The organism is Streptomyces xingningensis (assembly GCF_054957865.1).
The window spans coordinates 57,672-105,529 of sequence record NZ_JBDJPF010000017.1 but is presented as its reverse complement, the minus strand read 5'-3'; the positions used below and the strand labels follow the sequence as shown (position 1 = coordinate 105,529).

The following is a 47,858-nucleotide window of genomic DNA, read 5'->3' as shown; positions in this document are numbered from 1 at the left end:
GAAGCGCGTGTCCGTGCCGACCGGATGGCGGCGGCGGTGATCTCGCGGACAGTGCGCCACCTCAGCCGCTGGGGGCTGAGGGATGCGGCCTTGTGGCCGGCGGTCTGAAGCCCAGTGGGGGACGCATCCGGAAAGGGGTCGAAAACCTTCCGCCGCGCCGCCGTCTCCGGAAGGTTTTGTGCACCCGTCGCCGCAGCCGGGGCGTCCCGGCCAGGTTGCCCGGCGCAGCTAGTGGCCCAGGTGCTTTGTCGGGTCAGCGCATCTGGGTGAGCCGGTGTTCGACGTCTTTGGGGTTGCGCGCCCAAATCTCGCCGATCTCACGGGAGATGGGGTCGGGGAAGATCTCCGGATCTCCGCGTTCCAGTCCGTCCAGAATGGCGCGAGCCACCTCTTGGGGTGTCGTCGTCGGGTAGGTGGCGAGGTCCGGGGCCGAGCTGAGGGCCTGGGCGAGCATGTCGGTCTCCACCGGTCCCGGGAACACGCCGTGCACGGTGATGCCACGCGGCACGAGGTCCTCGCGGAAGGCCTGGGTCATGAGGTTGAGTGCGGCCTTGGACGCCGGATAGCCGCCCATGCCCGGGGTGCCGCCGAAGGCTCCGATGCTGATGACATTGACGATGGCGCCACCGCCGTTGTGCTCGATCACCGGGGCGAAAGCGCGGACCATCCGCAGGGGGCCCAGGACATTGGTGCACATGACGCTCTCGACGGCATCGAGCTCCATGTCGATCAGGTGGCCGAGGTTGACGAGCCCCGCGTTGTTGACCAGGACCGTCACATCCGGCGCGGCCTGCACGGCCGCACTGATCGCGGGTGGGCTGGTGACATCGAGCACCAGCGGGACCACGCGCTCCGGGTCCGCCGCGGTCACCGGCTCCAGCGCCTCCGGCCGCCGGGCTGCCGCGTAAGCACGGGCCACGTCCCTGGCCAGGAACTCGGCCAGCAGAGCCCGGCCGATACCGCGGTTGGCGCCTGTCACGAGGACGACAGAGTCCTTGATCTGCATGCCGCCACTCCCTTCCCGCTATGCGGCGCCCCCTGTACCCACTCTCACCCCAGCATCACCACCGCGCACTGCGGTCAGGGGCCGCGGTAGTCGTGGGGTGGCGGGTGGCCGTCCGGTTAGCCTGGTGGTATGGGAGCGATTCTGGTCAGTGCGTGTCTGCGCGGGGTGCCGTGCCGGTTCGACGGGCGGGACAAGGCTGCGGCGGAGATCGAGGAGGCGGTGGCCGGCCGGGATGTGGTGTCGTTCTGCCCTGAGGTCGCGGGTGGGCTGGCTACGCCGAGGAGGCCTGCGGAACTGGTGGGCGGGGACGGGCACGATGTGCTGGACGGGGCGGCGCGGGTCGTCGATGACACCGGGCGTGATGTGACGGCGGAGTTTGTGGAGGGAGCCCGGCGCGCACTCGCAGCGGCGCGGCATGGCGGCTGCACGGAGGCCCTGCTGATGCCGCGCAGTCCGTCCTGCGGGCGGGGTGCGGTGTACGACGGGTCGTTCGCCGGGGAGCTGGTGCCGGGCGACGGGGTGACGGCGGCGCTGTTCGAGCGGAATGGGATCACGGTGCGGCCCGCACCCGGGGTGTGAGACGGTGGGGTCGGCTGTCGAGCAGTCCGGCCTTGATGCGGGATAAGAGGGGGCCGAGCGTGCTGCGGGTGGTGGTGAGGACCATTTCCGGGGTGTCGCTCTCATAGAGGTGGCGGATGCTGGTGCAGGGCACGGCAGCCACATGGACGCAGGAGGATCCGCCCTCGCTGTAGGAGGACTTCTGCCAGTTGAGCGTGGTCACGTCCGAGCCCTCTCAAATCGCTTGAGCGATACGGTGGATGAGGTCACGCGTTGGTCCTGGGCCGAGGGCGGCTCGCTGCATCCGGTCAAGTTTGAGGCGGTATGTAGTCAGGTGCGACGGTGTGTCGAGTAGTGCGCTTTCATGGGCGATGTCGGCGATGACGGTGTCCAGCTGGGTGACGGGCCCGTGGCAGTAGTCGACACCCATGGCGGTACTGGGGAACCCGATGCGGAACGGGATGGCGAGCAGGGTGATGTGCTGCCGTTCGCTCATCTCCAGAAGCTGCACTAGCTGCGCCTTGGCGACCTTGGGGCCGCCGAACTGCATATGGAGCACGGCCTCGTGGATGATCGCGGTGTAGGGCGGAGGGGTTTCGCGGTAGAGGATCGCCTGGCGCTTGATCCGGTGTGAGACCCGGTGTTCGATCTGATGGGGGAGCAGTGGAGGGATGGCCTCGCTGAAGATCGCGCGGGCTTGATCGGCCGTCTGCAACAGGCCGGGGACGTTCACCACTTGGGTGACGCGCAGTGCGGTCGCATGGTGTTCGAGTTCGGCGAGTTCGATGAGGCTCGTCGGCAGCTGTTCCCGGTATCCCTCCCACCAACCGTGCGGGCGCTCACCGGTCATCGCGGCGAGGGCGTCGATCAGTGGTTCGTCCGGGCAGCCGTATGTGTGGGCCAGCGCCCGTACCCGGTCCGCGCTGACCCCTTGGCGTCCGGCCTCGATATTGCTCACCTGGGACGGGGAGATCCCGAGCCGGCCGCCGGCCTGGGTCGCGGACAGGGCGGCGTTCTCCCGGAGCCTTCGGAGTTCCGTGCCAAGCCGTCGGCGCAGGACGGTTGGTGGAGGTGGCGTGCTCGGTGGCATGGTGCTCCTCTTGCGATCGCACACACTGTGCTGTTGTCACTCGATGCGGTCTCGGGAACCACATGCACTGTTCGCTCGGCGCCTCTGGAACGCAGAAGGGTGCCGCCCTGCTCAGCGGCACCTTCACCGATCAACGCCGTCCTGTGGGTGATCCAACTCAACCTCCTGTCAGGAGACTTCGTCGGTCACCGTACTAGCGTCCTGACTCTTGACGCACACCCTCGAACTGTCGCGCGGTCGCCGTAAGGTGGGGCATGGCCAGTGCATGGGAAGCCAGTGCATCGGGCTGGAGGCCGAGGAGGGGAATGGGAGAGGGGGTGGCGGAGAGGGGTGGCTGCCAAGGACTACGACAGTCAGTTACTGGAGTCCGTTTCCGTGCGGCGGCGTCGCATGCGCGACGCCCTGCTGTATGGCGCCCAGCGCGCCAGGCGCACGGCGGATGAGAGGCTCGGCAAGGTGTTCGCGGGGATCGCTCTCGCCGCGGTGCTGTGTGCGGGGTGTGTGGGGTGGGGGTTCCTCCAGCACATCCTGGCCAAGCAGCGGGAACAGCAGAGGCGGCAGGAGCAGCGGTATGAGCAGCCGTTGACGCCTTCGCCTGCGAGGCCGGCGGTGCCGGTGGTGCCGTCGCCGTCCTTGTCGGAGGCGCCGGTGGAATCGGAGCCGACCCGGCCGTCGCCAACATCCACCCATTCACCGACAGTTACGGCGAAACCGAAACCCTCGCACCGGGCGACGCCCAAACATTCCGCGGCCAAGTCGCCCGCTCCCACGGCCACTGTCCCCGCCCGGTGATAAGTTCGGCCGAGTGGCGAACGTGGGGGCGAGACTGCGTACCAAGGCGACAGGCGAGTTAAGCCGGGTCACACTCGTCGCGGAGCGACGGCGAGTTGATGTCGTCCTGCCCGCGGAGGAGCCCATCGGGCGGCTGCTGCCCGAGCTGTTGCGGCTGTTGGGCGACCGGGTCGCCGGGCCGCCCGCCGCCCGCAATCTGGTGACCACCGACGGCACCGTGCTCTCCCAGGGCGATTCGCTGGCCGGGGCCGCCGTGCCCGATGGTGCGATCCTCCGCCTGGTGCGGGTGGACGACACGCCCTCCGCACCTGTGGTGCACGATGTCACCGACGAGGTCGCCGAGGCGCTGGATGTACAGGCCTGGCGCTGGCGGCCGGCGGCGCGGCAGGGCACGGCCGCGGTGGCCGCGCTCGCGCTCGCCGTGACGGCCGGGCTGATTGCGCGTACCAGCGTGGGACCGGCCGCGGTGGCCGCACCGGAGGGCGTGGCCGCCGCGCTCGCCGCGGCCGTGGCGGCCATTGCCGCCAGGGCGGGCAACCGTGACCTCGGCGCCACCCTGGTGCTGGTCGCCGGGGCGCTGGGCACCCTCGCCGGATGGGCGGCCGCCGATGCGCATGGGTGGGCCTGGACCGCTCGGCTGGCGGTCGTCGCCGCGGTGGTGGCCGCGATGCTCGCCCTGCTCGGGCTGCTCTCCCCGCTCGGCCGCGGCGGTCTGATCGGCGCCGGTGCCGTGGTGGCCGGCACGGCCGCCTGGGAGGGCGTCGCCCTGCTGCAGGGTGATCTCGCCCGGGTCGGCTCGGTGCTGGGCGTGGGCTCGGTGGTGGTGCTCGGGCTGCTGCCCCGGCTGGCGCTGATGGCCGCGGGGCTGACCGGGCTGGACGACCGGCGCTCGGGCGGCGCGTCCGTCAGCCGGTACGAGGTGGGGACGGCGCTCGCCGCCGCGCACCGTGGTCTGGCGCTGGCCACGGTCGTCACGGCCGGGTCCGCGGCGGGCGGGGCCCTGGTGGCGGTCGGTGGGCGTCCGTCCCCGTGGGCGGTCGCGGTCGCGGGCGTGCTGGCCCTGGTGCTGCTCTCCCGTTCGCGGGCGTTCCCGCTGGTCGCCGAGGTGGTGGTGTTGCTGGGGGCGGCGGTGGTGGTGTTGGTACGGCTGGCGGTGCTGTGGATCGACCACCTTGACCACATCGATCACTTCAAGCATCTGCACACCACGCCCTATGGGCCGCTGGCCGCGCTGTGCGCGCTTGCGGTGGTGCCACTGGGGGTGCTCGCCATACAGCCGCCCGAACATCTGCGGGTTCGGTTGCGCCGGGCGGTGGACCTGGTCGAGACCATCGGCGTGATCGCGCTCTTCCCGCTGGTGGTGGGCCAGTTCGGAGTGTTCGAGCGGCTGCTGCACCAGTTCTCGTAGAAGTAGAAGGGGAAGCCGGTAGAGAGGGAAGGACGGATGGCGGACTGGCAGGGCGAGGTGTTGCGCGATCTGCAGGGGCTGGTGCGGGAGGAGGCGCCCCCGCCCGTCCCCGCCGCGCCGCCGCCACCGCCCCCGCCACCGGCGGCAGCGCTGCCACCGACCCCTGTCACGGCGGAGATCCGGCTCCCCGAGGAGTTGGCCAAGGCCCGGCCCCGCAGCGGTGATTCGGCCGCCCGGCGGACCGGGCGTTCGCTGCGGCGGCTGGTGGTCTCCCCGGCCGCCCAGGAGGTGGCGCGGGCCGAGCGGATCGCCCGGGCGCTCCAGCAGCCCGTCACCACCGGACGGCAGATCGCCGTCACCAGCATTCGCGGCGGCGCGGGCAAGACCACGGTGGCCGCGCTGCTGGGGCGTACCTATGCGCACTACCGCCGGGACCCGGTGCTGATGCTGGAGGCCGACCCGGCGCTGGGCACGCTGCCCGTCCGGGTCGGCGCCGGGAAGGTGCGATGGACCTGCGGTGACCTCGCCAGGATCATCGATCCGGCCATGCAGCTGGTGGATGTCACGGGGTATCTGGTGCAGCTGCCGGACCGTGGCTGGCTGTTGCCCTGCAGTCAGGGCCGGGTCGGGAGCCGGCTGGAACTGGCCGACTACCGGGCGGTGATGGTCGCCCTGCGCCGCTATTTCGGCATCACCGTGGTCGACTGCGAGACGCTGCCGAGCGAGCTGTCACGTACCGCGCTCGCCGCCGCCCAGGCGCGGGTGCTGGTCGCCCCGGCCACCGTCGAAGGCGTCATCAGCACCCGCGCCGTACTCGACTGGATGGTCTCGCTGCGCCGCCCCTCGATGCTCGCGCGGACGGTGGTGGTGCTTGCCACGCTCTCGCCCCATATGACGCTCGATGCCGAGGCGGCGCACGGGCATCTCCAACTCGAGGGAGTTCGCGTGCTGTCGCTGCCCTATGACCGGCATCTGGCCGCCGGTGGCCTGATCCGCACCGAACTGCTGGGGCAGCGCACCCGGGAGGCCGTCACCGGGATCGCGGCCGAGGCGCTCGACCGGGCGCTGGGCGGGCGGCGGCCATGACCACCCGCCTGGTGCATCGTCCGGCCCGTACCACCCGTCCCCTGGCGCCACTTGAGGAACGCGCCATCGAGCCGCCGCCGAATCTGCCCGAGGGCAAGACGGGGGGTGCCCTGCACTCGCTGATGCCGGTGGCGGGGGTGATGAGCTCGGTGGTGCTGATGACGGTGATCCGCAACAGCCAGTTCGCGGCGCTGGGCGCCATCGTGCTGGTGGTCACCGTGATCGGCTCGGCCGGGCTGCTGCTGTCACAGCGCGGCAAGGCCCAGCGCACCCGGCGGCGGCAGCGCGAGCGGTATCTGGAGTATCTGGAAGAGCTGCGGGAGGAGCTCGGCGCGGAGGAGCGTGCGCGCCGGGCCGCCGCCCGGGTGCTCGATCCTCCGCCGGACGCCCTGTACGACCTGGTGCGCGACCCCGCCCGGCGGTGGGAACGGCGCCGCACCGACGGCGACTTCCTGCGGGTACGGGTGGGGACGGGCTGGATGCCGGTGCGGACGCTGACCGTGAGCAGATCCGGCGGTGGCGTCCTCACCCCGCCCGACCGCTTTATGCTCAACGAGGCCGGAGCGCTCAAGAACCGGTTCGCCACCGCGGCCGGTCTGCCGCTGACCGTGCCCCTGGACCGGGCGGGGAACGTCAGCGTCATCGGTGACCGGGAGGGCGTGCTGCGGGTCGTCCGGGCCCTGCTCGCCCAGGCCGCCGTGGGGCACGCGCCCGACGATGTCGCCTTCGCCCTGGCCTGCCCCGGCGAACGGATGGCCGACTGGGAATGGGTGAAGTGGCTGCCGCACATCCTCGACCCCGAGGAGCGCGACGGCCCGGTGAGCGCCCGCCGGATCGCCCCCGGAGTGCCGCAGCTGGCCCGGCGGATCGACCGGGAACTGCGGGCCCGGGCGGGCTATGCCGCCGAGGTGCGGCGCGGGCTGTCCGGCAAGGACGCGCTGGAGCTGATGAGCAGGCTCGTCGTGATCAGTGACGAGTACGGGGCGGACGCCACCGAACTGACCGGTCCCGACGAGGCCGTCGGGCTGCGCGAGATGGGCGTCACCGTGCTGCACCTGGTGGCCGGGCGGGTGCAGGAACCCGGACAGGTGTCGCTGCGCATCACGGTGGACGGGGACCGGGTGCACCTCGAGGAGCCACGGGGCGGCGACCTCGCCCAGGGCACCGCCGACCACCTCACCGCCGCGGCCGCCGAAGGGCTGGCCCGGTCGCTGGCACCGCTGCGGCTGTCCGCCGAATCCCTGGCCGACGCCCCGCTGTCCGGCCCGGTGGACTTCGTCCGGCTGCTGGGCCTCGAGGACCCGGCCGCGCCGGACCTCGCCACCCTCTGGCGGCCCCGCGGCGAACGCTCCTTCCTGCGCGTGCCGGTCGGGGTGAACGACCGGCACGAGCCGGTGCTGCTCGACCTCAAGGAGTCCGCCGAGCTGGGCATGGGGCCGCACGGTCTGTGCGTGGGCGCCACCGGGTCCGGCAAGAGCGAGCTGCTGCGCACCCTGGTGCTCGCCCTGGTCGCCTCGCATCCGCCCGAGGACCTGGCGATGATCCTGGTCGACTACAAGGGCGGCGCCACCTTCGCGCCCTTCGCCGCCCTGCCGCATGTCGCCGGGGTCATCACCAATCTGGAGAACCAGGCGGGCCTCGTCGAGCGCGTGCACTCCTCGCTCGCGGGCGAGGTCCAGCGCCGCCAGCAGGTGCTCAAGGACGCGGGCGACATCGCCGACATCGGACACTACGCGGCACTGCGCGCCACCCGGCCTCAATTGGAGCCGCTGCCCCATCTGTTCGTGGTCATCGACGAGTTCGGCGAACTCCTCACCGCCAAGCCCGACTTCATCGACCTCTTCCTCTCCATCGGGCGCATCGGCCGGTCCATCGGGGTGCATCTGCTGCTCTCCAGCCAGCGCATCGAGAGCGGCAGGCTCAAGGGCCTGGAGACCTATCTCTCCTACCGGCTGGGGCTGCGGACCTTCTCCGCCGACGAGAGCCGCACCGTGCTCGACACCGCCGACGCCTTCCGGCTGCCGCCGCTGCCCGGCTTCGGCTACCTCAAGGTCGACACCAGTGTGTATGAACGCTTCAAGGCGGGCTTTGTCTCCGGCCCCTACCGGGGACCGGTCGTCCGGGACGCCGAGGAGAGCGCACCGGTCGTCCTGCCGTACCCGGCCGCGGGCGCCCTCGCCGGGCCGGAAGCCGGCACCGCCGCGGACGAACCGGCCGGCCGCCACCGCGACCCCGGCCCCACGGTGCTGTCGGTGCTGGTCGGCCGGCTCCGGGACGCGGCCGAGCCCACCCGCGCCGTCTGGCTGCCGCCGCTGCCGCGCGCCCTCGCGCTCGACACCTCGGCGGGCCCCGTCCAGGCCGGCGAACGAGGCCTGCGACTGGGCGCCCGGCCGGGGCCGATGAGGGTACCGCTGGGCCTGCTGGACGACCCGGCCCGGCAGTGGCAGGGCCAGTGGACCCTCGACCTCACCGTCTCCGGCGGTCACACGGCTCTCATCGGCGGCCCGCAGACCGGCAAGACCACCCTGCTGCGCACCCTGGTGCTGTCCCTGGCGATGACCCACACCCCGCGCGAGGTCGGCATCTACGGACTCGACCTGGTCGGCGGCGGCCTGGCGGTGCTCGCCGGGCTGCCGCACGTCGGCGGCATCGCCGGGCGGGCCGACCGGGAACGCGCGGCCCGTACGGTCGAGGAGGTGCGGGGCATGCTCGCCGAGCGCGAGGAGCTCTTCCGCGACCGGGGCATCGACTCCGTCCAGCGGCTGCGCGAACTGCGGGCCGGGGGCGGGCTGCCCGAGCTCTCCTCCACCGACATCGTGCTGGTCGCCGATGGATTCGGGGCGCTCCGCGATGACTTCGAGGAGCTCGAGGACGCCGTCACCGACCTGCTCAGGCGCGGCGGCGGCTATGGCATCCACGTCGTGGCGTCCATGCTGCGCTGGAACGATGTGCGCATCGCCACCCAGGCGGCCTTCGGCACCCGCATCGAGCTGCGGCTGAACGACCCGGGCGACAGCGGCATCGACCGCAAGCTCGCCGCGGCCATCGCCCCCGGCGAGCCGGGCCGGGCGCTCACCGACGGCAAGCTGTTCGCCCAGACGGCACTGCCCCGCATCGACTCCCTGACCACCACCTCCGATCTCGGCGAGGCCGTCGAACGGGCGGTGACGGCGGTCCGTGCCTCCTGGCCCGGCGAGGGAGTGCGGCGGGTGCGGGTGCTGCCCGCCCGCCTCACCGCCGCCGAACTGCCCTCGCCCGCGCAGGAGCCGAACCGGGTGCCGGTCGGGCTGGACCAGACCGCGTTGCGGCCGGTGCAGCTCGACCTGTTCCGGCACGACCAGCACCTGCTGATCCTCGGCGACAGCGAATGCGGGAAGACCAATCTGCTGCGCCTGGTCGCCCGGGGGCTGATGGCGCGCTGGTCCCACGAGGAGCTGGTGTTCGCGGTGCTGGACCCGCGGCGGGGGCTGCGCACCCTGGTGCCCGAGCCCTATCGCGGCGGCTATGCGCACAACTCGCGGATCTGCGCGGGGCTTTCCCAGGGCATCGCCGGCGAACTGGAGAAGCGGCTGCCCGACGACCTCACGGCCGTGGACTCGTCGGCCTCGGGCACCTGGTACTCCGGCCCGCGGATCGTGATCCTGGTCGACGACTACGACATCCTCACCACCGCGGGACAGCAACCGCTGGCACCCTTCCTGCCGTTCGTCCCCTCCGCGCCGGACATCGGGCTGCACTTCGTCGTCACCCGCCGGGTGGCGGGCGCCGCACGCGCGCTGTACGAACCGTTTCTGATGGCGCTCCGGGAGAGCGGCACCACGGCCCTGGTGATGACCGGCGACCGGCAGGAGGGCCAGCTCTTCCCCGGGGTGTACGCCGCGGCCCTGCCACCCGGCAGGGGGACCCTGGTGCGCCGGGGCGAGGCAACCCGGCTGATCCAGACGGCACTTGCCGGAGAGGGCGGCGAGGACCTCGGATGACCAAGGACGTGATAGCGCTCACCGAGCGGCTGCCGGACGCCTGGAGCATCCTGGTGGGGCTGCTCGCCGGTGGCCCGGATCTCCGGGTGGACACGGCCGCGGAGGGCGCGGTGGTACAGCTCTGTGACGGCGAGGGACGGACGCTGCTCTCGGTCGAGGCACCGATGCTGCTGAGGGTGCCGGGCGAGGCGAACCGGCTGCTGGACGCGGATGCCGGGGACGGGCCCCGGTGGTGGGTCGAGGCCCGCGCCGCCACCGGCGTGCCCCGGGCGGAGCGGCTCGCCGGTGCGTTCGCGGCCCGGCTGACCGCGCTGCTGGGCGGCACCGTCTGGCCGCCGGACGCGCCCGGTGACGCGGACGAACTCGTCGACACCTCGGGCGTCACGGCCGTACCGGCTCCGGCGGCCGCCCAGCCCGCCGTCGATGTGCTCACCGAGCGGGTCGCGGTCGTCCTCCAGGACCGTCCGCTGATCGCCATGACCAGCTGGCTGTCCGAGGCGCTGCGGGCCACCACGGAAAGCGACCGAGGCCTGCAGATCGTCACCCCCGGTCACTGCCGTCTCTCGCTGCCCACCCGCACGCTGATGTTCGGCCCGCCCACCCGGTGGGTGGTGCAGGACGAGCAGTGCGGGTATTACGACGGCCTGTCCGGGGCGGTACTGCGCTGGCAGGACGGCGCCTTCGCCCCGGCGCGCGACGAGCACGGGCGGACGCCGGTGGCCGAGGCGTTCGGCACCGTCCGGCGCACCGCCGAGCGGCAGCTGGCGCTCTCCTTCCACACCCGCCATCCCGCGACCGAGCGGCTGGTGCTCGGCGGGGCGGTGGAAGCGGCCTGGCGGCTGCTGACGGGCGCGCCCCCGGTCGGCTGGGGCACCGCGGAGCCCGCCGGTCTCCCCTGGTCACGGCGGCAGTTGACCGACCTGGCGCGGGAGCGGGCACCCAGGTCCACCTGGACGGTGATCGTCGGGACCGCGGAGCGTCCCGCCCTCGCCACCCTGCGGGTCACCCGTACCCCGGACGGTGTCGAGGAGGACACCATCCTCGCCTTCGGCTATGGGCCGGGCGAGCCGCCGCCCCTGGACCGGCTGCCCGCCCTGGCCGATGAGCTGGTCACCCGGCACGGCCTCACCTCGCTGCTGTGCCAACTGCGCGAGGCGCGCCGGGACTTGAGCCTGCCGCCCCGCTTCGAACGCCCGCCGGTGCCGGTTGGCTTTGCGCTGGGGGCGGCGGAGGTGCGGGAGGTCGGGCTCGCCCATGCCCGGCATCCGCCGGCGGCCGGGCCGCGCCCGCTCGGCCCGGCCGCGCGGCCGGGCCTGTACTACCCGCTGGGGGACGGGGAGTCCGCCGCCGAGGGCTGGAGCGGATTCGAGCGGCTGATGCGGCATCTGCGCCGGCAGTGACCGTCACCGATGCGGTCGTGGGCGAGGGCGGCGGTCGTGGCTGCGCTCCAGCGCGAGGACCAGGAGGGTCAGGGCGGTGAAGAACAGGGCGACGAGGGCGATCACCGCGGCCATGTGATGACCTTCCGTGCGGCGCCGAAGGGTTCCTCGGCGACGGCCTTGAAGAACGTGTAGTGGAAGGTCCCTTGTTCGTCCGCGGTGCGGCGCAGGTCGGCTGTCCCCCGGTGCCACTCGGCCGGGGTGGTCAGGCCGGCGGCCAAGGCCTCCTCGCGGACGGATTCGACCATCGCGATAAAGGTGTTGCGGGTGAAGCCCTCCACCAGGGCGGGCCGGCTGTGGTCGGCGTAGACCGTCCGCGGATGGACCGCGACACCCTGGAACCCGGCGGTGGTCAGCAGCGGATGCAGCCGCCGGCCGATCAACGCGTCCCCGCCGGCGGCGGACTGCAGCCGGATCTGGCACTCGATCGCCGCCCGGGCATGGGGACTGTCGGGGTGGAAGAAGGCCGAACCATGGTCCCCCTCCATGACGGTGATGGAGCCGCCCGGCCGCAGCACCCGCCGCAGCGCCGTCAACGCGCCCAGCGGATCCGGCAGATGCTCCAGGACGAAGCACACAAAGACGTGGTCAAAGGCGTCATCCGGGAACGGCAGCTCATGGAGGTCGGCATGACACCACTCCACCCGCGCCCCGGGGAGCCGGGCCGAAACCCGGTCGCGGGCCTGTTCAAGGGAGTCCGCCGAGACATCGACCGCCGTGATGTGCGCCTCGGGGCTGCCCGCGGCCAGATGCACCGTCTGCGCGCCGACCCCGCAACCGGCCTCCAGCACCCGGCTCCCGGCGGGATACACCGTGCCCGCGTGCAGCAACCTCGCCAGCGTGTCCGCTTGATCACCCAGCCGCCGGGCCTCGTTCGCCGTGTACCCGTGTACATATCCGTTCCGCATGGCTTGACCCTGCCGCCATAATGGCCCGATGGACAGAGCCAATGAAGCTGCTGGAGACAGGTCCATAAGCGCCGGTGCCGCCGGGGCCGACTTCCTTCAGCTGGACATCGCCGACGCACCGGTGGGCGGGCGGGCCGACTGGCTGGCCCGGCGGCTGCGGCTGGCGATCTCCGACGGCCGGCTGCCGGTGGGCGGCAAGCTGCCCGCCACCCGGGTGCTCGCCGCTGAACTGCGGGTGTCCCGTGGCGTGGTCACCGAGGCCTACCGGCGGCTGACCGAGGACGGTCATGTGGCCGGACGCGGCCGGGGCGGCACGGTGGTGGTCGCCGCCCCGCTGTCCGCACCGCCGCCCCGCGCCGAACCTCCGGCGGCCACCGGCGCAGTGTTCGCCGCCGCACCCGGCGAGGACGTCTTCGACACACTGCGCACGGCCCCGGCCCGGATCGACCTCTCGCCCGGGCTGCCCGACCTGACGGCCTTCCCCCGCGCGGCCTGGCTGCGCGCCGAACGCTCGGTGCTGGCCGAACTCTCGCCCTCGGACTTCGGATACGGAGATCCCCGCGGCACCCCGGCGCTGCGCCTGGCCGTCGCCCACTGGCTGGCCCGCAACCGGGGGATCCGGGCCGACCCGGGCGAGGTGCTGATCGTCGCCGGTACCGCCCAGGCGCTGGGACTGCTGGCGCAGGTGCTGCGGGAGGACGGGATCTCCCGGGTGGCGGTGGAGGACCCCGGCTCGCTCGGGGCCCGCCAGCACCTCAACCGGTGGCAGGTGGACACCCCGCCCATCCCGGTGGACTCCGAGGGGATCCGGGTCGACGGGCTGCGCGCCGACGGTGCGCCCGCCGTGCTGCTCACCCCGGCCCATCAGTTCCCCACCGGAGTGGTCCTCGGCGGCGAACGGCGCCGGGCGCTGATGCGCTGGGCCGGCGCGGGCGGGCTGATCATCGAGGACGACTATGACGCCGAGCACCGCTATGACCGCTCGCCGGTGCCCGCGCTGCGGTCGATGCTCGCGGAACACGTCTGCTACGCCGGGAGCGTGTCCAAGCTGCTGGCTCCCGCGCTGCGGGTGGGCTGGGTGCTGGCACCGCCGGGATACCGGGACGCCCTGGTGTCCGCCAAGCGGTTCACCGATCTCGGCAATGCGGCGCTGCCCCAGCTGGTACTGGCCCGGCTGATGGAATCCGGCGAGCTGGAGCGGCAGTTGCGGCTGCTGCGGCGGCGGCACCGACGGCGGCGGGATGTAATGATCCAGGCGATTCGTACCCATCTGCCGGGGGCGGTGGTGCACGGCGCGGCGGCGGGCCTGCACCTGACGATCACCTTCGCGGACCGGGCCCTCGCGGCCGGGGCCGCCGATACGGAGCTCGCCGCCGCTGCGCTGGCCCGGGGGGTGAAGGTGCAGCCGCTCTCCTGGCACCGGCAGCGGCCCGGGCGGCCGGGACTGGTGCTGGGCTATGCGGCGAGTACGGCGACGGCGATCGCGGAGGGAGTGGCCGTGCTGGGGGAGCTGCTGCGGTGAGGGACGCTAGGGGCGCTACGCGGGGCCGGAGCTCTTGCGGAAGGCCCACTCCAGCCGCGGTTCCAGCATCCACCGCAGCACCCGCCGCACCGGTGGCGAACACAGCACGCTGATCATCGCGATGGCCAGCACCGTCACCACGGCCTCGCCCGCCGGCCCGCGGATCCACGCGGCGGCGTCGTACCACTCGTACCAGCGGGAGAGCTTGATCAGGAAGCCGTGCAGCAGATACCCGTAGAGCGTCCCGGTGCCCAGCACCGTGAACCAGGTCCTGCGGCGCGGTACCCAGGCGAGGAAACCGATGGTCAGGGCGGCGGCGCAGCCGAAGAGCGCCAGGGTCATCACGGGGGCGGTCCAGGCGGGCTGGTGGAGATCCTGGACGCTGTAATTGCGGTAGAGCCAGCCGCTGTCCAGGCGCGGGGCCAGCCAGTAGGCGGTCGCCAGGGCGCAGCCGAAGACCGGCAGCGCCGCGATCCGCACCCAGCCGCGGCGCACCAACTCGAAGTGGGCGGGCTTCAGATGGAGCCCGATCACAAAGAACGGCAGGAACTGCAGCACCCGCATCAGGTCGAAGTCGCTGCCGATCTCGCGGGTGAGCGCGCCGGTGACGGCTATCGCGAAGGCCACCGGGACCGGCCACCGCACGAGCCGCCAGATCGGCGTGGTCAGCCGCCAGATGAACAGCGCGGCCAGGAACCAGTTGAGGTACCAGGGGTTGAACAGGGAGAACGGGTCCGGTGAGGCATCCGGCTCCAGCCACCGCTGGAACTCGAGATAGAGCACCTGGAAGATCAGATAGGGCACCAGGACGCCGGCGATCAGCCGCTTCAGCTTGGCCGGGGTCGGTTCGAAGCCGCGCGAGAAGTAGCCGGAGATCACAATGAACGCCGGCATGTGGAAGGTGTAGACCGTGAGGTACAGCGCGGTCGCCGCCCGGCTGGTGCCGGTGAGCGGTTCCCAGGCGTGGCCGAGGGCGACCAGGACGATCGCCAGGTACTTGGCGTTGTCGAAGAACGGGTCGCGCCGTGCCGCGTCGGCACCGTCGGTCCGGGGACGGGCGGAGGCCGCGGCCGTGGGTTGCGCCGGCGGCGCCGGAGTGGTGGGGGACACCCGAGGCACCATAGCCGTGGCAGCGGAACCGGCAAAAACCCCGTACCGTCCAGGCGCCCGGCCGAAAATCGATCCCTTGTCCGCGGGGTCAATCTATCGATGAATCGTCACGTCACCACACTGGTGCCGGAGTTGATGGCACGATGGGTACGGGGGAGACCTGCGGTGCAGCGTCTCCCCGGGCCGGGAAAGTGCTTTCGACCGAGGGTGGGATCAGTTGTGATCATTTCGCTATCAACGGTGTTGCTCTTGGGGATCGTTCTGGTGATGCTGATGCGCAACGGGAAGCTGAAGGGCGGCTCGGCGTTCATCGCCATCCTCTTCGGCTTCTTCCTGGCCTCCACCGGCCTGGCGCCGTCGATCCACAACTTCCTGGACTCGATCGCCCGGACCATACAGAACATCAAGATCTGAGCGGTGCGGTCCATGAAGGCGGCCGGCGGAAACGAAACGCCTCCGGCCGGGGCCGGAGGCGTGGTGGAGCGGGCGACGGGAATCGAACCCGCGTAGCCAGTTTGGAAGACTGGGGCTCTACCATTGAGCTACGCCCGCGAGCGCCCTCGAACCCCTGTGGGGCGGATGGCACTGACGTGCATCGTAGCGGGTCCCGGGGGTCCGCCGCACACCCCGGTGGGACGGCCCCGGCCCCTGGTCCGTTCCTTCGCCGAAACCGGCCGCCGAGCACCCCCGCGGGCATGTACCCTACGTCTCGCACCGACGGGGTGTGGCGCAGCTTGGTAGCGCGTCCGCTTTGGGAGCGGAAGGTCGTCGGTTCGAATCCGGCCACCCCGACCAGCAAGATCACATTGTGGGGCTCATCCTGCGTGCGGTTACTATGCAAGCTGCGCGTCTGTGTGTCTCTCTACCGGGCGCGATCCGCTGAGAACCTCAGCAGAATTCCAGAAGTCAGCCCCAAGGAGACCGAACCGTGAAGAGCGCCGTGGAGACCCTGAACCCGACTCGGGTTCGGCTCACTGTCGAGGTGCCCTTCGAGGAGCTCAAGCCCAGCCTCGACGCGGCGTACAAGAAGATCAACCAGCAGGTCACGGTGGCGGGCTTCCGCAAGGGCAAGATCCCGGCCCGCGTCATCGACCAGCGCTTCGGCCGTGGCGCCGTGCTGGAGGAGGCCGTCAACGACGCGCTCCCGAAGTTCTACACCGAGGCGGTCAACGAGGGCGACCTCAACCCGCTCGGCCAGCCCGAGGTGGACATCACCGAGCTGAAGGACGGCGAGCTGCTGGCCTTCACCGCCGAGGTCGACATCCGCCCGGCCCTGGAGATCCCGGACTACTCCGGCATCGAGGTCACCGTCGATGTCGCCGAGGTCACCGACGAGGACATCGAGAAGTCCGTCGAGCAGCTCCGTGAGCGCTTCGCCACCACCACCGCGGTCGAGCGCGCCGCCGCCGAGGGCGACATCGTCACGGTCGACCTCGAGGCCAAGGTCGACGGCGAGGTGCTGGAGGACGGCGTTGCCACCGGCGTCGACTACACCATCGGCTCCGGCCAGCTGCTGGACGGCATCGACGAGGCGGTGACCGGCCTCGCCGCCGGTGGCACCGCGACCTTCACCTCCGAGCTCAAGGGCGGTTCCGCCGAGGGCAAGGAGGCCGAGGTCAAGGTGGACGTCAGCGCCGTCAAGTCCCGCGAACTGCCCGCGCTGGACGACGAGTTCGCGCAGCTGGCGAGCGAGTTCGACACGCTGGAGGAGCTCCGGGCCGACAGCCGCGAGCGGCTGGCCCGGATGAAGAAGTTCGACCAGGCCACCCAGGCCCAGGAGAAGGTGCTCGACGAGCTGCTGAAGCTGGTCGAGGTCCCGATGCCCGAGAAGCTGCTCGAGGACGAGGTCAACACCCGCAAGCACAACCTCGAGCACCACCAGCTCGGGCAGATGGGCATGACCCTGGACAAGTACCTGGAGATCCAGGGCAAGTCCGCCGAGGAGTTCGAGGCCGAGCTCAAGGAGCAGGCCGAGAAGGGCATCCGCACCCAGTTCGTCCTCGACGAGATCGTCAACAAGGAGAAGCTGTCGGTCGGCCAGGAGGAGCTCACCGAGCACCTGATGCGCCGTGCGCAGTCCTCCGGCATGAGCCCCGACCAGTTCGCCCAGGCGGTCGTCGAGGGTGGCCAGGTCCCGATGCTGGTCGGCGAGGTCGCCCGCGGCAAGGCCCTGGCGACGGTCGTCGAGGCCGCCACCGTCAAGGACGCCAACGGCGAGATCGTCAACCTTGAGGACGAGGACGACGAGGCGGAGGCCGCCACCGAGGTCGTCGAGGCCGCCGAGGGCAAGGAAGCCTGAGCCCCGGAAGCGCCTGAACGGCCCCGAGCCTGCTTACGGGCCCGGTCGCGGCCACCCCTGCGGGGGGCCGCGACCGGGCCCGTAAGCGCTCTGTGGGGAGCCGCTGAACCTGCGCTCAGAGCGAACAGTTCCCCATGCGGGATGGCGGCCGCCGACCAGCGCGTTAGGGTCCGTAGATACGAGGGCAGGGGAAGACTTGGAGCGCGCCGGAGGGTACCGGCCCAGGCGACCCCGGCCCCGAGTGAAGACGCGGAGACGGCCCGTTGCCGTCAGAGACGAGCAGGTGGATCACGTGATGAATCTGATGCCTTCCGCCGCCGGCGGGCCTTCCATCGGTGGTGGCCTCGGCGACCAGGTCTACAGCCGGCTGCTCGACGAGCGGATCATCTTCCTCGGCCAGCAGGTCGACGACGACATCGCCAACAAGATCACGGCGCAGCTGCTGCTCCTGGCCGCGGACCCCGACAAGGACATTTACCTCTACATCAACAGCCCCGGTGGTTCGGTGACGGCCGGCATGGCGGTCTACGACACCATGCAGTACATCCCGAACGACGTGGTCACCATCGGCATGGGCCTCGCCGCCTCGATGGGCCAGTTCCTGCTGACCGGTGGCACCGCGGGCAAGCGCTTTGCGCTGCCCAACACCGACATCCTCATGCACCAGGGCTCCGCGGGCCTCGGCGGCACCGCCTCGGACATCAAGATCCAGGCCGAGCAGCTGCTCCGTACCAAGAAGCGGATGGCGGAGATCACCGCCGAGCACACCGGCCAGACCGTGGAGACGATCATCCGCGACGGTGACCGCGACCGCTGGTTCAGCGCGGAGGAGGCCAAGGAGTACGGGATCATCGACGAGATCATCACCCACGCCTCCGGCGTTCCGGGCGGCGGCGGCACGGGGGCCTGAGCCCCGGCAGTACCGCTCAAAGCCGTATCCCAGCCCACCGACCGCCATCAGGATGGTGAACACCCGCATGAACAACTTCCCCGGCAGTGGTCTCTACACCGGCCCCCAGGTCGATGCGCGCTATGTCGTGCCGCGCTTTGTGGAGCGCACCTCCCAGGGCGTTCGTGAGTACGACCCGTACGCGAAGCTCTTCGAGGAGCGTGTGATCTTCCTCGGCGTCCAGATCGACGACGCCTCCGCCAATGACGTCATGGCACAGCTGCTGTGCCTTGAATCAATGGATCCCGACCGGGACATCTCGATCTACATCAACTCGCCCGGCGGCTCGTTCACCGCGCTGACCGCCATCTACGACACGATGCAGTTCGTGAAGCCCGACATCCAGACGGTCTGCATGGGCCAGGCGGCCTCGGCCGCGGCCATCCTGCTGGCCGCCGGCACCCCGGGCAAGCGGATGGCACTGCCCAACGCCCGGGTCCTGATCCACCAGCCGTCCAGCCAGACGGGCCGTGAGCAGCTCTCCGACCTGGAGATCGCGGCGAACGAGATCATGCGCATGCGCACTCAGCTGGAGGAGATGCTGGCCAAGCACTCCACCCAGCCGGTCGAGAAGATCCGCGACGATATCGAGCGCGACAAGATTCTCACCGCCGAGGAGGCGCTTGCCTACGGTCTGGTCGACCAGATCGTGTCCACGCGCAAGTCGTCCGTGTCCGTCTGACGTCTGTCTGAGTACGGTTCTCGGACACAGTGCCGCCGGTACCCCCCTTGGCCCGAGTAGGTACAAGGGGGGCCCGCACGGGGGGCCCGGCAAGGTACCGTCGATAGGCAAGCACTCGGGTTCGCAGAACAAGGCGGATCCCAGGCGAAGGGGAAGCACCTCGTGGCACGCATCGGTGACGGCGGCGATCTGCTCAAGTGCTCGTTCTGCGGAAAGAGCCAGAAGCAGGTGAAGAAGCTCATCGCGGGTCCTGGTGTGTACATCTGCGACGAGTGCATCGATCTCTGTAACGAGATCATCGAGGAAGAACTCGCGGAGACCTCCGAGGTGCGCTGGGAAGAACTCCCCAAGCCCCGCGAGATCTATGAGTTCCTCGAGGGTTATGTCGTCGGCCAGGAGGCCGCCAAAAAGGCCCTGTCGGTGGCCGTCTACAACCACTACAAGCGGGTGCAGGCCGGCGAGTACGGCGGGCACAACCGCGACGACGGCATCGAACTGGCCAAGTCCAACATTCTGCTGCTGGGCCCGACGGGTTCGGGCAAGACCCTGCTTGCGCAGACGCTGGCGCGGATGCTCAACGTCCCGTTCGCGATCGCCGACGCGACCGCGCTGACCGAGGCCGGCTATGTCGGCGAGGACGTCGAGAACATCCTCCTCAAGCTGATCCAGGCCGCCGACTACGACGTCAAAAAGGCCGAGACCGGCATCATCTACATCGACGAGATCGACAAGGTCGCCCGAAAGAGCGAAAATCCTTCGATCACCCGGGATGTGTCGGGCGAGGGCGTTCAGCAGGCCCTGCTCAAGATCCTGGAGGGGACCACCGCCTCGGTCCCGCCGCAGGGCGGCCGCAAGCACCCGCACCAGGAATTCATCCAGATCGACACGACGAACGTCCTGTTCATCGTGGGCGGCGCGTTCTCCGGACTGGAGAAGATCATCGAGTCCCGGGCCGGTGCCAAGGGCATCGGTTTCGGCGCGACGATCCGTTCCAAGCGCGAGATCGAGGCGAGCGACCAGTTCCAGGAGGTCATGCCGGAGGACCTGGTCAAGTTCGGCATGATCCCGGAGTTCATCGGCCGGCTGCCCGTCATCACCTCCGTGCACAACCTCGACCGTGCGGCGCTGCTCCAGATCCTGGTGGAGCCGCGTAACGCGCTGGTGAAGCAGTACCAGCGGCTCTTTGAACTCGACGGTGTCGAGCTCGACTTCGACCGCCCGGCCCTGGAGGCCATCGCCGATCAGGCGATCCTGCGGGGCACCGGGGCGCGGGGATTGCGCGCCATCATGGAGGAGGTGCTGCAGTCCGTGATGTATGAGGTGCCCTCGCGCAAGGATGTCGCGCGGGTCGTCATCACCGCGGATGTGGTGCAGTCCAATGTCAACCCGACGCTGGTGCCGCGCTCGCGCGGCGGCGAGGCGGGCGAGCGGCACGAGAAGAGCGCATAGCGGACGCATAGCGGACACCCCTCGGGCGCCCGGCCATGATGGTGCCGGGCGCCCTTTTTGTTTACGCGTTGTGCCGCTGCCAGGCCCGGTATACGTCGGTGGCGGCGTCCCGGGGTGCATAACGCATCGGCAGCCGGCGCTCGTTCCACGGTTTGGCGAACTCGCCGTAGAAGGTGCCGAGTTCGAAGTACTTCCGGTCGTCCACATAATGCGGCGGGAGATTCCTGCTTACCTTGCGGCAGCGGGCTTGACGCGCTTCGCGCGCCTGACGACGCTCAGCACGGACTTCGCCACCCGGCGCCGTATCGACGAGCACTTCGCCGCGCATGGGGTGCGCCCGGACATCGCCGTCGAGGCGAACTCGGTCAGCGCGCTGGTGGAGATAGTCACCCGGACCGGGCTGGCCACGGTGCTGCCCGACGCGATCGCGCGGGAGCAGCCGCGACTGCGGCCGGTCCCGCTGGAACCCGCGCTGCCCGCACGCTCGGTGGCGCTGCTCCGCCGGGAAGCGGCCTTTGAGAGCGCCGCGGCCCGGGCGTTCGCGGAGCTGGCCAGGGGGTGGGGCGGGGCGGGCAGTGCCACTGAAGGATGACGGATGATGCGACCTGGGTCTGATTACTCCAAGTTCCGCCTGGCTAGCCTCTGTTGCTGTTGTTGCTGTCACAGATCACAGGGGTGGGAGTTACGTATGAAAACAAAGCGAAGCAGGGTGCGCAGGGGTACGGTCGCGGTCTGGGTGGCCGCGACCATCGCCGCGACGGCGGCTGCGACGGGGTCGGCCCAAGCCATGTCCGGGGGTGTGCAGTTGCCCCAGCGGGGCGCGGCCCCCTGGCTCGCGACCCTGGCCGCCAAGGGCAGCGGGCCGCTGCTGGGGCGGGCGGCCTGCGGCGGCACCCTCATCGCGCCCGACCGGGTGCTGACCGCCGCGCACTGCCTCGACGGGCTGGACATCCGGAAGCTCGAGGTGCACATCGGATCCTCGGTGCTGTCCCGGGATCCGGGCACGGTACGCGACATACGCAAGGCCAGACTGCACCCGGACTACAAGCTGCTGCCCTCCCCGGCCGCACCCGACAAGCCGGAAATGTCCTCGGCCGCCTACGACTTGGCGGAGATCCGGCTCAACGCCCCGGTCCGCGGCGTCACACCGCTCCCGCTCGCCGAGCAGCGCCCGCGCCCCGGCACCCATGTGGTGGCCTTCGGCCATGGCATCACCCGCCCATGGGATCCGTCCCACCCGCACCGGAAGTTCCGTGGCGATGTGCTGCGCCGAGGCGACCTGACCGTCCGGACCCATGCGCAGTGCGCCGCCCAGACCCCGGCGGTGGTGGACAAGGCGTCGGTGTTCTGCGCCCGCGACCTGGACGGCGGTGGCGTGACGATGTGCACCGGCGACAGCGGAAGCCCGCTGATCGCCCGGGGGCGCCGGGGACCGGAGCTGGTGGGCGTCTTCAGCTTCGCCGGTGAGACGGCGGGCAAGGCGTGCGGCCGGCCGGCGGACGCGGGGTTCGCGGATGTGGCGGGGCTGCGGGGGTGGGTGCGGCGGTAGGGGCGGGTCCCATCCGGGACTTCGAAGACGATCACGCGACACTGCAGCCCCGCTCACTTGGCGGGCTCGCGATTGTAGAGCTTCTTGGCCCATAGGTAGCTGCCCAGAGCGATCAGGGCGCACCAACCGATGGCCAGGATTGCGCTGTTGTTGATCGGAGTGCCCAGCAGCAGCCCGCGCAGGGTTTCGATGAACGGGGTGAACGGCTGGTACTCGGCGAACCACTTCAGCCCTGTGGGCATCGTGTCGGTGGGGACGAACCCGCTGCCCATCATGGGCAGGATCATCAGCGGCGTCAGCATGGTGCTCGCGCCGGCGACGCTCTTGGCGACCATGGCCAGTGCGACCGACAGCCAGGTGAGCGCGAGGATGATCATTGCGAGCACGCCGATCGCGCCGAGCCATTCGCTGAAGTCCGCGGTCGGCTCGAATCCCACCAGCAGCGCGACCCCGATGACGGCAGTGATACTCAGCAGGGTCTGGATCAGGCTGCCCAACACATGACCGGTGAGTACCGAGACCCGGGCGATGGCCATGGTGCGGAACCGGGCGATGATGCCCTCGGTCATGTCGATGGCCACCGAGATCGCCGTGCCCTGAGCCGCGGTCGCGACAGTTATCAGGATGACGCCGGGGACGACGTAGTTCGCGTAGGCATCCCGGCCGCCCGACGGCCCGCCAAGGCCGGTCCCGAGGATGCCGCCGAGAACGTAGACGAACAGCAGCAGGAAGACCACCGGAACCCCGGCGGCCGTCAGGATGAGCGTCGGATAACGCAGCATGTGCCGCAACTGGCGGCGCAACATGGTCGCCGAGTCGGCAAAGGCATGGGAAACCGCACTGGAAACGGCGCTCATCGGGCGGGCTCCTGTTCCGTGACCGGGTTGCCCGTCAGGGCGAAGAAGACGTCATCGAGATCGGGGGTGTGGACCTGCAGTTCGTCCACGGTGAGCGAGGCGTGGTCGAGCCAGTCCAGCAGTGCGCGCAACGACCGGACATCGCCCTGGCTGGGGATCTGCAGGGTGCATGTCTCATCGTTGCGGGACACCACGTCCAGCGTCCGGGCCGCGTGATCGTAGCCGCGTGGGTCGGCGAAGCGCAGGGTGATGTGGCCGCCGCCGACCTGCCGCTTGAGCTCCTCCGGCGAGCCTTCCGCGACCAGCTTTCCCTGGTGCAGCACCGCGATCCGGTCGGCGAGCTGGTCGGCCTCCTCGAGGTACTGGGTGGTGAGGAAGATCGTGACGCCCTCGTCGGTCACCAGCCTGCGGATGATCTCCCACATGGTCCGCCTGCTGCGCGGGTCCAGTCCGGTGGTCGGCTCGTCGAGGAAGATCACGCGGGGCCGGCCGACCAGCGTCATCGCGAGGTCCAGGCGGCGGCGCATCCCGCCGGAATACGTCGCCGCAGGCTTGCGGGCCGCGTCCACCAGATCGAACCGCGCCAGCAAGTCCTCGGCACGCTGCCGCCGTTCCCGGCGGGGCAGGCGGTTCAGGTCGGCCATCAACAGCAGGTTCTCCTGGCCGGTGAGGAAGCTGTCCACCGCCGAGAACTGGCCGGTGACGCCGATCGCGGCACGGACCGCGTCCGAATCCCGGACCACGTCCCGGCCGGCGACCCGCATTTCGCCGGCGTCGGCGCGGATGAGCGTGGACAGGATTTGCACCACGGTGGTCTTGCCGGCGCCGTTCGGGCCGAGCAACGCGAAGACGGATCCCGCGGGGATGTCGAGGTCGATGCCGTCGAGCACCATGTGGTCGCCGTACGTCTTGCGTACTGCAGTCGCCGCGATCGCGCGGTGACCGAGATCGGTGGTCATGGGTTTCACTTCCGCTCTGGTGAGACGGGCGCCGTATGGAGCGTCTTTACAACTCAGCGAAAGTTACGTTGCATTCACGTAATCGTCAATCATGTACAGGTGAAGCAACTTCATATCTGCTGGTCAGCACCGTAAAATCATTGCATGGCGCATGCTGGCTAATGCAACAGGGATGCGTTGCATTAAGCTGGCCTCGACGCCGACAGTGGAGGACACCCGATGCCCGGTGACAGACTCACCCTCCAGGACCGCCAGCAGATCGCCGCAGGACTGCGCGAGGAGCTGACCTACGCCGCCATTGGCCGCCGCATCGGGCGGCCGACCTCCACCGTCACCCGCGAAGTGATGCGCAACGGCGGGCCGCGCGGCTACCACGCCGAGATGGCTCACCGGGCCGGTACGGGACACATGCGTCGGCGCAAGACCACTCCGCCGACACCGTCACCGGGAGGTGCCCACCTCGGCGGGCGCGATCCACGACTCGTGGACGAAGTGGGCACGCAGAGCGTGGAACTGATGATTCAGGCGGGGCTCCCGCAGATGATGGCCAGGGTGCTCGCCGCGCTCTTCACCGCCGACAGCGGGAGCCTCACCTCCGCGGAACTTGTACGACGCCTGCACGTCAGCCCCGCTTCCATCTCCAAGGCCATTGGCTACCTGGAAAACCAGGCACTCATCAAACGTGAACGCGACCCGCACAGCCGCGCCGAACGTTACTCCATCGACGACGACGCAGCGTTCCACTCCATCATGGCCAGCGCGCGCACCCAGACCCAGATCGCCGAAGCCTGCAAGATCGGAGCCCAGAAACTGGGCGCCACCACCCCTGCCGGCGCTCGCCTGGAGAACACCAGCCAGTTCCTCCTCCACGTCATCGATGACCTGGTTCGCTCGGTCCAGCACTGGCACAAGGTCTACTCCACCCACCCTCGGAAGACGTCCGCGACCGACGATTGAACAGATCACGTTGACCTCAGGTCTCGCCGCGTCACGTCCGTCAGGAGCGCCGGGGGCGAAGGCTGGGCCAGCCCTTGTCTAGGCTTTGCGGGCGAGCAGGTGAATCTCCTGGAACTGCCGTCGGTCGGTGGGCTGAGGCTCGCGAACCATCCGGGCCACCTCGGTCAACCCGGACGTGCGCAGCATCGTGGCGAGGTGATCAGGCCACCACCGGTAGGCCGGCGCGACTGCGTGATCGAAGACCTGCGTCGGGTGAGACGGATCGTCGCTTGCCGAAAAGCCGACCAGAAGGTGGCCGCCCGGTGCCAGCACGCGGTGGAACTCCGCCAGGATGACGGGGAGTTCTTGCGGCGGAGTGTGGATGATGGACCAACGTGAGAGTGCGCCGCCCAGCACGCCGTCGGCGATGTTCAACGCGGTCATCGAGCCCACGTCGAACCGCAGGCCAGGATGGGCCTGTCGAGCCAACTCGATCATCGCAGGAGAGGCATCAACACCAAACGCCGCCAGCCCCAGCTCGCCCAGATGAGCGGTGATATGGCCAGGCCCACATCCCAGGTCCGCGACCTGGCCGTCCCCACTCGCGCTTACGGCCTCGGCGAAGGCACCCAAGATCGCGCGGTCCAGGGGACTGTCACGCAGCGAGTCGCGGAACAGCTGCGCATAGGTGGAGGCAGCAGCGTCGTAAGCCTCACGGGTGGCACTGAGGGCATCGTCTTCGACCATGCTCACGACATTAGTTCCTGGGGCCGAGGCGAGCCGAGAGGATTACGATCTTCCCTCCCACCCGTTCGCCCGGGGATTCCCGTCGTCCCTCACCAGAAGCAGCGATCCCCTTTGCCGGGGGCGCTCACTCGTCGAGGCAGTCGGCGAGGAAGCGGGCGTCCCGGCCCAGGACTTGCAGGTATGCGTCGGCGGCGCAGCGGACGGGGCGGTGGTCGCCGGTGCCGAAGTCGAGGTCGGTGCGGACCTGGTCGATGAGGGCGTCCCAGCGGTTTTTGGCAACAGTGCCGGTGGTGAGCTGATCGGCCCGGGATTGCGCTTCGGCGAGCATGAGTTCAAGGTGCGCGCGCAGGGTGCGGGTCAGTTCGTCGATCTCGCGGAGGGGTGGGCGGGTGACTCGCTCCTGGAGGGCGCGGCGGATGGTGGCGCGGATGGTGGTGAGGTCCAGGGGGGTGTTGTCGCCGGTCATGAGGGTCATGAGGGGCGGGGGTTGCTGGGGGTCGTGGGGGTGCATGGGTGGGCTCCTGTAGGGGATGAAGGGCAGCGCCCGCACGATGGAACGCTGATCACGACGCCTCCTGAGGCGTGATCCCAAGCAACCACTGATCTCAGCTCGTCCACGAGGCCACGAGGATGCAAGAACGATGCAAGTTCGTGTGCGAAGGGTGAGAGCTATTCGAACATAGGGCAAGAGCCGTGTGGGCGCGGTACGTTCACTGCGCCCGGTGATGCCTCAAGAGCTACTCGGAGGCGACATGGCCGCCAGACGCGCCGCCCCCAATCTCCGGCTCCGCGCTGTACGTGAGCTGGAATTCCAGATGAGTCGCCAGGAATTCGCGAAGGCAGTTGGCGACGCCGGGCGTGCGATGGGGGAGAACGTTGGCTGTGCAACCCGGCTTATCGCCGCATGGGAGGACGGCACTGTTGCCTGTCCACGCCCCGCGTATCGGCGCATCCTCACGCAGATGACCGGCCGTTCCATGACCGAGCTTGGCTTTCACATCGCCTCAACTCGACCGCCCGTCAACGCCCCGGTTGTCATCGGTGCGGTCGGCTCGGCGGAGGAGAGTGACGTGGAACGGCGTGCTTTTCTGCTCGATGGAGCGGGTGTGGCGCTTGCCCTGCCGACCCGTGTCCGGGGGGTCGAACGATGGGCAGGAAGGGTTGGAATGGGTGAGGTGCGGAGCGTGACCCAGGTTGTGCGGGTCATGTATGAACACGATCACGACCATGGGTCTGCCCAGCTGCGGCGGGCCGCGGCTGAGGCGCTGCACACGGCCTATCTGTGGTTACAAGAGGGCACCTATACCAAACGGACGGGGGGATGCCTCAGGTCGGCCACGGGCTTTCTGGCCATCGCCTCTGGCTGGCTCTCCTATGACTCAGGCCGGGCTGCTGATGCCCGCTCGCTTTACAACGAGGCACTCGCCTCAGCCAGGATCGCCGGTGATCTCGGGCTGGAAGCGCTCGCGTTCAGCTGCTTGTCCTTGCTTGCCAAGGCGTCAGGGCGTCCGCGTGAAGCGATCTCCGCCGCGCAAGCCGCGCAAACTGCCGCCTGCACGCTCGGCTCACCGCGCATGCTTGCCCTCTTCCACATGCGCGAGGCCGGTGGTTGGGCGCTTACCGGGGACCGCGTCATGACAGATCGCGCGATCGTCCGAGCCCATACCTCGTATGCCAAGGGCGGGCACGACAGTGACCCCGACTGGCTGGAGTTCTTCCATCCTGGGGAGCTCGCCGGGCTGGAATCACTCTGTCGTGCCGACCTCGGTCAGCATGAGCGGGCTGCTGCTGGTGCCGAGCAGGCCATTCTCCTGCACGGTGAGCGCTTCGCCCGCAATCGCGCCTTGTACACGGCCGATGTTGCCATCCAACATGCTGTGCGGGACCGCCCGGACCCTGAAGCCGCTGTCGAGGCGGCGGGTCGCGTGCTGGCGTTCCTTCCTGAGGTGCGTTCCGACAGGCTCTTGCAGTCACTGCAGAACGTTGCGGGTGCGCTGCAACGTCACTCCCGTCACCCGGCAGTTGCCGACTGGCTTGAGGAGTACCGCACAGCCATCAGTTTCAGATGAAGGGGAAGACGGTTCGTGAACCCAGGCAATCATGCGGACGCTGTGATTCACACCTATGGACCCGGCGAGATCCTGCCTCTGCTCGATACGCTCGCCGACATCTGGGCGGATGCGCATCCGGAACTCGTCGGGTCGTGTGAGTCTCGGGTTGAAGGGCTGTCTGTCGACTCTTTCCGCCGCCAGGTCACGGGGCACCTTGCACATGAAGGTTTCAGCCTCGTCGGGGCGTACACAGACGGCACCTTGGTTGGGTTCGGCTATGGGTTCCCCTGCACGCCCGCATACTGGTTCGGTGCTGAACTGCTCCCACAAATTCCTGAGCAGGCTCGTACAACGGAGCATCTCATGGGCTTGTGCGAGCTGGCTGTCCGTCCACCGTGGCAGTCTCGAGGCATCGGGTCGGCTTTGCATGCCGCGTTGCTCAAGTCGGTCGGGCCGCAGTGGACTTCGCTGCTCGTACTGCCCGAGAACACGCGAGGCCGTAGTCTCTATGAGCGGCTTGGATATCGGTATGCCGGACCATATCAGAACGCGCCTGACGGACCGGTTTTCGATTTGTTGCTCTTGTACACCCTCTCGGCCGGGACGTGCGCGCCGGACTGCTGACCGAACGGCTCGCTGTGCGTGCGGCCCGTCACTTCTCCTTGCGAACCTCGTTGCGGACCTTGGCCGTTGCTTCGGACAGGTCCTTGATGGGCATCACATTGCCGGTGGAGTCCTCAGGGCCGTCGCTCTTGGAGACCTCGTGCTGAACGATTCCAACAGCACTGGAATCGCTCCAGATGCAGAAGGCGACTTCCATCGTCGTCGACTGCTCGGAGTTGGTGATGGTGGACTTCGCAGTGATGGTGGACTTCTGTGACTCGCACTTCATCACCGCTCCATCGAAACCATTCGGGTGGAAGTCGGTGAGGGGCGTCACCGTTTCGACTTTGATGTCGCCCTGGTTGTCCTTGAGGTTCTGCTGGTTCTCCTTCTGCTGCTTGTCCAGAACCGCCAGGTAGTCGTCCACGGCCTTGCGGGGATTTGCGACGTCGCCATAGTCGCCCACCACGGACAGGCCCTGCTTCTGGGCATTGTCGTAAGAGGCGCTGACCGCCTTGCCGTTGGGAATGTTGACGGCCTTGGCGACCTTCTCGTTGGTCATCTTCGACAGTCGCTCCGAGAGCGGTGTCGTCTTCTTCGAGTACTGCCCGTCCAGCAGCTTGTCCGGCAGTGCGATGGTGTAGGGCTTCACCTTGCCGTCGCCCCCGTCGGCACCCTTGAAAAGGGAATAGGCTCCACCTCCGATCGCGCCGATGAGGACCACCACGCCGACGGCGATGCCGATGACCTTGCCCTTGCCGCCGCGCTGCGGGGGTGCCGGTGGCGGGTAGGGGGCGGGCATTCCCGGCTGCATGCCGTAGGGCTGCTGGCCATACGGCGGTTGCTGGGGCGGCCGGCCCGGGGGTGGGGGATAGGAGCCCTGGGTGTATGGGTTGGGCTGGCCGTATGGGTTGGGCTGACCGTGGCTCATAGGGGCTCCTTCGGGGCCGATCGCCTTGCCGGAGTTGTCACTTCTCCTTGCGGACTTCGTTGCGGATCTTGGCCGTCGCCTCGGACATCTCCTTGGCGGACATCAGCCGGCCGGAGGAGTCGGTGCCCGAGCCGAAGGGTGAGCCCTTCTCCATCCGCTGGCTGATGACGCCGAGGGCGCTGGTGTCACCCCAGATGCACTGGCTGTACTGCGACTCTTTACTGATGGAGTCGAAGGTGGAGCTGACCCTTCTCACGGTACACTTCAGCACCATGCCATCGAAGCCGTCCGGGTGGAACTCCGTGAAGGGCGTAACGATTTCGACCTTGGACGTCGTGGTCTTCTGCTGCTTTTCCTCAATGTCCGCGATCATGTCATTGACCGCCTTCTTGGGGTCGGCGAGCTTTCCATAGAGGCCGATGACATTCAGGTCCTGCTTGCCGTCTTTGAGGTAAGCCCCGGATACCCCCTTCGCATTGGTGATGCCGTGGTCCCGGAGCTTCTTGTCGTTGCTTTCGTCGTGCGTCTTGTCCGAGCCCGCGGCCTTGGTGTACTTCCCGTCCAGCAGCTTGTCCGGGAGGACGATCGTGTAGGGCTTGACGTTCCCGCCGTCGCTGCCCTTGAAGAGCACATACGCCCCGCCCGCGATCGCGGTGATCAGTACCGCCGCGCCGACGACGATGCCTATGACCTTGCCCTTGCCGCCGCGCTGCGGGGGTATCGGCGGCGGGTAGGGGGCGGGCATTCCCGGCTGCTGCATGCCATAGGGCTGCTGCCCGTAGGGCTGTTGGCCGTAAGGCGGCTGGTCGTACGGCGGTTGCTGCGGGGGTGTTCCGTAGGGGCCGTACGGGCCCGGCTGCTGGGGCGGCCGGCCCGGGGGCGGGGGATAGGAGCCGTAGCCGGGCTGCCCATGGGGGTCGCCCTGGGCGTAGGGGTTGGGCTGGTCGTGACTCATCCTGGTTCTCCTCCGGCCAATCGCCTTGCAGGGGTGGTTACTTGTCCTTGCGTACTTCGCCGCGGACCTTGGCCGTCGCCTCGGAGAGTTCCTTGGCGGACATCGCCTTGCCGGAGGAGTTGACGGTCGGGCCGAGCGACCGGCCAAGGATGGAGGTGCTCTTCTGCACCTTGTGCATGACGGTGCCCACGGCGCTGCCGTCGCCCCAGACGCACTGGCTGTACTGCCGGTCATTGGTGAAGGTGGTGAAGGTGGTGGTGGCCTTTTTGAGGGAGCACTTCAGCACGATGCCGTCGAAGCCTGCCGGATGGAATTCGGTCCAGGGCGTGACCAGCTCGGTCTTGTTGACGGAGCCCTGTTCCACGGGCAAGGAGGTCTGCTCCAGATCCTTGTCCAGAATCGCGATCTTGGCGTCTACCGTCTTCCTGGCGTCGGCGAGCTCGCCATAGGCGCCGCCGATATACAGGGTCTGCCGGTCGTCATTGGCGTAGGACCCGGAGATCTCCGTGCCGTTGACGATGCCGCGCTTCTTGAGTATCTCGTCGTTGCGGCCGTCGCTCGGCTTGTCGTCCTTCGGTTCCGGCTTCTTGGCGTACTGTCCGTCCAGCAGCTTGTCCGGGAGGGCGATGGTGTAGGGCTTCGCCCCCGGGCCGTCGTTGCCGCCGTCCTTCAGGAGGGCGTACGCCCCGCCCCCGATCGCGCCGATGAGCGCCACCGCGCCGATGGCGATGCCCAGGGTCTTGCCTTTGCCGCCGCGCTGCGGGGGCTGGGGAGGCTGGCCGTAGGGGCCCGGCTGGATATGGCTCATGGTGTGTCTGGGTCTTTCTTTGGTTCGCCGTGCGGGACGCACAGGGGAATGCATCATCCTTGCCGATGGCTTATCCCGGCTTTACGCCGGGGGTGCAACGGTTTTGAAACAGCGGTAAGGAATGGGCGGTTGGGGGTTATTTGTCCTTTCGGGTCTCATAGCGGATCTCATCGCGGATCTTGGCCGTCGCCTCGGCCGGTCCGTTGGCGTCGCCGGGCGGGAGGAGAGGGGGCATTCGGACATCTTTCCGGACGGGGCGCCGGGGGCCGCGCCTGGGGGCGGAAACGGGTTCGTGGGCTGTCCGTGGTGCCCCGTAGAATCCGTCCGTGACCGAGAACACTCAGCAGCCAGACAACAGCGCCCCCGAACTGCCGACCCAGTACGCGCCGGCCGAAGTAGAGGGGCCGCTGTATGAGCGCTGGGTAGAGCGGGGTTACTTTGCAGCCGACGCCAAGAGCGGCAAGAAGCCGTACACCATCGTCATCCCCCCGCCCAATGTCACCGGCACCCTCCACCTGGGCCATGCTTTCCAGCACACGCTGATGGACGCCCTCACCCGCCGCAAGCGGATGCAGGGCTATGAGTCGCTGTGGCTGCCCGGCATGGACCACGCCGGCATCGCCACCCAGAACAAGGTCGAGCAGCAGCTCGCCGAGGAGGGCAAGTCCCGCCAGGACCTGGGGCGCGAGGCGTTCACCGAGCGCGTCTGGCAGTGGAAGGAGGAGTACGGCGGCAAGATCCTCGGCCAGATGCGCCGGCTGGGCGATGGCGTCGACTGGTCCCGGGAGCGCTTCACCATGGACGAGGGCCTCTCCAGGGCCGTCCAGACGATCTTCAAGAGGCTCTATGACGACGGGCTGATCTACCGCGCCGAGCGCATCATCAACTGGTGCCCGCGCTGTCTCACCGCCATCTCCGACATCGAGGTGGACTACCAGGAGGACGACGGCGAGCTCGTCTCCATCCGCTATGGCGAGGGCGAGGACTCGCTCGTCGTCGCGACCACCCGTGCCGAGACGATGCTCGGCGACACGGCCGTGGCCGTCCACCCGGAGGACGAGCGCTATGCGCATCTCATCGGCAAGCGGATCAAGCTGCCGCTGACCGACCGGACCATTCCCGTGGTGGCCGACACCCATGTCGACCCGGAGTTCGGCACCGGTGCCGTCAAGGTGACCCCGGCACACGACCCCAATGACTTCGCCATCGGCCAGCGCCACGACCTGCCGTCGATGACCGTGATGGACGAGCGCGGCAACATCACCGTGCACGGCCCGTTCCTGGGCCTGGACCGCTTCGAGGCACGCTCGGCGATCGTCGGCGCGCTGCGCGAGCAGGGCCGGATCGTCGCCGAGAAGCGGCCGTACGTCCACTCCGTCGGCCACTGCTCGCGCTGCAAGGCGACCGTCGAGCCGCGGCTGTCCATGCAGTGGTGGGTCAAGGTCGAGCCGCTCGCGCAGGCCGCCGGTGACGCGGTCCGGGACGGCCGGGTGAAGATCCACCCCGAGGACATGTCGAAGCGCTACTTCGACTGGGTCGACAACATGCACGACTGGTGCATCTCGCGCCAGCTGTGGTGGGGCCACCGCATCCCGGTCTGGTACGGCCCGGACGGCGAGACCGTCTGCGTCGGCCCGGACGAGCAGCCGCCGACGGGTGAGGGCTGGCATCAGGAGACCGATGTCCTGGACACCTGGTTCTCCTCCGGGCTGTGGCCCTTCTCCACCCTGGGCTGGCCGGAGCAGACCCCGGACCTCGAGAAGTTCTATGCGACCGATGTGCTGCTCACCGGCCACGACATCATCTTCTTCTGGGTCGCCCGGATGATGATGTTCGGTCTGTATGCGATGGATGGGGTCGCGCCGTTCCACACCATCGCGCTGACCGGTCTGGTCCGTGACGAGCACGGCAAGAAGATGTCGAAGTCCAACCCCAATTCGGTCGACCCGCTGGACTGGATGGACGCCTATGGCTCGGACGCCGTCCGCTTCACCCTGGCCCGGGGCGCCAACCCCGGTGCCGATGTGCCGATCGGCGAGGACTGGGTCCAGGCGTCCCGCAACTTCGCCAACAAGATCTGGAACGCCACCCGCTTCGCGCTGATGAACGGCGCGACGGTGGAGGGCGAACTGCCGTCCGCCGAGCGGCTGTCGGCGACCGACCGCTGGATCCTGTCCCGGCTGAACGCGACCGTCGCCGAGGTGGACGCGCACTACGAGGACTACCAGTTCGCCAAGGTCTCCGATGCGCTCTACCACTTCGCATGGGACGAGGTCTTCGACTGGTATGTCGAGCTGTCCAAGACCACCTTCATGGGCGGCGGCGAGCCGGCCAAGGTCTCGGCCCGCGTCCTCGGCGAGGTCCTCGACGTCACGCTCAAGCTGCTGCACCCGATCGTCCCCTTTGTCACCGAGACGCTGTGGACCACGCTCACCGGCAAGGAGTCGCTGGTCATCGCGGAGTGGCCGCAGGACTCCGGCTTCCGGGACGCGGCCGCCGAGCGGGAGATCGAGGAGCTCCAGCGGGTGATCACCGAGGTCCGCCGCTTCCGCTCCGACCAGGGCCTCCAGCCCGGCCAGCGGGTCCCGGCGCAGCTCGGTCTCTCGGGCACGGAGTCTTCGGGGTTGGCCGCCCACGAGGCCGCGATCCGGCAGCTGCTGCGGCTGCAGCCCGCCGGGGAGGGCTTCCACGCCACCGCGACCCTGCCGGTGGCGGGTGCGACGGTCGCCCTCGACCTGTCCGGTGTCATCGACTTCGAGGCCGAGCGCAAGCGGCTGGCCAAGGACCTCGGTGCGGCGGAGAAGGAGAAGGCACAGGCCAACGCCAAGCTGGGCAATGAGGCGTTCCTGGCCAAGGCCCCCGACAACGTCGTGGAGAAGATCCGTAAGCGGCTGGCCACGGCCGAGGCCGACATCGAGCGGATCACCGCGCAGCTGGCCGCCCTGCCGAAGGGCTGAGACCGGGCCCATACGACCGGGCCCATACGAGAGGCCCCGCGCTCCGACTTCGGTTCAGGAGCGCGGGGCCTCCGTCGTGCCGGTTGCCGGTGGGCGCTAACGCGACCACGGCCGGGTACGCCCCGGGTCCCACATGGGTCCCCAAGGCCCCTCCAGTGGCTCCTCCTCCACCCGGTCGAGGGGCCGGTGATTGCGGTCCCGGCGGTCGCGTTGCGGCCAGCAGAGGACATATCCCGTCGACACGGCGACAAAGGCGAGCCGGATCAGGCCCTGGGTGGGTTTGTCGTGGACGACAAAGACGCTGCCGTAGAGGGCGATCAGCGCCAGCCAGCTCCACAGCGGCACCAGGCGACGCTGCCCGCACACATCCCACAGCAGGGTGCCGAGCAGCACCGATGCCGTGTAGTAGGTGTAGACGCTGGGGTCGAGGAGGATACGGGCGTTGGCGCCCAGCAGCACCACCGCCGCCCAGCGGCCGCGCCACACCGCGACCGCGCCCAGCACCAGACCGAGCGCGGCCTGGGCGGGGCGGGCCCAGTCGGGCGTCACCGGGGTGTTGCCGCCGAGCCAACGGAGCGCGGAGGCGGGGTTGTTGGGGATGGTGAACTTCGCCGCGGCGAAGGAGTGCACATCCACCAGGAAGAACGGCAGCCAGGCGACAGCCACCAGGCCCGCGCACCACAGGCCCGCGCGCAGCCAGCGCCCCTTGGGCAGGGCGAGGAGGAGGGGCAGAAAGGCGAGCGCGGTCGGCTTGGAGTCCAGGGCGAGCGCCATGCAGATGCTGGTGGCGGCCGCGTTGCAGCGCGTCAGGTGGTAGACGGCGAGCGCGGTGAAGAACAGCGCGAGGACATCGTCGAGATGCGCGAAGCGGACCGCCACCTCGGTCCACATGGGGATGAAGGCCAGGCCCGCGATGAGGACCCGCCGCCGCAGCCGCTGGTGGTTGGTGCCGGTACCCAGGAAGTGCCGGGCGGCGCTGCGCCCGGCCAGTACCAGGATCACCAGGCCCAGGCCGGACATCAGCGCCTCGGCGAGCACCTGGCCGACCTCGGCGGGGAAGGGGTTGAACAGGCCCGCGGCCAGGAAGCTGACCGGGCCCATCTGCAGCTCGGGGTGGCGGGCGTAGAGGTTGAGTCCGCCATCGCCCGTGGGGTTCTGGTAGATCAGTTCGCCACCGGTGCGCAGATAGTGCCAGGAGAAGCCGCCGCTGGGCTCGACGACGACAAACCAGAGCACGGCCCACGCGGTGAGCAGCAACAAGTGCATCCGATTGCTGAGTTGCGGTATCCGCACAACGCTCCTGTTCCGCCACCCGGACCGGGCCCGGGCACAACTGTCACCGGCGGTCAGATGGCGGAATTGGAGGAGAGGTTACGTCTTGGATCAAGGTGTGATCCAAAACATGGCATCAGGCTTCGATGGCGACCGGTCCCGATTCGATCTTCTCGGCGTTGCGGCGGGTCTTGGCCCAGCCGTTGCGGCCGCGCAGCATCCGGACGAAGCCCCGGGCGGACACCGGGAACAGGTGGTACGCGTACAGCCACAGGGCCAGCCCCCACAGCAGGGCGGTGAGCAGCGAGCGGCCGGGCGCGCGGTCGCGGCGGTAGACCGGGCCCCACAGCACGAACGGCAGGACGGAGACCACGGCCAGGCAGAGCACCAGCGGCCACAGGGCGAGCATGCCGCCGAAGGCCTCGCCGGCCCCGTCCTCGGCGACGGTCAGCCCGATGAAGGCGAACATCACGGCGCACAGCGCGAGGGTGGCCAGATGGGCGACGGGCTGGAGGAAGGTGTAGAGGGTCTCCAGAACGCCCTTGCCGCTGTAGTGGCGCGAGGAGATGATGCGCGGTGCGTAGCGGACGCACTGCAGGTTGCCCTGGGCCCAGCGGGTGCGCTGGGTGAGGAACCGGCGGCCGTGCGGCAGGCCCTCCTGGGAGACCCAGGTGTCGGCGAGGTGGGCTATTCGGTCGCCGCTGAGGATCATGTGCAGGCCGAGCTCGTAGTCCTCCAGGAGCGCGCCGTGCTTCCAGGGACGGCGCTCGTGTTCGGCGATGCGGTCCAGCGAGGCGAGGCGGGTGAACTGGCCGTTGCCGCCGAGGCCGACGGAGCCGGTGCGGCCGCGCAGCAGCTGCATGCCGGCGTTGGAGACGGAGAACTCCATGTCCTGCATGCGCACCAGCAGCCGGGCGAGGGCGTTGCGGACCCTGCCGTGGCCGTCGAGCGGGCGGCGGTCCTCGGTGTTGCGCATCCGGACGCTGACCTGGACGCCGCCGGTCTCGGGGTCGGCGAAGCCGGCCGGGCCGCTGACCACGTTGAGGGCGTTGGGGTCGAGCTGGCCGTCGGCGTCGATGACGCAGATGACGACGCGTTCGCGGTCGGTGTCCTTGGACAGGAACTGGTTCAGCTCGTCGTAGGCGGTGTTGAGCGCGGCGCCCTTGCCCTGGCGGGCGTTGGGGCGGTGGCGGCGCACCAGGTGGACCCGGCGGTCCTCCTCGGCGAGTTCGGCGACGATCGCGCCGGTGCGGTCCTCGCTGTCGTCGTCGATGACCCAGACGTGCGCGCGGGGGTGGTCGGCGCGCAGCCGTCCGACGGTGGTGGCGACGACGGCCTCCTCGTCGCGGCAGGGCACGAAGAAGTGCCAGTCGAGGCTGCCGGGGTCGCCGTGCTCGGCGATGGGGCGGCGCAGATAGGCGTGGCGGGCGCCGGCCCAGTAGAGGAGGAAGCAGGCGAGGAGGAAGAAGGGGAAGGCGAACAGCAGGGGGTGGGTGAGCATGCGGGAGTTCCTGGTGTGTCTGGGGTGAATTCCGGCGGGCGGGCGGGGCGGCGGTGACGACCAGGTCGTCAGGCCGCGAGCCGCACCGGCGTGGCGGCCTCGGCGATCCGGGCCAGCAGGGCCGCGATGCGCTCGGAGGCGAGGCCGTCGCCGAACGGGCTCGGCAGGGATGCCAGGTGTGCCAGGCCCGGCGCGCCCTGGGCCAGCCGGCGGCGGGCGAGCTCGCCGATGCGCGGGCCGGGCTCGACCAGGTCGGCGAAGTCGGCCATGGCCTCGGGCCGTTCGGTGGAGCGGCGTACCACGATCAGCGGGCGGCCGAGGACGGTGACCTCCTCCTGCACCCCGCCGGAGTCGGAGACGATCAGTGCGGCGTGCCGGGCCAGGGCGAGGAACTCGGAGTAGCCCAGGGGCGCGGTCACCACCAGCGGGGCGAGCAGCTCGGCCAGTCCGGCGGCGGCGATCCGGGAGCGGGTGCGCGGGTGCAGCGGCAGGACCACGGGGGTGCCGTCGGCGGCGAGCGCGGCCAGCTCGGTGAGGAGGGCGCGCAGGGCGGCGGGGGAGTCGGTGTTCTCCGGGCGGTGCGCGGTGGCCAGGACGTAGGAGTCGGCGGTCAGCCCGTGGCGCACCAGGAGCGCGGCGCGCTCGGCGGCGTCCGGGAGCTGGTTGCGCACGGCCTCGACGACGGTGTTGCCGGTGAGGGCGATGCGGGCGTCCTCGATGCCCTCGGCGAGCAGATTGGCCCGGTTGTCCGGGGTGGCCGCGCACAGCACATCGGCGATTCGGTCGATCAGGACGCGGTTGTGCTCCTCGGGCATGTTGCGGTCGTGGCTGCGCAGCCCGGCCTCGACATGCAGCAGGGGGATGGCCCGGGCGTTGGCGGCGAGCGCACCGGCCAGGGCGGCATTGGTGTCGCCCTGGACGACGACGGCCAGCGGGGGCTCGGCGGTGAACAGCGCGTCGAGCTGGGCCAGGGCGGCGGAGATCTGCACGGCGCGCGGCCGGCCGCCGACGCCGGTCAGGAAGGTGGGCTCGGGCAGGCCCAGCTCGGTCAGGAAGCGGCCGGACAGGTCCTCGTCGTAGTGCTGACCGGTGTGCACCAGGTGGGCGGCAGGGCCCAGAAGGCGAACGAGGTCGGTGAGCTTGACGAGCTCGGGGCGGGTGCCGAGGACGATGGCGACGCTACGAGCGGGGAGGGACATGCGAAAGCTCCTGGGGCTGGCGGTGCGGGGTCAGCTCCAGAGGCTGTGGGGTGTCGGTTGCGCGTCCGGATGGGTTCCGGTTGCCGGACGGTTGCGATTCGCCACGCGGGCGGGAGTCGGGACCTTGGTCCCGCGGAGGGCGGGGGCGTTCGGCCCGGTGATCGGGTCAAGCGGTCTCGGGGCGTGCCCCGCTCGCCCTAGTCCCCGTCCGTCCGGTACCGGTACCCCAGCCCCCGTACCGCCTCCAGCGGATCGGCGGCCTCGTCCCCCGCCGCCTGCCGCAGCTTGCGCCGCAGCCGCAGCACCGCGAACTTCACCCGCTCCCGGCCGGTGCCCTCCGGGTCGTCCCACACCCGGTCCAGCAGCTGGTCCGTGGTGATCACCCGCCCCCGGTTGCGGACCAGGATCTGCAGCAGCCGGTACTCGATGTCGCTGAGCCGGGCCTCCTGCCCCTGCCAGACCGCCGAGCGCCGCTCGGGGACCAGGCGCAGCCCGTCCTCGAAGGAGTCACCGGCCCAGCGGCCGGGCGCGCTGCGGCGCAGCAGGGCCTCCACCCGGGCGAGCAGCTCGTCGTTGCCGAAGGGCTTCGGCAGGTAGTCGTCGGCTCCGGAGCGCAGTCCGCGCACCCGGTCGGTCTCGGCGCCGCGCGCGGTCAGCAGCAGGACCGGCAGGTCGCTGAGGTCGCGGGTGCGTTCGAGCACCTCCCAGCCGTCGAGCTCGGGCAGGCCGATGTCCAGGATCAGCAGGCCGGGCCGTTCGGCGAAGAGCAGGCGGAGGGCCTCGCGGCCGTCCTCGGCGTGCACGACCTCGTGACCGGCCCGGGTGAGCAGGGTGCGCAGGGCCAGGGCGAGGTCGGCGTCGTCCTCGACGACCAGCACCCGGGTCATGGCGCGCTCCGCGGTGCGGGCCGGTCCGGCGGGCCCGCGATGGGCAGCAGGATGGTGAAGACGGCGCCCGCGCCCTCGGTGCCGCCGGCGGTGAGGGTGCCGCCGTGCAGTTCGACGAGGGTGCGGCCGATGGCGAGCCCCAGGCCGGTGCCGGGGTAGCCGCCGGTGCGGGCGTTGGAGGCGCGGACGAAGCCGGTGAAGATGTCCTCCCGGGCACTCTCCGGGATGCCGATTCCGGTGTCGGCGACGGAGATCTCCCAGTAGGCGCCCTGCGGTGCGGCGGTGACGGTGATCCGGCCGTCGGGCGGGGTGAACTTGGCGGCGTTCTCGAGCAGATTGCCGAGTACGTGCTGGAGCCGGTGCCGGTCGCCGCGCAGGGCGGGGCCGGGGGTGCAGTGCAGGACGGTGAAGGCGGGCGCCGGCCGGGCCGGGCCCAGGGTCTCCAGGACGGCGTCGGTGAGCATGGCGGGGACGTCGACCGGGCCGAACTCCAGCTCCGGCCCGGTGGCCCGCATCCGGGTGGTGAACAGCAGGTCGGAGATCACCCGCTGCATGCGCTCGCCGTTGCGCCGGATGGCGTCGACGAAGGAGCGCTGTTCGGCGGTGAGGGCGCCGAAGGCCGGGTCGGTGAGGAGCTCGCCGAAGCTGATCACGGTGGTGAGGGGGGTGCGCAGCTCGTGCGAGGCGGCCGCGGTGAAGGCGTTGCGCTGCCGGGCCAGCTCGGTGAGCGCCACATTGTCGCGCTCCAGGTCGTGCCGGCGCCGCTTGGCCTCGGTGAGGTCGGTGAACGTCCACAGCGCGCCCAGGTATTCGCCCGCGTGGCGCAGCGGCTCGACCTGGCGGCGGATGGTGCGCCCGTCGGTGAGGGGGATCTCGGCGGTCCGGTGGACATGGCGGCGGGCGAGGAGCTCGCCGGGGACGCGGGGGCCGGTGTAGTCGGCGGTGAAGAAGGCACGTACGAGGGGGATGACGGGGCCCAGGGGGGCGCCGGGGGAGAGGTCCACCCGGCCCTCGAGGTCGAACATCTGGATGAACCGCCGGTTGACGGCCAGCACCTGGTCCGCCGGGCTCTGCAGCAGTGCGCCGGTGGGGAGTGCTTCCAGGACCGCCTGCAGCCGGTTCCGGTCCTCGGAACCCATCGCGCTCACCAGCTCTCGTCTATATCCGGAAAAACCGTATGCCAAAGCGGAGGGATGCGCTCCTGTTGGGCGGGGCCGGAATCGCGGCCCGGCCCGGTCGGCGACCTGGGTGTCGTACCGGCTCCGTAGACTGGACGGCGTGAGCGAGCGCCCCCGAAACGCCAACAACAACGACAACAACGACAACAACGCCGATGACGCCGACCGTGCCGCCGGTGAATCCGGTGACACCGGGAGCAACGACCGGTTCGACGAGATCGTCGAGGCCGAGACGGACCGGGATCCGGATCTGGCCGTGATCGAGGCAGGCAGCCGCACCCTGCGCGCCCAGGCCGGGCCGCCCGAGGGCGACGGCGTGCCGGCCCGCCCGGCGGACCCGGAGGTGGACCGGGCGCTGCGCGAGGTGGAGGCCGAGCTGGCGGGGCGCTGGGGCGAGACCAAGCTGGACCCGTCGCTGGTGCGGATGCGGGCGCTGACGGACATCCTGGGCGAGCCACAGCGGGCGTACCCCTCGATCCACATCACCGGCACCAATGGCAAGACCAGCACCGCCCGCATGATCGAGGCGCTGCTGGCCGCCTTCGACCTGCGCACCGGCCGCTACACCAGCCCGCATGTCCAGTCCGTCACCGAGCGGATCAGCCTGGACGGCGCCCCGATCAGCGCCGAGCGCTTCATCGAGACCTACCGCGACATCGAGCCCTATGTGCGGATGGTCGACGAGCGCGAGGAGTTCCGGCTGTCCTTCTTCGAGGTGCTCACCGGCATGGCCTTCGCGGCCTTCGCGGACGCCCCGGTCGATGTGGCGGTCGTCGAGGTCGGCATGGGCGGCACCTGGGATGCCACCAATGTCATCGACGGCACGGTCGCGGTGGTCACCCCGATAGCGCTGGACCACACCGACCGGCTGGGCTCCACGCCCGGCGAGATCGCCGTCGAGAAGGCCGGGATCATCAAGCCGGACGCCACCGTGGTGCTGGCCCAGCAGCCGGTGGACGCGGCACAGGTGCTGCTCAAGCGGTCGGTCGAGGTGGATGCCACGGTCGCCCGGGAGGGCATGGAGTTCGGCATTGTCGGCCGGGAGGTCGCGGTCGGCGGGCAGCTGCTGACCCTGCGCGGGCTGGGCGGCGAATACCCCGAGATCTTCCTCCCGCTGTACGGCGCGCACCAGGCGCACAACGCCGCGGTGGCGCTGGCCGCGGTCGAGGCGTTCTTCGGCATCGGCGCGCAGCACGCCCGCCCGCTCGACATCGAGGTGGTCCGCCGGGCGTTCGCCTCGGTCACCTCGCCGGGCCGGATGGAGGTGGTGCGCCGCAGCCCGACCGTGGTGCTGGACGCCGCCCACAACCCGGCGGGCGCCCAGGCCGCGGCCGAGGCCGTCACCGAGGCCTTCGGCTTCAGCAGGCTGATCGGCGTGCTGAGCACCAGCTCCGACAAGGACGTACGGGGGCTGCTGGAGGCCTTTGAACCGGTCCTCGCCGAGGTGGTGGTGACCCGCAACTCCACCGGCCGCGCCATGGACGCGGACGAGCTGGCCGCACTGGCGGTCGAGGTCTTCGGCGCCGAGCGGGTGCAGGTGGAGCCGCGGCTGGACGACGCCCTCGAGGCGGCGATCACCCTCGCCGAGGAGGAGGGCGAGTTCGCCGGCGCGGGCGTGCTGGTGACCGGCTCGGTGTTCACGGTGGGCGAGGCCCGGCTGCTGCTGGGGAGGAGCTGATATGCGGACGCTGTGCGCGAGCACTCTGATCGGTGAATTCTTCGTCATCGGATTCGCCGGCCTGGTCGCCATGAAGCTGTCGGACGTGCCGACGGGCACGGTCTGGGCGGTCTGCGGCAGCGCGATGGCGCTGAGCGTGCTGCTGTGCGGGATGCTCACCCGTCCCGGTGGCGTGCAGCTGGGCTGGGTGCTGCAGATCGCCCTGCTGGCGAGCGGCTTCGTGGTCCCGATGATGTTCATCCTCGGGGTGGTCTTCGGCGGCCTGTGGTGGGCGTCCGTCCACTATGGGCGGAAGATCGACGAGGCGAAGGCGCGGTTTGCCGCGGAGGCGGCGTAACTCCGTGGTTCCGGGCCCCTGTACCCTCTGGCCCACCACACTCGATCGCCCGCAAGGAGCCGCAGTATGAGCCAGCGCACCCTCGTCCTCCTCAAGCCCGACGCGGTCCGGCGAGGCCTGGTCGGCGAGATCATCGCCCGCATCGAGCGCAAGGCGGGCTGGACGATCACCGCGCTGGAGCTGCGCACCCTGGACCGGGCGACGCTGGAGCAGCACTACGCCGAGCACCTCGGCCGGGACTTCTACGAGCCCCTGATGGGCTTTATGTCCTCCGGTCCGGCCGTGGCGATGGTCGTCGAGGGCGAACGGGTCATCGAGGGCGTACGGGCACTGGCCGGGCCGACCGACCCCATTTCGGCCGCCCCCGGTTCCATCCGTGGCGACTTCGGCACCATCACGCGCGAGAATCTCATCCACGCCTCGGACTCCGAGGAGTCCGCTGAGCGAGAAATCAAGATTTTCTTTCCGGGCCTTGCCTGATACTTGATCAGGCGCGCGCCCATTCTGATCAGGGGCGACCGATTTCCTTTCGGTCGCCCTCTGACATATGCCGTGCCGAACGGGGGAACCTCTCACTCCGACACGACGTCACCATTACCGGGGAGGGCTTGTGTTCCGCTGACAATGGCGGAGCAACCGCCGCACCTGGGGGCGTCTCCCAGCGTTAGCTGGGGGAGTTCCGCCGGGCGCGACTACGATGAAGTTTCCGCGCACCGCAGCGCACCACCTGCCGACCTCAAGTAAGCAATCGCTCCAGTTGGGAAGGCCAGACGTATCCTCATGGGGAACAACATGTCGTTCATCGGCCGTGACATGGCTGTCGACCTCGGGACCGCCAACACGCTGGTGTACGTCAGAGGTCGCGGGATCGTACTCAACGAGCCATCGGTCGTCGCCATCAATACCAACACCGGCGGCATCCTGGCGGTGGGTGCCGAGGCGAAGAAGATGATCGGCCGAACCCCGGGCAACATCGTCGCGGTCCGGCCGCTCAAGGACGGCGTCATCGCCGACTTCGAGATCACCGAGCGGATGCTCCGCTACTTCATCCTCAAAATCCACAAGCGGCGCTGGATGGCCCGCCCCCGGGTCGTCGTCTGTGTGCCCTCCGGCATCACCGGTGTCGAGCGCCGCGCCGTCATCGAGGCGTCCACCCAGGCCGGTGCCCGCCAGGTGCACATCATCGAAGAGCCGATGGCCGCCGCGATCGGCTCCGGCCTGCCGGTCCACGAGGCCACCGGCAATATGGTCGTCGACATCGGCGGCGGCACCACCGAGGTCGCCGTGATCTCGCTGGGCGGGATCGTCACGGCGCAGTCCATCCGGGTCGCGGGCGACGAACTGGACAACGCGATCATCCAGCACATCAAAAAGGAGTACAGCCTGCTGCTGGGCGAACGCACCGCCGAGCAAATCAAGATCACCATTGGTTCGGCGTACGACCTGGAACAGGACGAGCACACCGAGATCCGCGGCCGCGACCTGGTGAGCGGGCTGCCCAAGACCGTGGTGATCTCGGCCGCCGAGGTCCGCAAGGCCATCGAGGAACCCGTCAACTCCATTGTCGACGCGGTCAAGACCACGCTCGACAAGTGCCCGCCCGAACTCTCCGGCGACGTCATGGACCGGGGCATCGTCCTCACCGGCGGTGGCGCCCTGCTGCGCGGCCTCGACGAGCGACTGCGCCGGGAGACCGGCATGCCCATCCACATCGCCGAGGACCCGCTGGACTCCGTCGCGCTCGGATCCGGCAAGTGTGTCGAGGAGTTCGAGGCCCTCCAGCAGGTGCTGGACGCCCAGCCTCGCCGCTAGCCGAATGCCAAACCGCCCGAAACAACCTGATATACAGGCACAACGCTGCCGATGACCGGCCCGGGCCCGCAGCCGACCGGTCCGACGAGAAGGGCATGCCGCCGCACGTGAGGGACACACGAGAGAGCCGGCTGCTGTTGGTGTTGCTGATTGCCGTCGCGTTCGCGTTGATCACGATCGACATCCGCGGCGGCGAGCAGTCCCCCCTGGACGGCGTCCGACAGGGCGCCGCCTCGGCCTTCGGACCGGTGGAGAAGGGCGTCGCCGCGGCCGTCGACCCGGTCGCGGGCGCCGTCGCGGCCGTCCGCGACTCCGGCGACCGCAGCAGAAGAATCACCGGCCTGGAGCGCGAGAACACCGAACTCAAGCAGCGGCTCGGCAGCGACGACCGTAACCGCGCCCGGGTCCGGGAGCTCGACGCCATGCTCAAGACCGCGGGCCGGGGCCAGTACGGCATCAAGGGCGCCCAGGTCATCGCCATAGGAGCGGCCCAGGGCTTCTCCTGGACGGTCACCATCGACCTGGGCAGCAGCGACGGCATCAAGCGCGACATGACCGTGCTCAACGGCGACGGCCTGGTCGGCCGGGTGACCACCGTGGGGCCGTCCACCTCCACCGTCCTGCTGGCCAGCGACCCCAAGTTCACCGTCGGCACCCGGCTGGAGAAGACCGGCGAGATCGGCTTCGCCAACGGCCAGGGCGACAGCACCCTGCGCGTCGAACTCCTCAACGGCAAGGCGTCCGTTCACTCCGGCGACCGCCTGGTCACCTTCGGCTCCAGCAAGGACAAGCCCTTCGTACCCGGCGTCCCGGTCGGCGAGGTGGTCCGCGTGGAACCGGGCGGCGGCAGCCTCACCCGCACCCTCCAGGTCCGTCCCTTCGTCGGCTTCAGCAAGCTCGACCTCGTCGGCGTCGTCGTCCAGCCGCCCCGCGAGAACCCCCGGGACACCGTGCTGCCACCCAAACCGGCGGCCCCCAAGCCGACGCCCACGGTGACCGTCACGGCCACCCCCTCCGCGAGCGCAAACCCCAGGGACTGACCGATGCCGATGCGCCTCAACCGGATTCTGCTGTCCACCGCGCTCGTGGTGATCGCCCTCGTCCTGCAGGTCTGCGTCTTCGCCCGGCTCCATCTGCCCGGCGCCGTACCCGACCTGCTGCTGCTGGTGGTCGTCGCCCTCGGCCTGGTCTACGGGCACAGCGGCGGTGCCCTGGTCGGCTTCGGCGCGGGCCTGCTCGCCGACCTGGCACCGCCCGCCGACCACGCCGCCGGACGCTACGCCCTGGTGCTGTGCGTGGTCGGCTATGCCGTCGGCCTGGCCAGGCCGGAGACCGGGCGGCTGCGCTCGGCCACCGTCCCGATGCTGGTGGTGGTCGGCGCGGCCATCGGCTCGACCCTGCTCTACGCCGGGGTCGGCTCGCTGGTCGGCGACACCGCCGCCCGCCATGTCGGCCTGACCGGGCTGCTGTTCACCGCCGCGCTCTACGACCTGCTGCTCGCCCCCTTCACGGTGCCCCTGATCATGGCGCTCGCCCGCCGGGGCGAGAACGACCCGCTCACCGCGGACGGCACCGCGGTGGCCTCCGGCGACGGCTCGTACGGCTGGCTCTCCAGCGTCAGCTTCCGCGGCGGCCGGAGCAGCCGGCTGGGCGGCCGGCGCGGCGGACTGCTGATGAAGGGGGCGGCCAGGAACAGGGGTTGGGGCAAGGGCGGTAAGCGGCTGTGAGCGTCGCACGCGCGGCCGCCGGGCCGCAGATGAACGCGATGGCCGCACCTCTGCGCCGCGCGGGTCGGCGTGACACGAGCTGCTGCCGCAGCGGGGCGAACGGATGGACACGATGAGCAACATCCCCGAGACCGGGCGGACTTCGCGCGTCAACATCCGTCTCATCGTCATCCAGATTCTTGTCGTCTCCCTGCTCGTCACCCTCGGCGGCCGCCTCTGGTACCTCCAGATCCGCAATGGCGACCAGTACACCGCCGAGGCCGCCAACAACCACATCCAACAGGTCATCGCCCCCGCCACCCGGGGTTCGATCCTGGACGCGCGCGGGGTGCCGCTCGCCGACAACCAGACCCGGCTGGTGGTCTCCGCCAACCGCACCGACCTGATGAAGATGCGGGACAAGGGCAAGGACGTGCTCACCCGGCTGGCCGGCGTCCTCGGCCTCAAGCCCCAGGACGTCGCCGACAAGGTCCGGCTGTGCGACGCCAAGACCCCCAAGCCCTGCTGGGCCGGCTCGCCCTACCAGCCCATCCCGGTCACCGACGAGGCCACCACCCAGCAGGCCCTGCAGATCCGCGAGCGCGCCGAGGAGTTCCCGGGCATCACCGCCGAACCCATGGCGGTGCGCCGCTACGCCGGTCCGGGCGGCGCCAACGCGGCCCAGGTGCTGGGCTACCTCTCGCCCGTCACCAATGACGAGATCACCAGGACCAAGGAGTCCGACACCCCGCTGGTCCGCTCCGACCAGATCGGCCGCTCCGGCCTGGAGCGGCAGTACGACACCGAACTGCGCGGCAAGGCGGGCGTCACCCGCTATGAGGTCGACAACCTCGGCCGGGTCATCGGCAAGGCCAAGAGCGACAAGGCCGAGCCCGGCGCCAACATCGTCACCAGCATCGACGCCCGTGTGCAGGCCATAGCGGAACGGGAGTTGGACCAGGCGATGAAGGACGCCCGCCAGGAGTACGACCACAACACCGGGCAGAAGTACAAGGCCGACGCGGGCGCCGTGGTCGTCATGGAGTCCAGGACCGGCCGGGTCGTGGCCATGGCCTCCAACCCCACCTATGACCCCAACGTCTGGGTGGGCGGCATCTCCGGCAAGGATTACCAGGCCCTCACCGGCGACGACTCCGACTACCCGCTGCTCAACCGGGCCATCCAGGGCCAGTCCGCGCCCGGCTCGGTCTTCAAGGTCATCTCCGCCACCGCGTCCGTCAACGCCGGCTACTCCTTCACCGACCACTACAACTGCTCGAGCTCGTACAGCATCGGCAAACAGGTCTTCACCAACTACGAGTCCAAGGGCTACGGCCCCATCGACCTCGGCCGGGCGCTCGAGGTCTCCTGTGACACCGTCTTCTACGACCTGGCCTACAAGCAGTGGCAGAAGGACGGCGGCAACAACCCCAAGAACCCGGCGGACTGGTTCTACAAGACCGCCCACCAGTTCGGCCTCGGCAAGGAGACCGGCATCGACCTGCCGGGCGAGGTGCGCGGCCGGGTGCCGGACCGCGACTGGAAGAAGCGGTACTGGGAAGCCAACAAGGACGTCTGGTGCAAGCAGGGCAACAACGCCAAGGACTACGCGGGGCAGATCGCCAAGGAGAACTGCGAGTCCTTTATGCGCATGCGCGCCGGTGACTCCGTCAACTACTCCATCGGCCAGGGCGACACCCTGGTCACCCCCATCCAGATGGCCACCATCTACGGCGCGATCAGCAATGGCGGCACGCTCTACAATCCGACCATAGGGAAGGCGATCGTCAGCCCCGACGGCAAGCGGGTCCGGGAGACCAGGCCCGAGGCACACGGCAAGCTGCCCTTCGACGCCAAGACCCGCAACCAGCTCGACGCCGCGCTGGCCGGGGTCGCCACCGAGGGCAGCGCGGCCTGGCGGTTCGGCGGCTGGCCGCAGAAGGAGATCCCGATGCACGCCAAGACCGGCACCGCCGAGGTCGCCGGCAAGCAGACGACCTCCTGGTTCGCGACCTACACCAAGGACTACACGGTCGTCATGACGATCTCTCAGGGCGGCACCGGCTCCGGTGCCTCCGGACCCGCCGTCCGCAACATCTACAACGCCCTCTACGGCGTCGACGGCAACGGCAAGATCGACGACAAGAAGGCGCTGCTGCCCCACCCCGAGGCCAGGCTGCCCAGGATCGACAAGGACGGCAGCATCGAGGCCCAGCACATCGACCCGCCCTCGTCGCCCCCTGCCGTCCCGGCCCGGAAGGAGCAGGACGAGTGAGCGTCGGGTCGATACGCCGCTTCGCTCCCGAACGCTCCGGCTGGGACCGGCTCACCGACCGCGACTCCGTGCTGTGGCGGCTCGACTGGGTGATGCTGCTCGCCGCCCTCGCGCTGTCGGCCATCAGCACGCTGCTGGTCTACTCCGCGACCCGGGGCCGCAAGGAGCTCACCCACGGCGACCCGTACTACTTCCTGCTGCGCAACATCATGAACACCGGCATCGGCATAGCCCTCGCCGCCGGTGCGGTCTGGATCGGCCACCGGGCGCTGCGCGGGGCCGTGCCGGTGCTCTACGCGCTGTCCGTACTGGCCACCGCCTCCGTGCTCACCCCGCTCGGCGCGACCATCAACGGCGCCCGCTCCTGGATCCAGCTGGGCGG

At 69.8% G+C, this 47,858-nt stretch carries 43 protein-coding genes and 2 tRNA genes (1 of these 45 only partly in view); 26 read left to right on the top strand and 19 right to left on the bottom strand.

Features of this window, described 5'->3' with window-relative positions; genetic code table 11:
- Positions 1–253: 253 nt before the first annotated feature.
- The gene (locus ABCR83_RS11970; RefSeq protein WP_462694892.1) at positions 254–1,006 is read right to left on the bottom strand and encodes an SDR family NAD(P)-dependent oxidoreductase; all 753 of its coding nucleotides are present in this window, start codon (positions 1,004–1,006) and stop codon (positions 254–256) included.
- A 129-nt stretch (positions 1,007–1,135) separates the two neighbouring features.
- Here ABCR83_RS11970 and ABCR83_RS11965 point away from each other — a divergent pair, with 129 nt between their 5' ends.
- Complete coding sequence (locus ABCR83_RS11965; protein ID WP_462694891.1) at positions 1,136–1,585, top strand: 2-thiouracil desulfurase family protein; 450 nt, start codon at positions 1,136–1,138, stop codon at positions 1,583–1,585.
- Here the strand turns inward: ABCR83_RS11965 and ABCR83_RS11960 are convergent.
- Both ABCR83_RS11960 and ABCR83_RS11955 read right to left on the bottom strand, forming a co-directional pair.
- Positions 1,557–1,787: a DUF397 domain-containing protein gene (locus ABCR83_RS11960; protein WP_462694890.1), complete on the bottom strand. Its 231-nt coding sequence runs from the start codon at positions 1,785–1,787 to the stop codon at positions 1,557–1,559. The two genes, ABCR83_RS11965 and ABCR83_RS11960, sit on opposite strands and share 29 nt — an antisense overlap.
- A 12-nt stretch (positions 1,788–1,799) precedes the next feature.
- Complete coding sequence (locus tag ABCR83_RS11955) at positions 1,800–2,654, bottom strand: helix-turn-helix domain-containing protein (protein WP_462694889.1); 855 nt, start codon at positions 2,652–2,654, stop codon at positions 1,800–1,802.
- Between the two features lie 805 nt (positions 2,655–3,459).
- Between ABCR83_RS11955 and eccD the strand changes: the two genes are divergently transcribed.
- The 4 genes from eccD to ABCR83_RS11935 are packed head-to-tail and all read left to right on the top strand — an operon-like array spanning position 3,460 to position 11,320.
- Positions 3,460–4,854, top strand: a complete 1,395-nt coding sequence (gene eccD, locus ABCR83_RS11950; protein WP_462694887.1) for a type VII secretion integral membrane protein EccD — start codon at positions 3,460–3,462, stop codon at positions 4,852–4,854.
- Positions 4,855–4,890: 36 nt separating this feature from the next.
- Positions 4,891–5,940: a nucleotide-binding protein gene (locus tag ABCR83_RS11945; RefSeq protein WP_462694886.1), complete on the top strand. Its 1,050-nt coding sequence runs from the start codon at positions 4,891–4,893 to the stop codon at positions 5,938–5,940.
- Positions 5,937–9,920, top strand: coding sequence for a type VII secretion protein EccCa (gene eccCa / locus ABCR83_RS11940; protein ID WP_462694885.1), 3,984 nt, complete (start codon positions 5,937–5,939; stop codon positions 9,918–9,920). Before ABCR83_RS11945 ends, eccCa begins: the two co-directional genes overlap by 4 nt.
- Positions 9,917–11,320: a DUF6177 family protein gene (locus tag ABCR83_RS11935; RefSeq protein ID WP_462694883.1), complete on the top strand. Its 1,404-nt coding sequence runs from the start codon at positions 9,917–9,919 to the stop codon at positions 11,318–11,320. The genes eccCa and ABCR83_RS11935 overlap by 4 nt, the downstream gene beginning before the upstream one ends.
- A 101-nt stretch (positions 11,321–11,421) precedes the next feature.
- On the opposite strand, the gene ABCR83_RS11930 is transcribed toward ABCR83_RS11935, so the two are convergent.
- Complete coding sequence (locus tag ABCR83_RS11930; RefSeq protein ID WP_462694882.1) at positions 11,422–12,267, bottom strand: methyltransferase domain-containing protein; 846 nt, start codon at positions 12,265–12,267, stop codon at positions 11,422–11,424.
- A 28-nt stretch (positions 12,268–12,295) separates the two neighbouring features.
- On the opposite strand from ABCR83_RS11930, the gene pdxR reads away from it, so the two are divergent.
- Positions 12,296–13,789 carry a MocR-like pyridoxine biosynthesis transcription factor PdxR gene (gene pdxR / locus ABCR83_RS11925; RefSeq protein ID WP_462694881.1) on the top strand — a complete coding sequence of 498 codons (1,494 nt, stop codon included), beginning with the start codon at positions 12,296–12,298 and terminating at the stop codon, positions 13,787–13,789.
- A 15-nt stretch (positions 13,790–13,804) separates the two neighbouring features.
- Here pdxR and ABCR83_RS11920 read toward each other — a convergent pair whose 3' ends face one another.
- Entirely contained in the window at positions 13,805–14,899 is a 1,095-nt protein-coding gene (locus ABCR83_RS11920) for an acyltransferase family protein (RefSeq protein ID WP_462694880.1), read from the bottom strand.
- A 219-nt stretch (positions 14,900–15,118) separates the two neighbouring features.
- On the opposite strand from ABCR83_RS11920, the gene ABCR83_RS11915 reads away from it, so the two are divergent.
- Positions 15,119–15,313: a hypothetical protein gene (locus tag ABCR83_RS11915; protein ID WP_462694879.1), complete on the top strand. Its 195-nt coding sequence runs from the start codon at positions 15,119–15,121 to the stop codon at positions 15,311–15,313.
- A 64-nt stretch (positions 15,314–15,377) separates the two neighbouring features.
- Here the strand turns inward: ABCR83_RS11915 and ABCR83_RS11910 are convergent.
- Positions 15,378–15,451 (bottom strand) — tRNA-Gly (locus tag ABCR83_RS11910).
- A gap of 166 nt (positions 15,452–15,617) precedes the next feature.
- Here ABCR83_RS11910 and ABCR83_RS11905 point away from each other — a divergent pair.
- The 5 genes from ABCR83_RS11905 (at position 15,618) to clpX (ending at position 20,278) form a co-directional block, all read left to right on the top strand.
- Positions 15,618–15,694: transfer RNA gene (locus tag ABCR83_RS11905), tRNA-Pro, on the top strand.
- Between the two features lie 133 nt (positions 15,695–15,827).
- Entirely contained in the window at positions 15,828–17,198 is a 1,371-nt protein-coding gene (gene tig, locus ABCR83_RS11900) for a trigger factor (protein ID WP_462694878.1), read from the top strand.
- 304 nt (positions 17,199–17,502) lie between these two features.
- Entirely contained in the window at positions 17,503–18,108 is a 606-nt protein-coding gene (locus ABCR83_RS11895) for an ATP-dependent Clp protease proteolytic subunit (protein ID WP_462694903.1), read from the top strand.
- A gap of 52 nt (positions 18,109–18,160) precedes the next feature.
- A complete protein-coding gene (locus ABCR83_RS11890; protein WP_462694877.1) occupies positions 18,161–18,829 on the top strand; it encodes an ATP-dependent Clp protease proteolytic subunit in 669 nt (222 codons plus the stop codon).
- Between the two features lie 162 nt (positions 18,830–18,991).
- Positions 18,992–20,278 carry an ATP-dependent Clp protease ATP-binding subunit ClpX gene (gene clpX / locus ABCR83_RS11885; protein WP_462694876.1) on the top strand — a complete coding sequence of 429 codons (1,287 nt, stop codon included), beginning with the start codon at positions 18,992–18,994 and terminating at the stop codon, positions 20,276–20,278.
- 61 nt (positions 20,279–20,339) lie between these two features.
- Here the strand turns inward: clpX and ABCR83_RS11880 are convergent, their stop codons facing one another.
- Positions 20,340–20,483: a hypothetical protein gene (locus ABCR83_RS11880; RefSeq protein WP_462694875.1), complete on the bottom strand. Its 144-nt coding sequence runs from the start codon at positions 20,481–20,483 to the stop codon at positions 20,340–20,342.
- Between the two features lie 42 nt (positions 20,484–20,525).
- Here ABCR83_RS11880 and ABCR83_RS11875 point away from each other — a divergent pair, with 42 nt between their 5' ends.
- Together ABCR83_RS11875 and ABCR83_RS11870 are read left to right on the top strand one after the other, a co-directional pair.
- Positions 20,526–20,870, top strand: coding sequence for a LysR substrate-binding domain-containing protein (locus ABCR83_RS11875; protein WP_462694873.1), 345 nt, complete (start codon positions 20,526–20,528; stop codon positions 20,868–20,870).
- Between the two features lie 96 nt (positions 20,871–20,966).
- Positions 20,967–21,827 carry a S1 family peptidase gene (locus ABCR83_RS11870; RefSeq protein WP_462694872.1) on the top strand — a complete coding sequence of 287 codons (861 nt, stop codon included), beginning with the start codon at positions 20,967–20,969 and terminating at the stop codon, positions 21,825–21,827.
- Between the two features lie 53 nt (positions 21,828–21,880).
- Here the strand turns inward: ABCR83_RS11870 and ABCR83_RS11865 are convergent, their stop codons facing one another.
- Both ABCR83_RS11865 and ABCR83_RS11860 read right to left on the bottom strand, forming a co-directional pair.
- Positions 21,881–22,684 (bottom strand): ABC transporter permease, encoded by an 804-nt coding sequence (locus ABCR83_RS11865; protein WP_462694871.1) that lies wholly within the window; start codon positions 22,682–22,684, stop codon positions 21,881–21,883.
- Entirely contained in the window at positions 22,681–23,643 is a 963-nt protein-coding gene (locus ABCR83_RS11860; protein ID WP_462694870.1) for an ATP-binding cassette domain-containing protein, read from the bottom strand. Before ABCR83_RS11860 ends, ABCR83_RS11865 begins: the two co-directional genes overlap by 4 nt.
- Positions 23,644–23,862: 219 nt before the next feature.
- Between ABCR83_RS11860 and ABCR83_RS11855 the strand changes: the two genes are divergently transcribed.
- Positions 23,863–24,600, top strand: coding sequence for a GbsR/MarR family transcriptional regulator (locus ABCR83_RS11855; protein ID WP_462694869.1), 738 nt, complete (start codon positions 23,863–23,865; stop codon positions 24,598–24,600).
- 78 nt (positions 24,601–24,678) lie between these two features.
- Here the strand turns inward: ABCR83_RS11855 and ABCR83_RS11850 are convergent, their stop codons facing one another.
- The gene (locus ABCR83_RS11850; RefSeq protein WP_462694902.1) at positions 24,679–25,326 is read right to left on the bottom strand and encodes a class I SAM-dependent methyltransferase; all 648 of its coding nucleotides are present in this window, start codon (positions 25,324–25,326) and stop codon (positions 24,679–24,681) included.
- A 124-nt stretch (positions 25,327–25,450) separates the two neighbouring features.
- Positions 25,451–25,837 (bottom strand): DUF6415 family natural product biosynthesis protein, encoded by a 387-nt coding sequence (locus tag ABCR83_RS11845; RefSeq protein WP_462694868.1) that lies wholly within the window; start codon positions 25,835–25,837, stop codon positions 25,451–25,453.
- A gap of 241 nt (positions 25,838–26,078) precedes the next feature.
- Between ABCR83_RS11845 and ABCR83_RS11840 the strand changes: the two genes are divergently transcribed.
- Positions 26,079–27,395 (top strand): hypothetical protein, encoded by a 1,317-nt coding sequence (locus tag ABCR83_RS11840; RefSeq protein WP_462694867.1) that lies wholly within the window; start codon positions 26,079–26,081, stop codon positions 27,393–27,395.
- Positions 27,396–27,410: 15 nt separating this feature from the next.
- On the top strand, positions 27,411–28,001 hold the full coding sequence (locus ABCR83_RS11835; RefSeq protein ID WP_462694866.1) for an N-acetyltransferase family protein: 591 nt from the start codon (positions 27,411–27,413) through the stop codon (positions 27,999–28,001).
- A gap of 28 nt (positions 28,002–28,029) precedes the next feature.
- Here the strand turns inward: ABCR83_RS11835 and ABCR83_RS11830 are convergent, their stop codons facing one another.
- The 3 genes from ABCR83_RS11830 to ABCR83_RS11820 are packed head-to-tail and all read right to left on the bottom strand — an operon-like array spanning position 28,030 to position 30,674.
- Complete coding sequence (locus ABCR83_RS11830) at positions 28,030–28,911, bottom strand: hypothetical protein (protein WP_462694865.1); 882 nt, start codon at positions 28,909–28,911, stop codon at positions 28,030–28,032.
- A 37-nt stretch (positions 28,912–28,948) separates the two neighbouring features.
- A complete protein-coding gene (locus tag ABCR83_RS11825) occupies positions 28,949–29,866 on the bottom strand; it encodes a hypothetical protein (protein WP_462694864.1) in 918 nt (305 codons plus the stop codon).
- A gap of 37 nt (positions 29,867–29,903) precedes the next feature.
- The gene (locus ABCR83_RS11820) at positions 29,904–30,674 is read right to left on the bottom strand and encodes a hypothetical protein (RefSeq protein WP_462694863.1); all 771 of its coding nucleotides are present in this window, start codon (positions 30,672–30,674) and stop codon (positions 29,904–29,906) included.
- A gap of 326 nt (positions 30,675–31,000) precedes the next feature.
- Here ABCR83_RS11820 and ABCR83_RS11815 point away from each other — a divergent pair, with 326 nt between their 5' ends.
- The gene (locus ABCR83_RS11815) at positions 31,001–33,631 is read left to right on the top strand and encodes a valine--tRNA ligase (RefSeq protein WP_462694862.1); all 2,631 of its coding nucleotides are present in this window, start codon (positions 31,001–31,003) and stop codon (positions 33,629–33,631) included.
- Positions 33,632–33,727: 96 nt separating this feature from the next.
- Here ABCR83_RS11815 and ABCR83_RS11810 read toward each other — a convergent pair whose 3' ends face one another.
- The 5 genes from ABCR83_RS11810 to ABCR83_RS11790 all read right to left on the bottom strand — a co-directional run bounded on the left by ABCR83_RS11810 (position 33,728) and on the right by ABCR83_RS11790 (position 39,629).
- Positions 33,728–34,897, bottom strand: a complete 1,170-nt coding sequence (locus ABCR83_RS11810; RefSeq protein ID WP_462694901.1) for a hypothetical protein — start codon at positions 34,895–34,897, stop codon at positions 33,728–33,730.
- 142 nt (positions 34,898–35,039) lie between these two features.
- Entirely contained in the window at positions 35,040–36,404 is a 1,365-nt protein-coding gene (locus ABCR83_RS11805) for a glycosyltransferase (protein WP_462694861.1), read from the bottom strand.
- 68 nt (positions 36,405–36,472) lie between these two features.
- The gene (wecB, locus tag ABCR83_RS11800) at positions 36,473–37,603 is read right to left on the bottom strand and encodes a non-hydrolyzing UDP-N-acetylglucosamine 2-epimerase (protein WP_462694860.1); all 1,131 of its coding nucleotides are present in this window, start codon (positions 37,601–37,603) and stop codon (positions 36,473–36,475) included.
- Between the two features lie 197 nt (positions 37,604–37,800).
- Positions 37,801–38,490, bottom strand: coding sequence for a response regulator transcription factor (locus ABCR83_RS11795; protein WP_462694859.1), 690 nt, complete (start codon positions 38,488–38,490; stop codon positions 37,801–37,803).
- Positions 38,487–39,629: a sensor histidine kinase gene (locus ABCR83_RS11790; RefSeq protein WP_462694900.1), complete on the bottom strand. Its 1,143-nt coding sequence runs from the start codon at positions 39,627–39,629 to the stop codon at positions 38,487–38,489. The genes ABCR83_RS11795 and ABCR83_RS11790 overlap by 4 nt, the downstream gene beginning before the upstream one ends.
- Before the next feature lie 139 nt (positions 39,630–39,768).
- Between ABCR83_RS11790 and folC the strand changes: the two genes are divergently transcribed.
- From folC to rodA, 8 genes are all read left to right on the top strand, one after another.
- Positions 39,769–41,346 (top strand): bifunctional tetrahydrofolate synthase/dihydrofolate synthase, encoded by a 1,578-nt coding sequence (gene folC / locus ABCR83_RS11785; protein WP_462694858.1) that lies wholly within the window; start codon positions 39,769–39,771, stop codon positions 41,344–41,346.
- Between the two features lies 1 nt (position 41,347).
- Positions 41,348–41,683, top strand: a complete 336-nt coding sequence (locus ABCR83_RS11780) for a DUF4233 domain-containing protein (RefSeq protein WP_462694857.1) — start codon at positions 41,348–41,350, stop codon at positions 41,681–41,683.
- Between the two features lie 66 nt (positions 41,684–41,749).
- Positions 41,750–42,163, top strand: a complete 414-nt coding sequence (ndk, locus tag ABCR83_RS11775; RefSeq protein ID WP_462694856.1) for a nucleoside-diphosphate kinase — start codon at positions 41,750–41,752, stop codon at positions 42,161–42,163.
- A gap of 312 nt (positions 42,164–42,475) precedes the next feature.
- On the top strand, positions 42,476–43,495 hold the full coding sequence (locus ABCR83_RS11770; RefSeq protein WP_004950903.1) for a rod shape-determining protein: 1,020 nt from the start codon (positions 42,476–42,478) through the stop codon (positions 43,493–43,495).
- A gap of 107 nt (positions 43,496–43,602) precedes the next feature.
- Complete coding sequence (mreC, locus tag ABCR83_RS11765) at positions 43,603–44,535, top strand: rod shape-determining protein MreC (RefSeq protein WP_462694855.1); 933 nt, start codon at positions 43,603–43,605, stop codon at positions 44,533–44,535.
- A gap of 9 nt (positions 44,536–44,544) precedes the next feature.
- Positions 44,545–45,222 carry a rod shape-determining protein MreD gene (mreD, locus tag ABCR83_RS11760; RefSeq protein ID WP_462694899.1) on the top strand — a complete coding sequence of 226 codons (678 nt, stop codon included), beginning with the start codon at positions 44,545–44,547 and terminating at the stop codon, positions 45,220–45,222.
- A gap of 112 nt (positions 45,223–45,334) precedes the next feature.
- A complete protein-coding gene (mrdA, locus tag ABCR83_RS11755) occupies positions 45,335–47,476 on the top strand; it encodes a penicillin-binding protein 2 (RefSeq protein WP_462694854.1) in 2,142 nt (713 codons plus the stop codon).
- A protein-coding gene (rodA, locus tag ABCR83_RS11750) for a rod shape-determining protein RodA (RefSeq protein ID WP_462694853.1) crosses the window boundary here: on the top strand, positions 47,473–47,858 show its 5' end (the start). The gene runs 808 nt beyond the window's last position; the window shows 386 of its 1,194 coding nt (coding positions 1–386); it begins with the start codon at positions 47,473–47,475; the stop codon falls past the right edge of the window. The genes mrdA and rodA overlap by 4 nt, the downstream gene beginning before the upstream one ends.

Bases quoted from the DNA above. Each gene is read 5' to 3' on its own strand.
- mreD (WP_462694899.1), top strand. From the start codon at position 44,545: ATGCGCCTCAACCGGATTCTGCTGTCCACCGCGCTCGTGGTGATCGCC.
- ABCR83_RS11820 (WP_462694863.1), bottom strand. From the start codon at position 30,674: ATGAGCCATATCCAGCCGGGCCCCTACGGCCAGCCTCCCCAGCCCCCG.
- ABCR83_RS11790 (WP_462694900.1), bottom strand. From the start codon at position 39,629: ATGGGTTCCGAGGACCGGAACCGGCTGCAGGCGGTCCTGGAAGCACTC.
- ABCR83_RS11895 (WP_462694903.1), top strand. From the start codon at position 17,503: ATGCCTTCCGCCGCCGGCGGGCCTTCCATCGGTGGTGGCCTCGGCGAC.
- ABCR83_RS11780 (WP_462694857.1), top strand. From the start codon at position 41,348: ATGCGGACGCTGTGCGCGAGCACTCTGATCGGTGAATTCTTCGTCATC.
- ABCR83_RS11805 (WP_462694861.1), bottom strand. From the start codon at position 36,404: ATGCTCACCCACCCCCTGCTGTTCGCCTTCCCCTTCTTCCTCCTCGCC.
- ABCR83_RS11965 (WP_462694891.1), top strand. From the start codon at position 1,136: ATGGGAGCGATTCTGGTCAGTGCGTGTCTGCGCGGGGTGCCGTGCCGG.
- ABCR83_RS11865 (WP_462694871.1), bottom strand. From the start codon at position 22,684: ATGAGCGCCGTTTCCAGTGCGGTTTCCCATGCCTTTGCCGACTCGGCG.
- ABCR83_RS11855 (WP_462694869.1), top strand. From the start codon at position 23,863: ATGCCCGGTGACAGACTCACCCTCCAGGACCGCCAGCAGATCGCCGCA.
- ABCR83_RS11955 (WP_462694889.1), bottom strand. From the start codon at position 2,654: ATGCCACCGAGCACGCCACCTCCACCAACCGTCCTGCGCCGACGGCTT.
- ABCR83_RS11850 (WP_462694902.1), bottom strand. From the start codon at position 25,326: ATGGTCGAAGACGATGCCCTCAGTGCCACCCGTGAGGCTTACGACGCT.
- ABCR83_RS11935 (WP_462694883.1), top strand. From the start codon at position 9,917: ATGACCAAGGACGTGATAGCGCTCACCGAGCGGCTGCCGGACGCCTGG.
- mrdA (WP_462694854.1), top strand. From the start codon at position 45,335: ATGAGCAACATCCCCGAGACCGGGCGGACTTCGCGCGTCAACATCCGT.
- ABCR83_RS11860 (WP_462694870.1), bottom strand. From the start codon at position 23,643: ATGACCACCGATCTCGGTCACCGCGCGATCGCGGCGACTGCAGTACGC.
- ABCR83_RS11825 (WP_462694864.1), bottom strand. From the start codon at position 29,866: ATGAGTCACGACCAGCCCAACCCCTACGCCCAGGGCGACCCCCATGGG.
- ABCR83_RS11830 (WP_462694865.1), bottom strand. From the start codon at position 28,911: ATGAGCCACGGTCAGCCCAACCCATACGGCCAGCCCAACCCATACACC.
- ndk (WP_462694856.1), top strand. From the start codon at position 41,750: ATGAGCCAGCGCACCCTCGTCCTCCTCAAGCCCGACGCGGTCCGGCGA.
- ABCR83_RS11810 (WP_462694901.1), bottom strand. From the start codon at position 34,897: ATGCACTTGTTGCTGCTCACCGCGTGGGCCGTGCTCTGGTTTGTCGTC.
- ABCR83_RS11945 (WP_462694886.1), top strand. From the start codon at position 4,891: ATGGCGGACTGGCAGGGCGAGGTGTTGCGCGATCTGCAGGGGCTGGTG.
- ABCR83_RS11795 (WP_462694859.1), bottom strand. From the start codon at position 38,490: ATGACCCGGGTGCTGGTCGTCGAGGACGACGCCGACCTCGCCCTGGCC.
- wecB (WP_462694860.1), bottom strand. From the start codon at position 37,603: ATGTCCCTCCCCGCTCGTAGCGTCGCCATCGTCCTCGGCACCCGCCCC.
- ABCR83_RS11970 (WP_462694892.1), bottom strand. From the start codon at position 1,006: ATGCAGATCAAGGACTCTGTCGTCCTCGTGACAGGCGCCAACCGCGGT.
- ABCR83_RS11845 (WP_462694868.1), bottom strand. From the start codon at position 25,837: ATGCACCCCCACGACCCCCAGCAACCCCCGCCCCTCATGACCCTCATG.
- ABCR83_RS11930 (WP_462694882.1), bottom strand. From the start codon at position 12,267: ATGCGGAACGGATATGTACACGGGTACACGGCGAACGAGGCCCGGCGG.
- ABCR83_RS11870 (WP_462694872.1), top strand. From the start codon at position 20,967: ATGAAAACAAAGCGAAGCAGGGTGCGCAGGGGTACGGTCGCGGTCTGG.
- ABCR83_RS11890 (WP_462694877.1), top strand. From the start codon at position 18,161: ATGGTGAACACCCGCATGAACAACTTCCCCGGCAGTGGTCTCTACACC.
- ABCR83_RS11770 (WP_004950903.1), top strand. From the start codon at position 42,476: ATGTCGTTCATCGGCCGTGACATGGCTGTCGACCTCGGGACCGCCAAC.
- eccCa (WP_462694885.1), top strand. From the start codon at position 5,937: ATGACCACCCGCCTGGTGCATCGTCCGGCCCGTACCACCCGTCCCCTG.
- ABCR83_RS11840 (WP_462694867.1), top strand. From the start codon at position 26,079: ATGGCCGCCAGACGCGCCGCCCCCAATCTCCGGCTCCGCGCTGTACGT.
- pdxR (WP_462694881.1), top strand. From the start codon at position 12,296: ATGGACAGAGCCAATGAAGCTGCTGGAGACAGGTCCATAAGCGCCGGT.